Annotated in this window: 53 protein-coding genes (1 of these 53 running past the window's edge); 32 read left to right on the top strand and 21 right to left on the bottom strand. The window is 71.9% G+C overall.

Annotated features, from left to right (window positions below; translation table 11 throughout):
- A protein-coding gene (locus O7631_RS02470; protein ID WP_278142828.1) for a UDP-N-acetylmuramate dehydrogenase crosses the window boundary here: on the top strand, positions 1-298 show its 3' end. It extends 785 nt beyond the left edge of the window; 298 of the gene's 1,083 nt are visible here — the last part of the coding sequence; the start codon falls outside the window, past its left edge; its stop codon occupies positions 296-298.
- Between the two features lie 184 nt (positions 299-482).
- Here the strand turns inward: O7631_RS02470 and O7631_RS02465 are convergent, their stop codons facing one another.
- Positions 483-1,271: a class I SAM-dependent methyltransferase gene (locus tag O7631_RS02465; protein ID WP_278142827.1), complete on the bottom strand. Its 789-nt coding sequence runs from the start codon at positions 1,269-1,271 to the stop codon at positions 483-485.
- A 15-nt stretch (positions 1,272-1,286) separates the two neighbouring features.
- Positions 1,287-2,051: an SDR family oxidoreductase gene (locus O7631_RS02460; protein ID WP_278142826.1), complete on the bottom strand. Its 765-nt coding sequence runs from the start codon at positions 2,049-2,051 to the stop codon at positions 1,287-1,289.
- A 99-nt stretch (positions 2,052-2,150) separates the two neighbouring features.
- Here O7631_RS02460 and mshA point away from each other — a divergent pair, with 99 nt between their 5' ends.
- Positions 2,151-3,620 (top strand): D-inositol-3-phosphate glycosyltransferase, encoded by a 1,470-nt coding sequence (gene mshA, locus O7631_RS02455; protein WP_278147819.1) that lies wholly within the window; start codon positions 2,151-2,153, stop codon positions 3,618-3,620.
- 57 nt (positions 3,621-3,677) lie between these two features.
- Positions 3,678-4,193 carry a YbjN domain-containing protein gene (locus tag O7631_RS02450; protein WP_278142825.1) on the top strand — a complete coding sequence of 172 codons (516 nt, stop codon included), beginning with the start codon at positions 3,678-3,680 and terminating at the stop codon, positions 4,191-4,193.
- A gap of 195 nt (positions 4,194-4,388) precedes the next feature.
- On the opposite strand, the gene O7631_RS02445 is transcribed toward O7631_RS02450, so the two are convergent.
- On the bottom strand, positions 4,389-4,889 hold the full coding sequence (locus O7631_RS02445) for a hypothetical protein (RefSeq protein WP_347403491.1): 501 nt from the start codon (positions 4,887-4,889) through the stop codon (positions 4,389-4,391).
- Here O7631_RS02445 and O7631_RS33240 point away from each other — a divergent pair.
- Positions 4,867-5,532 (top strand): hypothetical protein, encoded by a 666-nt coding sequence (locus O7631_RS33240; protein ID WP_347403490.1) that lies wholly within the window; start codon positions 4,867-4,869, stop codon positions 5,530-5,532. The two genes, O7631_RS02445 and O7631_RS33240, sit on opposite strands and share 23 nt — an antisense overlap.
- A 364-nt stretch (positions 5,533-5,896) precedes the next feature.
- Here O7631_RS33240 and O7631_RS02435 read toward each other — a convergent pair whose 3' ends face one another.
- Together O7631_RS02435 and O7631_RS02430 are read right to left on the bottom strand one after the other, a co-directional pair.
- Positions 5,897-7,195, bottom strand: coding sequence for an MFS transporter (locus tag O7631_RS02435; protein ID WP_278142822.1), 1,299 nt, complete (start codon positions 7,193-7,195; stop codon positions 5,897-5,899).
- Between the two features lie 98 nt (positions 7,196-7,293).
- Positions 7,294-8,577, bottom strand: coding sequence for an MFS transporter (locus tag O7631_RS02430; RefSeq protein WP_278142821.1), 1,284 nt, complete (start codon positions 8,575-8,577; stop codon positions 7,294-7,296).
- A gap of 152 nt (positions 8,578-8,729) precedes the next feature.
- Here O7631_RS02430 and O7631_RS02425 point away from each other — a divergent pair, with 152 nt between their 5' ends.
- Positions 8,730-9,497, top strand: a complete 768-nt coding sequence (locus O7631_RS02425) for a phosphoglyceromutase (RefSeq protein WP_088987447.1) — start codon at positions 8,730-8,732, stop codon at positions 9,495-9,497.
- 45 nt (positions 9,498-9,542) lie between these two features.
- Here O7631_RS02425 and phoU read toward each other — a convergent pair whose 3' ends face one another.
- Positions 9,543-10,199 (bottom strand): phosphate signaling complex protein PhoU, encoded by a 657-nt coding sequence (gene phoU, locus O7631_RS02420; RefSeq protein WP_278142820.1) that lies wholly within the window; start codon positions 10,197-10,199, stop codon positions 9,543-9,545.
- A 204-nt stretch (positions 10,200-10,403) separates the two neighbouring features.
- On the opposite strand from phoU, the gene O7631_RS02415 reads away from it, so the two are divergent.
- Positions 10,404-11,687 carry an ATP-binding protein gene (locus tag O7631_RS02415; RefSeq protein WP_278142819.1) on the top strand — a complete coding sequence of 428 codons (1,284 nt, stop codon included), beginning with the start codon at positions 10,404-10,406 and terminating at the stop codon, positions 11,685-11,687.
- Positions 11,688-11,710: 23 nt separating this feature from the next.
- Positions 11,711-12,394: a response regulator transcription factor gene (locus O7631_RS02410; protein ID WP_030329696.1), complete on the top strand. Its 684-nt coding sequence runs from the start codon at positions 11,711-11,713 to the stop codon at positions 12,392-12,394.
- Between the two features lie 61 nt (positions 12,395-12,455).
- On the opposite strand, the gene O7631_RS02405 is transcribed toward O7631_RS02410, so the two are convergent.
- Complete coding sequence (locus O7631_RS02405) at positions 12,456-13,109, bottom strand: NAD(P)-binding domain-containing protein (protein ID WP_278142818.1); 654 nt, start codon at positions 13,107-13,109, stop codon at positions 12,456-12,458.
- 395 nt (positions 13,110-13,504) lie between these two features.
- Between O7631_RS02405 and O7631_RS02400 the strand changes: the two genes are divergently transcribed.
- Positions 13,505-14,083 carry a TetR/AcrR family transcriptional regulator gene (locus O7631_RS02400; protein ID WP_278142817.1) on the top strand — a complete coding sequence of 193 codons (579 nt, stop codon included), beginning with the start codon at positions 13,505-13,507 and terminating at the stop codon, positions 14,081-14,083.
- A 4-nt stretch (positions 14,084-14,087) separates the two neighbouring features.
- Here O7631_RS02400 and O7631_RS02395 read toward each other — a convergent pair whose 3' ends face one another.
- Positions 14,088-14,885, bottom strand: a complete 798-nt coding sequence (locus O7631_RS02395) for a hypothetical protein (protein WP_278147818.1) — start codon at positions 14,883-14,885, stop codon at positions 14,088-14,090.
- Positions 14,886-14,965: 80 nt separating this feature from the next.
- Between O7631_RS02395 and O7631_RS02390 the strand changes: the two genes are divergently transcribed.
- Together O7631_RS02390 and O7631_RS02385 are read left to right on the top strand one after the other, a co-directional pair.
- Entirely contained in the window at positions 14,966-15,910 is a 945-nt protein-coding gene (locus O7631_RS02390; RefSeq protein ID WP_278142816.1) for a Ppx/GppA phosphatase family protein, read from the top strand.
- A gap of 75 nt (positions 15,911-15,985) precedes the next feature.
- A complete protein-coding gene (locus O7631_RS02385) occupies positions 15,986-16,792 on the top strand; it encodes a sugar phosphate isomerase/epimerase (protein ID WP_088987451.1) in 807 nt (268 codons plus the stop codon).
- A gap of 24 nt (positions 16,793-16,816) precedes the next feature.
- Here O7631_RS02385 and O7631_RS02380 read toward each other — a convergent pair whose 3' ends face one another.
- Genes O7631_RS02380 through O7631_RS02370 form a run of 3 tightly spaced genes read right to left on the bottom strand, consistent with a single transcriptional unit; the run spans position 16,817 to position 18,864 of the window.
- Positions 16,817-17,404 carry a CGNR zinc finger domain-containing protein gene (locus O7631_RS02380; RefSeq protein WP_278142815.1) on the bottom strand — a complete coding sequence of 196 codons (588 nt, stop codon included), beginning with the start codon at positions 17,402-17,404 and terminating at the stop codon, positions 16,817-16,819.
- 19 nt (positions 17,405-17,423) lie between these two features.
- Positions 17,424-18,590, bottom strand: coding sequence for a glutathionylspermidine synthase family protein (locus tag O7631_RS02375; protein ID WP_278142814.1), 1,167 nt, complete (start codon positions 18,588-18,590; stop codon positions 17,424-17,426).
- A 1-nt stretch (position 18,591) separates the two neighbouring features.
- Complete coding sequence (locus tag O7631_RS02370) at positions 18,592-18,864, bottom strand: hypothetical protein (RefSeq protein WP_269682201.1); 273 nt, start codon at positions 18,862-18,864, stop codon at positions 18,592-18,594.
- 85 nt (positions 18,865-18,949) lie between these two features.
- Between O7631_RS02370 and O7631_RS02365 the strand changes: the two genes are divergently transcribed.
- From O7631_RS02365 to O7631_RS02315, 11 genes are all read left to right on the top strand, one after another.
- Complete coding sequence (locus O7631_RS02365; RefSeq protein ID WP_278142813.1) at positions 18,950-19,870, top strand: proline dehydrogenase family protein; 921 nt, start codon at positions 18,950-18,952, stop codon at positions 19,868-19,870.
- Positions 19,871-19,971: 101 nt separating this feature from the next.
- On the top strand, positions 19,972-20,772 hold the full coding sequence (locus O7631_RS02360) for an alpha/beta hydrolase (protein ID WP_278142812.1): 801 nt from the start codon (positions 19,972-19,974) through the stop codon (positions 20,770-20,772).
- Positions 20,765-21,340, top strand: a complete 576-nt coding sequence (locus O7631_RS02355; RefSeq protein ID WP_269682204.1) for a TetR/AcrR family transcriptional regulator — start codon at positions 20,765-20,767, stop codon at positions 21,338-21,340. Before O7631_RS02360 ends, O7631_RS02355 begins: the two co-directional genes overlap by 8 nt.
- 57 nt (positions 21,341-21,397) lie before the next feature.
- Positions 21,398-22,690 (top strand): hypothetical protein, encoded by a 1,293-nt coding sequence (locus tag O7631_RS02350; RefSeq protein ID WP_278142811.1) that lies wholly within the window; start codon positions 21,398-21,400, stop codon positions 22,688-22,690.
- A 42-nt stretch (positions 22,691-22,732) separates the two neighbouring features.
- Positions 22,733-24,124 carry an efflux RND transporter periplasmic adaptor subunit gene (locus tag O7631_RS02345; RefSeq protein WP_278142810.1) on the top strand — a complete coding sequence of 464 codons (1,392 nt, stop codon included), beginning with the start codon at positions 22,733-22,735 and terminating at the stop codon, positions 24,122-24,124.
- Complete coding sequence (locus O7631_RS02340) at positions 24,121-25,041, top strand: ABC transporter ATP-binding protein (RefSeq protein WP_278142809.1); 921 nt, start codon at positions 24,121-24,123, stop codon at positions 25,039-25,041. The genes O7631_RS02345 and O7631_RS02340 overlap by 4 nt, the downstream gene beginning before the upstream one ends.
- Positions 25,038-26,222, top strand: coding sequence for an ABC transporter permease (locus O7631_RS02335; protein ID WP_278142808.1), 1,185 nt, complete (start codon positions 25,038-25,040; stop codon positions 26,220-26,222). Before O7631_RS02340 ends, O7631_RS02335 begins: the two co-directional genes overlap by 4 nt.
- Positions 26,223-26,436: 214 nt before the next feature.
- Positions 26,437-26,646 (top strand): helix-turn-helix domain-containing protein, encoded by a 210-nt coding sequence (locus tag O7631_RS02330; RefSeq protein WP_007465625.1) that lies wholly within the window; start codon positions 26,437-26,439, stop codon positions 26,644-26,646.
- Positions 26,647-26,916: 270 nt separating this feature from the next.
- Positions 26,917-27,018, top strand: coding sequence for an AURKAIP1/COX24 domain-containing protein (locus O7631_RS02325; protein WP_007465623.1), 102 nt, complete (start codon positions 26,917-26,919; stop codon positions 27,016-27,018).
- 122 nt (positions 27,019-27,140) lie between these two features.
- The gene (locus tag O7631_RS02320) at positions 27,141-28,217 is read left to right on the top strand and encodes an NAD-dependent epimerase/dehydratase family protein (protein ID WP_278142807.1); all 1,077 of its coding nucleotides are present in this window, start codon (positions 27,141-27,143) and stop codon (positions 28,215-28,217) included.
- Positions 28,218-28,450: 233 nt separating this feature from the next.
- Positions 28,451-29,308 carry a lysophospholipid acyltransferase family protein gene (locus O7631_RS02315; RefSeq protein WP_278147817.1) on the top strand — a complete coding sequence of 286 codons (858 nt, stop codon included), beginning with the start codon at positions 28,451-28,453 and terminating at the stop codon, positions 29,306-29,308.
- 24 nt (positions 29,309-29,332) lie between these two features.
- On the opposite strand, the gene O7631_RS02310 is transcribed toward O7631_RS02315, so the two are convergent.
- The 3 genes from O7631_RS02310 to O7631_RS02300 form a co-directional block, all read right to left on the bottom strand.
- Positions 29,333-30,202: an HAD-IB family hydrolase gene (locus tag O7631_RS02310; protein ID WP_278142806.1), complete on the bottom strand. Its 870-nt coding sequence runs from the start codon at positions 30,200-30,202 to the stop codon at positions 29,333-29,335.
- 120 nt (positions 30,203-30,322) lie between these two features.
- The gene (locus O7631_RS02305; protein WP_278142805.1) at positions 30,323-31,198 is read right to left on the bottom strand and encodes a DUF5667 domain-containing protein; all 876 of its coding nucleotides are present in this window, start codon (positions 31,196-31,198) and stop codon (positions 30,323-30,325) included.
- A 278-nt stretch (positions 31,199-31,476) separates the two neighbouring features.
- Positions 31,477-32,460: an ECF subfamily RNA polymerase sigma factor, BldN family gene (locus tag O7631_RS02300; RefSeq protein WP_278142804.1), complete on the bottom strand. Its 984-nt coding sequence runs from the start codon at positions 32,458-32,460 to the stop codon at positions 31,477-31,479.
- Between the two features lie 587 nt (positions 32,461-33,047).
- Here O7631_RS02300 and O7631_RS02295 point away from each other — a divergent pair.
- Genes O7631_RS02295 through O7631_RS02285 form a run of 3 tightly spaced genes read left to right on the top strand, consistent with a single transcriptional unit; the run spans position 33,048 to position 35,589 of the window.
- The gene (locus O7631_RS02295; RefSeq protein ID WP_278142803.1) at positions 33,048-34,661 is read left to right on the top strand and encodes an AMP-binding protein; all 1,614 of its coding nucleotides are present in this window, start codon (positions 33,048-33,050) and stop codon (positions 34,659-34,661) included.
- Positions 34,651-34,905 carry a glutaredoxin family protein gene (locus O7631_RS02290; RefSeq protein ID WP_278142802.1) on the top strand — a complete coding sequence of 85 codons (255 nt, stop codon included), beginning with the start codon at positions 34,651-34,653 and terminating at the stop codon, positions 34,903-34,905. The genes O7631_RS02295 and O7631_RS02290 overlap by 11 nt, the downstream gene beginning before the upstream one ends.
- Before the next feature lie 21 nt (positions 34,906-34,926).
- Entirely contained in the window at positions 34,927-35,589 is a 663-nt protein-coding gene (locus O7631_RS02285; protein WP_278142801.1) for an HAD hydrolase-like protein, read from the top strand.
- On the opposite strand, the gene O7631_RS02280 is transcribed toward O7631_RS02285, so the two are convergent.
- A complete protein-coding gene (locus O7631_RS02280) occupies positions 35,570-36,223 on the bottom strand; it encodes a response regulator transcription factor (protein WP_269682215.1) in 654 nt (217 codons plus the stop codon). The genes O7631_RS02285 and O7631_RS02280 overlap by 20 nt on opposite strands.
- A 40-nt stretch (positions 36,224-36,263) precedes the next feature.
- Complete coding sequence (locus O7631_RS02275) at positions 36,264-37,568, bottom strand: sensor histidine kinase (RefSeq protein ID WP_278142800.1); 1,305 nt, start codon at positions 37,566-37,568, stop codon at positions 36,264-36,266.
- Positions 37,569-37,938: 370 nt separating this feature from the next.
- Here O7631_RS02275 and O7631_RS02270 point away from each other — a divergent pair, with 370 nt between their 5' ends.
- From O7631_RS02270 to O7631_RS02245, 6 genes are all read left to right on the top strand, one after another.
- The gene (locus O7631_RS02270; RefSeq protein WP_278142799.1) at positions 37,939-38,709 is read left to right on the top strand and encodes a redox-sensing transcriptional repressor Rex; all 771 of its coding nucleotides are present in this window, start codon (positions 37,939-37,941) and stop codon (positions 38,707-38,709) included.
- Entirely contained in the window at positions 38,706-40,103 is a 1,398-nt protein-coding gene (locus O7631_RS02265; protein ID WP_145778788.1) for a glutamyl-tRNA reductase, read from the top strand. Before O7631_RS02270 ends, O7631_RS02265 begins: the two co-directional genes overlap by 4 nt.
- Complete coding sequence (gene hemC, locus O7631_RS02260) at positions 40,100-41,068, top strand: hydroxymethylbilane synthase (protein WP_278142795.1); 969 nt, start codon at positions 40,100-40,102, stop codon at positions 41,066-41,068. The genes O7631_RS02265 and hemC overlap by 4 nt, the downstream gene beginning before the upstream one ends.
- The gene (locus tag O7631_RS02255) at positions 41,065-42,645 is read left to right on the top strand and encodes a uroporphyrinogen-III synthase (RefSeq protein ID WP_124819086.1); all 1,581 of its coding nucleotides are present in this window, start codon (positions 41,065-41,067) and stop codon (positions 42,643-42,645) included. Before hemC ends, O7631_RS02255 begins: the two co-directional genes overlap by 4 nt.
- 20 nt (positions 42,646-42,665) lie before the next feature.
- Positions 42,666-43,649 carry a porphobilinogen synthase gene (gene hemB, locus O7631_RS02250; protein ID WP_278142791.1) on the top strand — a complete coding sequence of 328 codons (984 nt, stop codon included), beginning with the start codon at positions 42,666-42,668 and terminating at the stop codon, positions 43,647-43,649.
- A gap of 811 nt (positions 43,650-44,460) precedes the next feature.
- Positions 44,461-44,970, top strand: coding sequence for a helix-turn-helix transcriptional regulator (locus tag O7631_RS02245; protein WP_278142789.1), 510 nt, complete (start codon positions 44,461-44,463; stop codon positions 44,968-44,970).
- 64 nt (positions 44,971-45,034) lie between these two features.
- Here O7631_RS02245 and O7631_RS02240 read toward each other — a convergent pair whose 3' ends face one another.
- The 3 genes from O7631_RS02240 to O7631_RS02230 all read right to left on the bottom strand — a co-directional run bounded on the left by O7631_RS02240 (position 45,035) and on the right by O7631_RS02230 (position 50,995).
- Positions 45,035-48,313, bottom strand: coding sequence for a lamin tail domain-containing protein (locus tag O7631_RS02240; protein ID WP_278142787.1), 3,279 nt, complete (start codon positions 48,311-48,313; stop codon positions 45,035-45,037).
- Positions 48,314-48,406: 93 nt separating this feature from the next.
- Positions 48,407-49,423, bottom strand: coding sequence for a GNAT family N-acetyltransferase (locus O7631_RS02235; protein WP_269683751.1), 1,017 nt, complete (start codon positions 49,421-49,423; stop codon positions 48,407-48,409).
- 75 nt (positions 49,424-49,498) lie between these two features.
- Positions 49,499-50,995: a lytic murein transglycosylase gene (locus O7631_RS02230; RefSeq protein ID WP_278142785.1), complete on the bottom strand. Its 1,497-nt coding sequence runs from the start codon at positions 50,993-50,995 to the stop codon at positions 49,499-49,501.
- 36 nt (positions 50,996-51,031) lie between these two features.
- Between O7631_RS02230 and O7631_RS02225 the strand changes: the two genes are divergently transcribed.
- Both O7631_RS02225 and O7631_RS02220 read left to right on the top strand, forming a co-directional pair.
- Positions 51,032-51,247, top strand: a complete 216-nt coding sequence (locus O7631_RS02225; RefSeq protein WP_278142783.1) for a zinc ribbon domain-containing protein — start codon at positions 51,032-51,034, stop codon at positions 51,245-51,247.
- Between the two features lie 151 nt (positions 51,248-51,398).
- Positions 51,399-54,263 (top strand): adenylate/guanylate cyclase domain-containing protein, encoded by a 2,865-nt coding sequence (locus O7631_RS02220; protein WP_278142781.1) that lies wholly within the window; start codon positions 51,399-51,401, stop codon positions 54,261-54,263.
- A gap of 123 nt (positions 54,264-54,386) precedes the next feature.
- On the opposite strand, the gene O7631_RS02215 is transcribed toward O7631_RS02220, so the two are convergent.
- Together O7631_RS02215 and O7631_RS02210 are read right to left on the bottom strand one after the other, a co-directional pair.
- Complete coding sequence (locus O7631_RS02215; protein ID WP_278142780.1) at positions 54,387-54,923, bottom strand: phospholipase; 537 nt, start codon at positions 54,921-54,923, stop codon at positions 54,387-54,389.
- A gap of 179 nt (positions 54,924-55,102) precedes the next feature.
- Positions 55,103-56,761 (bottom strand): family 10 glycosylhydrolase, encoded by a 1,659-nt coding sequence (locus tag O7631_RS02210; protein ID WP_278142779.1) that lies wholly within the window; start codon positions 56,759-56,761, stop codon positions 55,103-55,105.
- Positions 56,762-56,870 lie beyond the last annotated feature (109 nt).

The following is a 56,870-nucleotide window of genomic DNA, read 5'->3' as shown; positions in this document are numbered from 1 at the left end:
CGAGCTGCTCCGGGAACGCGCCGCCGACGTGGGCGAACCGCCCGCCTGGCCCGGAGCCGACGGCATGGTCAAGGTCAGCGCGGCCTGGCTGATCGACAAGGCCGGCTTCACCAAGGGGCACCCCGGGCCGGGTGGCACGGCCATCTCCAGCAAGCACACCCTCGCCCTCACCAACCGCAGCGGCACCGCGCACACCGCCGACCTGCTGGCCCTGGCCCGCGACATCCGCGACGAGGTACACGCCCGCTTCGGCGTGACCCTCCACCCCGAGCCCGTCCTGGTCAACTGCACCCTCTAGCCCACCCCACCCCACCCCACCCCACCCCACCCCACCCCACCCCACCCCACCCACCCACCCCACCCCACGCGCCCTCACGACCCCCCCTCGGCCGGTCGATCATGGAGTTGTGGTGGGGACAAACAGTGCTGCCGGGGTGAAAACGGCCACCACTATTCCATGATCGACCGGGACGGGCCGGGGGTTAGGGGAGGGGCCAGGGGAGGGTTAGTTCGCCTTGGCGCCAGCGGGTGGGGCCGTTCAGGATCGGCCAGCCGGTCTCGCGGAGGCGGCCCACAGCTCGCAACCAGCGTTGACGGGGGCCGAAGGTGGCGTACGGGGCGGCGGCCTGCCAGGCGTCGTCCAGGGCGCGGATCAGGTCGTGCACCGGCTCGCCCGGCACGTTGCGGTGGATCAACGCCTTCGGTAGCCGCTCGGCCAGCTCCGCCGGGCTGCCCAGCGTGGTGAGCTTCGCGGCGAGGGTCAGCGTCCGAGGGCCGTCCGCGTCGATCAGCAGCCAACTGGCGAGCCGGCCCAACTCGTCGCACGTACCCTCGACGAGCGCGCCGCCCGGGGCGAGCGCACCGGTCATGGTCTGCCAGGCGTGCGGCACCTCACTCTCGTCGTACTGCCGCAGCACGTTGAACGCGCGAACCAGCACCGGCCGGAGCCCGGCCAGCTCGAACCCACCCCGGGCGAACGTGAGGCCGGGTGGGTCGGCGGCTGGGGCCGCCGCGGCCACCCGGGCCGGATCGATCTCCAACCCGACCAGCCGTACGTCCGGACGGATCGCGGCCGCCAGCCGGGCGCGCAGCTCCACGGCGGTCACCGGCGTGGCGCCGTAGCCCAGGTCGACCACCAGCGGATCGTGCGCCGCCCGCAGTCGATCGGCGCAGGTGGCGACGATCCAGTTGTCCACCCGACGCAGCCGGTTCGGGTTGGTCGTGCCCCTGGTGACCACGCCCAGGGGGCGGCGTCGTGGAGCCCCGCTCATGCGCCCGGTCCCGAATCAGGAGACCCGGTGCACCTTGTGCTGGGCGGCCTGCGCCCGCGGCCGGACGACCAGCCGGTCGATGTTCACGTGCTCCGGGCGGGTCGCGCACCAGGCGATGCAGTCGGCGACGTCCTCGGCCACCAGCGGCCCCGGCACCCCGGCGTAGACGGCCGCTGCCCGCTCCGCGTCGCCCTCGAAGCGAACCAACCCGAACTCCTCGGTCTTCACCATGCCCGGGTCGATCTCGATCACCCGCAGCGGCCGGCCGCACAACTCCAGGCGGAGCGTGCCGGCGATGGCGGTCTGCGCGTGCTTCGCCGCCGTGTAGCCACCCCCGCCCTCGTAGACGGTCAGGCCGGCGGTGGAGGAAACCACCACGATGGTGCCCGAGCCGGACGCCTCCAACGCCGGCAGCAGCGCCTGGGTGACCCGCAGCGTGCCGAGCACGTTGACGTCGTACATCCACTGCCAGTCGGCGACCGAGCCGGACTCCACCGGGTCCAGTCCGCGCGCCCCGCCGGCGTTGTTGACCAGCAGGGTGACCGGCCCGCGTGCCTGGGCGGCGGCCTCGGCCAGCGCGGCCACCGACTCGTCCGAGGTGATGTCGCAGGTCACGGCGGTGGCCTGCCCACCGGCGGCGGTGATCTCGGCGACGAGGTTGGTGAGCCGATCGGCTCGGCGGGCGGCGGCGAGCACGTGGAAGCCCTCGGCGGCGAGCCGGCGGGCGGTGGCCGCGCCGATGCCGCTGGACGCTCCGGTGACGATGGCGACAGAGGTCATACCGGCATTGTCCCCCCGGCCACACGACCCGCCCCGACCGGGCGAGGGGCAGCCATCGACGGCGTCCGGTGATGAGGTCCGTCACGCGCGGGGGCCGCGCTGGGGAATTTCCGATGCCCGATGGGGAAGATGACATCCGGCGTACAGGTTGACCGAGAAGCGCCGGTCGTGCGAGACGGCATCAACCGTGAAGAAGGAGCGGATGTGGCGGAAATGCACACCGGTGTCGGGCGTCAGCGAGGTGCCCAACCGTGGCCCCGGCCTCGCCGGATCGCGACGCTGTCGGTACACACCTCCCCCCTGCACCAGCCCGGCACGGGTGATGCCGGCGGCATGAACGTCTACATCCTCGAAGTGGCCCGGCGACTCGCCGAGGCCAACGTCGAGGTCGAGATCTTCACCCGGGCCACCTCCGGTGACCTCCCCCCGGTGGTCGAGATGGCACCCGGCGTGCAGGTCCGGCACATCACCTCCGGCCCCCTGGAGGGCCTCACCAAGGAGGAGCTACCCGGGCAGCTCTGCGCCTTCACCGCCGGGGTGCTGCGCGCCGAGGCGTCGCGCCCGCCCGGGCACTACGACCTGATCCACTCCCACTACTGGTTGTCCGGCCAGGTCGGCTGGCTGGCCAAGGAGCGGTGGGGGGTGCCGCTGGTGCACACCGCGCACACCCTCGCGAAGGTCAAGAACGCTCAGCTCGCGGCCGGTGACCGGCCGGAGCCGAAAGCCCGCGTCATCGGCGAGGAGCAGGTCGTCGCCGAGGCCGACCGGCTGGTCGCCAACACCCGGGTCGAGGCCAGCGACCTCCTCGCCCGCTACGACGCCGACCCGACCCGGGTGTCCGTCGTACAACCCGGGGTCGACCTGGACCGGTTCCGGCCCGCGCCGGGCGACCGGTCCGCGGCTGCCCGCGAGGCCCGCCGCCGTCTGGGGCTTCCCGCCGACGGGTACGTGGTCGCCTTCGTCGGCCGGATCCAGCCGCTCAAGGCCCCCGACGTGTTGATCCGCGCGGTTGCCGCCCTGCGTGAACACGACCCGGCACTCGCCGACCAGGTGACAGTGGTGATCTGCGGCGGTCCGAGCGGAAGCGGACTCGACCGGCCGACCGCGCTGATCGAGCTGGCCGCCACGCTCGGGGTCACCGACGGGGTGCGGTTCCTGCCACCGCTCACCGGGGACGACCTGCCGGCGCTGTACCGGGCAGCCGACCTGGTCGCGGTGCCGTCGCACAACGAATCGTTCGGGCTGGTCGCGCTGGAGGCGCAGGCCTGCGGTACGCCGGTGCTGGCCGCCGCCGTCGGAGGACTGGTCACGGCTGTGCGGGATCAGGTCAGCGGCGTACTCATCGACGGCCACGACCCGGTCGACTGGGCCCGCGAACTGGGCCACCTGCTGCCGGACCGGGCCCGCCGGGCGACACTGGCCCACGGCGCCGCGCAGCACGCCCGCCACTTCTCCTGGGACCGCACCGTCACCGGTCTGCTCGGTGTGTACGGCGAGGCCATCGCCGCGCACCGCGCTCGGCTCGCGGCTGACCTGGCGGGTGGTCCCGCGCTCTCCTGCTCCTGGTGACCCCGGGCGTCGGTCGCCGACAGGTGCGCCGGCCGGGTCGGTCGTAGAGTGGGTCCGGTGAGCCCGAAGAGCGATCTTGCGACCCTGATCGAGTCGGTCTGCGCCGAGCGGGACCTGGCCTGGGAGTCGACCGGCCCCGACTCGTACGCGGTGACCCTGCCGGGCACCCACAAGCTCAAGACGGTCTGCAACCTGATCGTCGGTGAGCACGCGCTGCGGATCGAGGCGTTCGTGATGCGCCAGCCCGACGAGCGGCGCGAGGAGTTGTGGGCCTGGCTGTTGCAGCGCAACGCGCGGATGTACGGCGTCTCCTTCTCCACCGACGCCGTCGGCGACGTCTACCTGACCGGGCGGGTCAACCCGGCCGGGGTGGACGCCGACGAGTTGGACCGGCTGCTCGGGTCGGTGCTCACGTACGCCGACGAGTCGTTCGACACGATGCTGGAGATCGGCTTCGGCAGCTCGATCCAACGCGAGTACGAGTGGCGGGTCAAGCGCGGCGAGTCGACCGCCAACCTGGCCGCGTTCGCGCATCTCTTCGAGCCCTCCGGCACCGGCCCGGACCCGGCCTGACGGCTCGCCCACCGCCGCCGCGCGCCCGACGCCGCGCACCCCGCCCTTGCGCCCGACGCCTGCGCACCCGGCTCTCGCACCCGGCGCCTGCGCCGTAGGTTCGGACCGCTCCTGACGGGTATGCCGCACCGCGCGGTGCGGCAAGGGACCCCCGCGCGCCGAGGACGGAGTTCAAGGAGCGGAGCGTCCCATGGCTCAGCGGAACAGCTCAGGTCGCGGCGCGACTGCGACCAGGACCAAACGGCAGGCCGGCAACCAGACGCCGGGCACCCCGGGAGTCTCCGAGTCGGAGATCTCCCGGATGAGGGTGGAGGACATCCGCGGGCAACTGCGCAAACGAGGGGTCTCCGGGATCTCCGCGCTGCGCAAGCCCGAGCTGGTGAAACAGTTGGTCCGCTCGCTGCGGTCCGGTGCCTCTGGTGCGGCCCGGCGCAGCACCGGACCGGCTGGTCGGGCCACCGGCACCAGGGCGTCGGCCGGTCGGGCCGCGGCGACGAAGAAGTCGGCGTCGAGGGCGGCACCTGGTCGCGCGAAGGCCGCACCGGCGAACAAGAGCGCTCCCGCCAAGCGGGCCGCCGCGAAGAAGACGACCGCCGCGAAGAGGGCGACGGCCGCGAAGAGGGCGACGGCCGCCAGGAAGACGACCGCCGCGAAGAAGACGACGTCCGCGCGGGTGTCGACAGGCGGGGCGCGCAAGTCGGCTCCCGCGAAGAAGACGACGGCGGCGAGCAAGTCGACGGCCGCCCGCAAGACGACGGCGGCGAGCAGGTCGACCGCCGCGCGCACGACAGCGACGGCCCGTACGACGTCCGCCCGGAAGGCGGCCTCCGCGCGGAAGGCGGCGGCCAAGACGGCGGCCAAGAAGGCGCCGGCCAAGAAGGCACCGGCCAAGAAGGCGTCGGCGCGGCCGGCGGCGAAGCGTGCGGCACCTGCCAAGCGCACCGCGCCTCCGTCGGCGGCGGCCGGCGGGATCCGGACCGGACGGGGGACCGGGCGATCGGTCCGAAGCTCGCAGGTGATCTCGTCGACGATGGATCGGCCGGAGCGGCCCGGGCGGAGCCTGATCACCGCGAATCATGAGGTGATCCAGCAGTGGGCCCGGGCTCGGGGTGCCAAGCCGGCGACCATCGCCGGCACCGAACGGGATGGTCGGGCGGGCGTGTTGACCTTCAACATCCCCGGATACCGCGAAAGCAGCCGAATCCGTGAGATCACCTGGGATGAGTGGTTCTACACCTTCGACCTGCGCCGGCTGAACCTGATTTATCAGGAACAGTTGCGGGACGGCCGGCCGAGCAACTTCTTCCGGACCGAGTCACCCGATCGGGAAGACGGATGAGGTGTTTGCGGGAATGGCTGGCGGGTACGCGGCTGTTGCCAAAGACCGAGGCCGGAGCAGCGGATACTCGTCAGTTGTGACCGGCGAGACAGCCGTTCTGGGTTGAATCCAGAATCCGGGCGAACTAGCTTTATTGCGCCGCGTCACGCTTGGAAACGTTCGGGGGAGCGGCGGATCGATCAGATCCGTGCACCAGGCGAGACGCGAGGGGACGGGTGGATTAGCCGTTGGGGGACGGTGACCACCTGTTTGGACCGGCGGCGTGAGCGGGCGATGCTTACGGGGGTGAGTGTTGCCCGCCGCCGCCGGCCCCACCGGCGGGTGCCCACCACAACCTTCGGGTAGTGGTGGGCGCTTTGCGTTGTTACGGCAATGGCGACGCCGATATCCGGTCTGCGGGTGTGGGCGGCTCCGCGGCTTTCTGCAGTGCGGCGACGTGCCGTTCCCGGGGCGGTCCGGCCAGCAGGTGCCCGAGTGCGGCCAGCAGGCCCAGCCCGCCCACGATCAGCCAGTGCTTGTCGCCGAGGTGTTGGAGGCTCACCCCGCCGAGGGTGGGGGCGACGAACGCGGCGGCCGGGAACGTCAGGTAGAAGACCGACTGGTAGCGCGCCCGCAGTTGCGGCGGTGCCAGGTCGGCGTTGATCTGCGCGTTGGGCGGTGCGGCGATCATCGAGCCCACCGTCCAGACCACCGCGGCACCCAGGTAGACGGCCAGCTCGTCGGCGACGGCGAGCACCCCGAAGCCGAGCGCCAGCAGCGCGGTGGAGGCGGCCAGCACGACGTCCTTGCGGTGTCGGTCGATCAGCCGGGGTACGAACAGTTGCCCGATCACGATCAGCGCGCCGCCGAGCGCCACCACCAGCCCGTACGCCGATGGGCCCAGACCGTCCGCGCGCATGGCCAGCGGCATGATCGTCGACGTCTGCATGGTGAGCACGGCCAGGACGAAGGTCAGCCCGACGAAGACCAGGAAGGTGCGGTCGGTGAGGGCCGTGTGCAGCCCTGGTCGGCGGGTCCGGAGGGACCTCGGTGCCGGACGGGCGGCGGATGCCTGGTCGGCCGGCGACGTGGCCAGGCGCAGGGTTTCCGGCACCTTCCAGCCGATGACGACGGCGGCGGTCAGCGTGGCGGCGGCGTCGACCAGGAACAGGGCGGTGAAGCTCGCCTCGGCCAGCACCCCGGCGAGCAACGAGGCGACAGCCATTCCCAGGTTGAACGCCCAGAACTGGAGGTTGAACGCGCGCGAGCGGCGTTCGGCGGGCACCACGTCGACGATCGCCGCGACGAAGGCCGGACTGGGCATCGAGTGGACCACGCCGACCAGCGCGGCGAGCACCGCGATGAGGAGGAGGGACTGGCTGAAGGCGAGCGCCACCATGAGTGCGGCAGTCGTCAGGTGGGCGGCGAGCAGAGTCGCCCGTCGGCCCCACCGGTCGGCCAACACCCCGCCGAGCAGCACACCTGCCGCGCCCCCGGCCCCGTACAGGCCGACGACGGTGCCGGCGAGGCCGACGCTCGCTTCGCGTACGTCGGTGAGGTAGAGCGAGAGGAACAGCATGGCGAAGGCGCCGGCCCGGTTGATCAGTAGGCCGGCCCAGAGGTACCAGAAGGTGGCGGGGAGCCCGCCCGCGGTGTCGTGCCACCAGCGCCGCACGGCGTGCACCCGTCCTCCCGACAGTTCAGTTTCTTAACCGTTTCCTCTGCACGGTAGAAAACTTGAGCCGCGTCGCGCCAGTCCAGGGCTGATCTTCGGGCGTGTCGTCAGGCGACGGCCTCGGCGGGCTGGGTTCCCCGGTCGGCGGTGACGGGGGCCAACGCTTCGCCGGAGCGACGTAGCTCGGTGGCGCGCCGCTCCCGGGCCGGCCCGGACACCAGGTGGGCCACCGCGGTCAGGGCGCCCAGCGCGGCGCAGCCGTACCAGAGCGCGTCGTTGCCGGCATGCTCGCGCACCAGGCCGCCCAGGATCGGCGCGCTGGCACCGGCGATCTGCCAGGAGAGGGAGAACACGCCCTGGTAGCGACCGCGCAGCTCGGCCGGGGACAGCTCGGCGATCAGCGTCGAGTTGGACGGAGAGTTCAACATCTCGCCGACCGTCCAGATCAGCACCGTCAACCCGTAGAACCAGGCGGTGCCGGCGAACGCCGTCAGCCCGAAACCGACGCCCATCACCACGGACGCCAGGGCCAGCACGTGTGAGCGGCTCCGACCCCGGATCAGTCGGGGTACGAAGAGCTGGCCGACCACGATGAGTATGCCGTTGAGCGCGATGACCGAGCCGTAGGTGGCGGGGCTCAGGCCGTCGTCGCCCATCGCGATCGGCAGCATTGAGATGTGCTGGAGGAAGACCAGCGCGGCGAACAGGTTGAGTGCCACGAAGCCCAGGTAGACCCGGTCGGTGAGGATCGTGCGCAGTGCGCCGCGCGAGACCTTCGACGCGGTGGCGGTAGATGCGCCGGACTGCCGGGTCTCCGGCACCTTGACGAAGATGATCAGCGCGGTGACCAGCATGGTGCCGGCATCGACCACGAACAGCAGCAGGTAGTCCGCCTGCGCGGCGAGACCGGCGAGGACGGCGGCGCAGGCGAAGCCCAGGTTGATGGCCCAGTAGTTGAGCGAGAACGCGCGCAGCCGGTCCTTCGCCGGCACCACGTCGATCATCATCGCGCCGAACGCGGGCCGGGCCGCCTCGGCGAACATGCCGAGCAGCAGAGCGCCCAGCGCCACCGCCCAGAGGTCCCGGGCCAGCCCGAGCGCGAGCATCATGGCGGCAGCGCCCACGTGTGCGGTGAGCAGCGTCGGTCGCCGGCCCCACCGGTCGGCGAGGGTGCCACCCGCTGTGGTGCCGAACGCGCCGCCGACGCCCCAGAGCCCGATCACCAGCCCGGCCTGGGAGGCGGAGAAGCCGCGTTCCTGGGTCAGGTAGATGGCGAGGAAGACGAGGACGAACGAGCCGAGTCGGTTGATCAGGGTCCCTGACCACAGGTACCAGAAGGTGGTCGGTAGGCCGCCGGTGGTGTCCCGGAACCAACTCCGCATCGTCCGCATATGGCGCCCCGTTTGCATGTAATGACCGATGTGACTGCCGTGCCTTACAACCCTAGTGGCGGGCGGAGCCGCTGGTCATCCGCATTTTCACGTGGTGGTCGTCACGACGGGTGCCCGCGTGTCCACTCGCCGGTTGAGGCAGGATGATCCGCATGACTGCGAGCGAAGGGCCCACCGTCGGGACGCTGGTCCTGCTGCGACACGGTGAGAGCGACTGGAATGCCAAGAACCTCTTTACCGGCTGGGTGGACGTCGACCTGACCGAGAAGGGCGAGGGCGAGGCGAGGCGCGGCGGCGAGCTGCTGCGCGAGCACAGCCTGCTGCCGGATGTCGTGCACACCAGCGTGATGCGCCGGGCGATCCGCACCGCCGAGCTGGCGCTCAACGCCGCCGACCGGCACTGGATCGCCGTGCGCCGGTCGTGGCGGCTCAACGAGCGGCACTACGGCGCCCTGCAGGGCAAGAACAAGAAGCAGACCCTCGACGAGTACGGCGAGGAGCAGTTCATGCTCTGGCGCCGGTCGTACGACACGCCGCCGCCGCCGATCGACGACAACGACGAGTGGTCGCAGGTGGGCGACCCCCGTTACGCGCTGCTGCCGACCGAGCTGATGCCCCGGACGGAGTGCCTCAAGGACGTCGTCGACCGGATGCTGCCCTACTGGTACGACTCGATCGTGCCGGACATCCTGGCCGGCCGGACGGTGCTGGTGGCCGCGCACGGCAACTCGCTGCGCGCTCTGGTCAAGCACCTCGACCAGATCTCCGACGAGGCGATCGCCAAGCTGAACATCCCGACGGGCATCCCGCTGCGCTACGACCTCGACCCGCAGCTGCGTCCGCTCAGCCTGGGCGGCACGTACCTCGACCCGACGGCGGCGAAGGAAGCCGCCGCCGCGGTCGCCAACCAGGGCCGCTGACCACGAAGAAGGGCCCCCGCGATGCGGGGGCCCTTCTTCTTCGCGTCAGTTGGTGCTGGTGGGGCTGCTCTCTCCGGTGATCAGGTAGATCACGTGCTCGCCGGCGTTGACCGCGTGGTCGGCGAAGCGCTCGTAGAAGCGGCCCAGCAGGGTGGCGTCGATGGCGGTCTCCACCCCGTACGGCCAGTCGTCGCCGAGCAGCACCGCGAACAGGTTCTTGTGCAGCTCGTCCATGGCGTCGTCGTCGCCGTCCAGCTCGCTGGCGAGGTCGGCGTCGGGCTTGGCCAGCACCGATCCGATCTTCACGGCCATCCGGTCGGCGATCTCGGACATCTCGGTGAAGACCGCCCGCAGCTCGGCCGGGACGGCCGGCGAGGGGTGCCGGCGCAGCGCGGTCTTCGCCACGTGCTCGGCCAGGTCGCCCATCCGCTCCAGGTCAGCGGCCACGTGCAGCGCGGTGATCATCGCGCGGAGGTCGGAGGCGACCGGCGCCTGTCGGGCGAGCAGGTCACAGACCCGCTCCTCGACGTGCCGGTAGAGGTCGTCGATCTCGGCGTCCCGCTCGATGACCGTCTCGGCGGACTGCCGGTCGGCGGTGAGCAGGGCCCGGGTGGCCTGGCGCATGGCGGCGCGGACGCCCTCCGCCATGTCCACCAGCAGTTGGCTGACGATCTGGAGGTCGGCCCGGAACTCGTCGCGCATCATCACGTCCTGTGGTCGGTCGCCGCCGACGCTTGCCGGCGCAGGGGGTTGAGCAGGTGTGACGCCAACGGTAGGTCGCGCGGACGGACCCCTGATGAACCACGGTGAACGACGCCAGACGCACTGGTGAACACTTTCGGAAGCGAGGGTAGTTCGTCCCGATCTGTGTGGTAGCCAGGTTAACAATGCCCCTACGATCGCCGGGTGGAGTGGGCGGTGGCGGTCGTGGTGGCCGTGGCGTTGGTGGCCGGGATGGCCGCCGGTTTCCTGCTGCCCCGGTTCCTGCCCGCGCGGGACGGTCGCTCCACGTCGACGGGCAGCGTGAGCTCCCGCTGGAGCAGGGGGAGGCCCGCGATAGCCGACGAGCAGCAGACCGGGCTCGGCCGCCGGACGATCGACTCGCTCCGGGCCGGTGTCGTGGTACTCGACAACGACGACGTTCCCGTGCTGATCAATCCGGCTGCCCGCGCGATGGGGCTCCTGCGCACCGGCAGCACCCCCGGCTCGATCGCCGCGCACCCGCTGATCCGTACCCTCGCCGGCCAGGTGCGACGCACCGGCGTGCGGCGCGAGATCGAGCTGGACCTGCCCCGAGGTCGCGACGGCGCGGGGGAGAACCCGCTGGGCGTGCACCTACGGGCGATGGGCATCGGCAACGGCTTCATCGCGGTCGAGGCGGTCGACGTGACCGAGTCGCACCGCCTGACCCGCGTACGCCGCGACTTCGTGGCGAACGTCAGCCACGAGCTCAAGACCCCGATCGGGGCGCTCCAACTACTCGCCGAGGCGTTGCTGGACGCGACCGAGCCAGCCGACACCGCGGCGCCCGACCTCTCCGAGGACCTGGTCGCAGCCCGCCGGTTCGCCGAACGGATCCAGCACGAGTCGACCCGGCTGGGCCGGCTGGTGCAGGAGTTGCTGGAGTTGACCCGGTTGCAGGGCGCCGAACCGCAGCCGCCACCGGAGCCGGTCGCACTGGACTGGGTGATCGCCGAGGTGGTCGACCGGACCCGCACCACGGCCTCCGCCCGGGGGGTCGAGGTGACCGTCGACGGTGAGCGTGGCCTCACCGCGTACGGCAGCGACTCCCAACTCGCCACGGCGGTGGCGAACCTGGTGGAGAACGCCATCAACTACTCGGGCGAGGACACCACGGTCCGGGTCACCCTCCGCGGCGACGAGGAACACGTCGAGGTCGCCGTCACTGACCAGGGCATCGGCATCGCCCCGACGGACGTGGACCGGATCTTCGAGCGGTTCTACCGAGCCGACCAGGCCCGCTCCCGTGCCACCGGCGGCACCGGGCTCGGACTGGCGATCGTGAAACACATCGCGAGCAACCATGGCGGACGGGTCGAGGTGTCGAGCACTCTTGGTGGTGGGTCGACGTTCACCCTCCGGCTGCCCGCCAGTCCACCGGACGACCTTCTGGCGACACTGCCGCCGGTTGGGATCGACTCCGGTCCGGCTGGGCTACGGCAGGTCTGACAGCAATGGAAAGGAAATCCCCGTTGAGCCGCGTTCTGGTGGTCGAGGACGAGGAGTCGTTCTCCGACGCCTTGTCGTACATGCTCCGTAAGGAGGGTTTCGAGGTTTCGGTCGCCGCGACCGGGACCGACGCCCTCACCGAGTTCGACCGGACCGGCGCCGACATCGTGCTGCTCGACCTGATGTTGCCCGAGATGTCGGGCACGGAGGTCTGCCGGCAACTGCGGCAGCGGTCGGCCGTGCCGATCATCATGGTCACCGCCCGGGACAGCGAGATCGACAAGGTGGTCGGGCTGGAGATCGGTGCCGACGACTACGTCACCAAGCCGTACTCGCCGCGCGAGCTCGTCGCCCGGATCCGGGCGGTGCTGCGCCGGCAGAGCCCGGAGGTGGCCGAGGCGGGTGCTCCCACCCTGGCCGCCGGGCCGGTGCGGATGGACATCGAGCGGCACGTGGTGACCGTCGACGGTGGGGCAGTGCAGCTGCCGTTGAAGGAGTTCGAGCTGCTGGAGCTGCTGCTGCGCAACGCGGGCCGGGTGCTCACCCGGGGTCAGCTCATCGACCGGGTCTGGGGCGCCGACTACGTCGGTGACACCAAGACGTTGGACGTGCACGTCAAGCGCCTACGCTCCAAGATCGAGCCGGAGCCGTCCGCGCCCCGTTTCATCGTCACCGTCCGGGGTCTGGGCTACAAGTTCGAGCCGTGATCGGCGTACGCGAAGGGGGCCCGCGCTCGGCGCAGGCCCCCTTCGGTCTGTTCCCGCTCGGTCAGCGGACGACCTTGATGTTGAAGTCGGCGGTGTCGAGCCGACCGTAGAGCCGCAACCAGAGCGGCAACATCATCTCGGTGCCCCGGGCGGTGGAGAGGTCACCGAGGTCGATCACGTCGGTGTGCCCGAAGCTGACGAGCAGCCCTGTGACGATCCGTTTGGCCTCATCGTCGTCGCCCGAGACGAAGACGCTGTGCGCGCCGTCGGCGAGCCGGCGCGGGTGCACCATCAGCTCGGCGGTCATCGTGTTGAGCGACTTGACCACCTTGGCTTGCGGAAACTCCCGCTGGATCCGCTCGGCGAGGGAATCGGTGTTGTGCACCGTCAGGGTGGGCGGGAAACCCGCACCGAAGTCGAGCGGGTTGGCGATGTCGAGCAGGACCTTGCCGGCCAGGTTCGCCGCGCCGGCCGCGGTGAGCGCCGGCAGGGAGCCGCTGCCACTGGTGGCGTTGACCACCAGTTCCGCGTCGGCGGCCGCTGCGGTCAGGGTCGCCAAGCCGACCCCAGGGTGCTCGGCGGCCCAGGCGGCGTAGGCGCCGGCCCGGGTGGCCGCGACGTCACGGGTGCCGATGGTGACCTGGTGGCCCAGCTCGGCGGCGCGGGCTGCGACAGCCTGTCCGACCGAGCCGGTGCCAAGAACCGCGATACGCATGTGGATCGATCCTCCGGGAAGGGTGGGCTCGCGCCGATTTTCCGCAGACTAACAGACAGGTCTGTCTACTGCTGTCCCGAAGGACGGCCCCGCCCCCGGACCTGCGAGGCGGACCGGTCGGCAGGCTGGACTCCTGTTCTCGCCTGTAGAGCTGCCCCGGATCCGGGGCAGCTCCAGCGCAGGGGTCCTCGCGGGGAAGCTGCCTGGATCGCGGGGATCCTCCCGTTCCTGGCAGATCGCGCGCGGTTTCAATCCCTCCCGCCTGAAGCGCCGCGCCCCGGATATGGGGCAGCTCGACAGGGTCCACGGGAGGCGTTGGGCTGCGGGTCGGCACAGGATGCAGACGGAACTGTCTGTAGGATCGCGCCTGCCACCACGCCTTCGAGGGAGTACCGATGTCCGTGCAGCGCACTCCGGCCGGCGGGGCCCGGGACCGGATCCTGGACACGGCGTTCCGGCTGTTCTACGCGCACGGGCCGCGCGGCGTAGGGGTGGACACGGTGATCGCCGAGTCGGGCGTGGCCAAGGCGACGCTCTACAAGCACTTTCCTCGCAAGGACGATCTCGTGCTGGCGTACCTGGATCGGGTCGACCAGGCGTGGTTCGGGGCGTTGCGCGCCGCGGCGCGGGACGCCGGCGACGAGCCGCGCGAGCAGTTGGTCGGCATGTTCGACGCGTTGGCGGGCGCGTGCCGCCGGGACGGCTACCACGGGTGCGCGTTCATCAACACCGCCGCCGAATCACCTGACGGAAGCCGGGTGCACGCCCGGACGGTGGAACACAAGACCGTGGTGCGTGCCTGGGTGACCGAACTGGCCCGTCAGGCGGGCGCGGCCCAACCAGAGTTGCTTGCCCGGCAGCTCACCCTCTTGCTGGACGGCGGGCTCGCCAGCGGTGTGCTGGACGCCGACCCGTCGATCGCCGACGCGGCCCGGCGCAGCGCCCGCACCCTCGTCGACGACGCCCTGCGCTGATCAGCTACAGCTCGTCGGCGGGGTGCGGGGCGACCATGCCCTGCCGGGTCCGGGCCGCGCACAGCTCGGCCAGCCGCTCGTACGCGGCGGCGCCGATCAGCGCGGTCAGCTCCGGCCCGTACGACAGGTACATCGGCTCGGTGCCGACGTGCGCGTCCGTCGAGGAGGTGCACCACCAGTCCAGGTCGTGCCCGCCGGCTCCCCAACCCCGCCGGTCGAACTCGGACAGGGTGGAGACCAGGACCTTGGAGTTGTCCGGCCGCTTGACCCAGTCCTGATCGCGGCGGATGGGCAGTTGCCAGCAGACGTCCGGCTTGTACTCCAGCGGGTGGACCCCGTCGCGCAACGCCTGGGCGTGCAGGGCGCAGCCGCCGCCACCGACGAAGTCGGCGTCGTTGAGGAACACGCACGGACCCTCGGTGCCCTGGGTGGCAGTGCGGCGGGCCGGGTTCTTGCCGTCGATGGTGTCCTCGTCGGTCCAGTTCTTGAACCCGCGCTGAAAGTGCTGCCAAGTCGCCGGGGTGAGCCGCTTGACGGCGCTGCGGACGCGCTTCTCGTCGTCGGAGTCGGTGAAGAACGCCCCGTGCGAGCAGCAGCCGTCGGCGGCGCGGCCGGCGATGATGCCGTGGCAGCCCTTGCCGAAGATGCAGGTCCAGCGGGACAGCAGCCAGGTCAGGTCGGCCCGGATCAGGTGCGTCTCGTCAGCCGGGTCGGCGAACTCGATCCACTCCCGGGGGAAGTCCAGCGGCACCTCGCGGCTACGGGGATCGCCCGGGTCGTCCACCAGCACACGGAGCTCCATCGTCACCCGGCCCAGCGTACGCGCGGTGCGGTCGGCAGGCCGGCGAGCCGCGCAAACGTGTTGCGCCTAGGGTCTTCATCATGCGACTGGGTGTCCTCGACGTCGGATCCAACACGGTTCACCTCCTCGTGGTGGACGCGCATCACGGCGCGCACCCGTGGCCCGCGCACTCGGAGAAGGTGGTGCTGCGGCTGGCCGAGCAGATCGGCCCCGACGGGGCGCTGACCGAGGCGGGCGCGGACGGCCTGGTCAAGGCCGTCGGCATGGCCAAGGCGGCGTCCGCCGGGTTGGAGGCCGACGACCTGATCGCGTTCGCCACGTCCGCGGTGCGTGACGCCACCAACGCGGCCGACGTGCTGGCCCGCGTCCGCGACGAGACCGGCGTACGCCTGGCGGTGCTCTCCGGGGCGGACGAGGCGCGCATGACGTTCCTGGCCGTCCGGCGTTGGTTCGGCTGGTCGGCGGGGCGGCTGCTGGTGCTGGACATCGGCGGCGGCTCCCTGGAGATCGCGGCCGGGATCGACGAGGACCCGGACGTCGCGATCTCGCTGCCGCTCGGCGCCGGCCGGCTGACCCGGGAGCGGCTGCGGGTCGACCCGGCCAGCGCGGCGCCGCCGTCGGCGGAGGCCGTCGAGAAGCTCCGGGAGTACGTCGAGGGTCGGCTGGACAAGGTGGCCGACCAGATCACCCAGGTCGGCTGGGACCGTACGGTGGCCACCTCGAAGACGTTCCGCACCCTGGCCCGGCTGGCCGGGGCGGCGCCGTCCGGTGCCGGGCTGTGGGTGCGGCGCAGCCTGACCCGAGCCGGGCTGCGGCAGGTGATCGGGTTCATCCGGCACATCCCACCGGCTCAGCTCATGGAGTTGGAGGGGGTCAGCTCCGGTCGGGCCCACCAGTTGCTGGCCGGCGCTGTGGTCGCCGAGGCGGTGCTGCGCCGGCTGGACATCGACTCGCTGGACATCTGCCCCTGGGCCCTGCGTGAGGGGGTCATCCTCCGCCGGCTCGATCAACTCGAACCGATCTGATCGGGGCTCCGGTTTCGGGTGGTTTGCCGGCGCTCGTCACGATGTCCTGAGCGCCGCCCGGCTACGCTGGCTGATGTGACTTCCCGCGTTCCCGTGCTCCTGTCCAGCTCGTCGGTCTTTCCCGAGCCGACCGCGGCGGCGTTCCAACTGGCTGCGGCACTCGGGTACGACGGCGTCGAGGTGATGGTCTGGACCGACGTGGTCAGCCAGGACGCGGGCGCGTTGCGCGGCCTGTCGGAGCACTACGGTGTGCCGGTGCTCTCGGTGCACGCGCCCTGCCTGCTGGTCACCCAGCGGGTGTGGAGTCCGGACCCGTGGGAGCGGCTGCGCAAGGCCGCCGAGCTGGCCGAGACGTTGGAGGCGCCGACCGTCGTGGTGCACCCTCCGTTCACCTGGCAGCGGGACTACGCCCGCAACTTCGCCGAGGGGTTGGCAGGAGTCGGGGACCGGTTCCCCGGCCTGCGGTTCGCGGTGGAGAACATGTACCCGGTGCGGATGGCGGGGCGGCAGTTCGTCCCGTACGTCCCCGGCTGGGATCCCACCGACACCGGCTACCCGGCGTACACCCTGGATCTTTCGCACTGCGCGGCCTCGCACAGCGACCCGCTCGAAATGGCCGACCGGATGGGTGCCGGGCTGGCGCACGTGCATCTCGGTGACGGCACCGGCGAGGGACGCGACGAGCACCTGGTGCCCGGTCGCGGCACCCAGCCCTGCGGTGAGCTGCTCTCCTCGCTGGCCGGGCGTGGCTTCACCGGTGCGGTAGCGGTGGAGGTCGCCACCCGGGGCGCGAAGAGCCGCGCGGTACGCGAGGCGGACCTGCGTGCCGCGCTGGAGTTCGCCCGCCAACACCTGACCGCGTCGTCCCCGGTCGACGCCTGACCGGTCCGCCCGACGAGGGCGGTGTCAGCTGACCGGCGAGAGCGAATCGACGCCGCCGGTCGGCTGCGCCGCGACAGTCACCTGCTCACCGACCGCCGCACGCTTGCGGGCCCGGTGCGCGGCAACGTGCGAGCGGGTGGCGCAGCGCTCGGAGCAGAACCGCCGGCAGCAGTTGGACGACGTGTCCAGGTAGACGTTGCCGCAGCGCTCGTCGGCGCAGACCCCGAAGCGGGCGCTGCCGTACTCGCACAGCCAGACCGACAACCCCCAGGCCGCGCCGGCCAGGTATTCCGCGCTGACCGACGCGCCCCGGCTGGTCACGTGCATGTGCCAGTCGCTGGAGTCGTGCCCGGAGATGCGCGGCTGCACCGGGAACGCCTCCAGCAGCGCGTTCAGCTCGGTCACCGCCTGGGCGTCGCGCCCCGAGGTGCCGTACTCGAAGACGTCCCGCAGTCGCTTCTGCGCCCGCCGGAAAATCGCCACATCACGTTCCACGACCTCGTCGCTCATCCAGGAGTGGTCCTCGGTGAAGAGGGCACGCAGGTCGTCGAGGTCGTCCAGGCGGGCGTTGACCAGGTCAACACCGGTCCGGGCGTACGCGTCGAAGTTCACGCCCCCAACGGTAGACGACTCACGGGGCGCGTGGCGCGTCGATGTAGTGCGGCAGGAACCGCGCGTAGCCGTCGGTGATCAGGCTGGCGCTCTCCCGCACCCCGACCCCGGCCGACTCGCCGTCGACGATCCAGCTGCCCAGCACCACCCGGTTGCCGGCGAACTGCGGCAGCGCCCGGAACTCCTGGTAGCACCAGCCCTCGTCACCGTAGATCCCCGGATTGTGGATCTCCTCGTAGGCGGTGACGATGCGTACCGAACCGCCCTCCCGGCCGAGCAGCGGTTTGGCCACGTACTCCGGCATGCCGCGCGGCGAGTCGAGGTAGGCCGGGAGCAGGTACTCGTGGTCGGGGTACAGCTCCCACAGGACCGCGAGCAACGCCTTGTTGGACAGCAGCAGCTTCCAGGCCGGTTCGATCCAGGTGGTCGGGGTGCCCGGGGCCAGCGCCGCGGGCCCGTACGGCTCGGCCAGCATCCACTCCCACGGGTAGAGCTTGAAGCAGGTGGTCACCGGTTGGTCGTCGGCGTCGACGAAGCGCCGACCGTCCCAGCCGATGTCCTGGATGGGCTGCAACGTGACGCTGAGGCCGGCCTGTCGGGCCGTCTCGGCGAGGTAACCGGCGGTCATGTGGTCCTCGCCGGACTCCTCCTCGTTCGACCAGAGCACGTGCACGCGGGGCTCGTGCAAGCCGGCCCCGATCTTCGCCCAGGTGCCGACCAGCCGCTCGTGCAGGCTGTTCCACTGGTCCAGTTCCGGCCGGCTCTGCTCCAGCCAGTACCACTGGATGATGCTCGCCTCGACCAGCGCGGTCGGGGTGTCCGCGTTGTACTCCAGCATCTTCGGGGGCCAGGTGCCGTCGTAGGCCAGGTCGAAGCGCCCGTAGAGGGTGGGTGGCGCCTCGCGCAGCGATCTGGCCACGGCGTCGGTCGCCCAGGCCGGGATGCCGAACTCGGCGTACCGGCGGTGGGCCACCACGTGTTCGGCGGCGGCCACCGACATGCGGTGCAGTTCCTCGGTGGCCTCCTCCAGCCGCAGCACCTCGTCCAGGTCGAAGGCGTACGCGGCGGTCTCGTCCCAGTACGACATGATCCCGCCGTCGGGCAGCTCGGTGTCGACGTAGATCAGGCCCTGCTCGCGGATGCTGGTGTTCCAGTCGGGCCGCGGGGTGACGGTCTCCCGGCGCATCTCAGCCGCCGCAGGCGGCGAGGTGGGTGCCGAACCCGCCTCGGTCGGGCAGGGCGGCGGTGGTCGGCTCCGGGGCGCCGCGACCGGCGGCCGGGTCGGGGACCCGCATCGCCAGCGCGACGGTGTCGCCGCCGCCGACCGGCCCGAGGGCGCAGTCGTCGTCATCGTCGTCGTCCGAGGTCATGTTGCAGCCGGAGAGGGCGAGCGCGAGAGCGGTGAGCGCGCCGAGCTGCACGGAGGCCGACCGGAGCCGGCGGCGGGGGCGTTGGTCCACGGCATCGTTGTAGCCGATGCGCGCCAGCACCGCAGCCCCGGCCGCCCCTCGGCGGAGGGTCCGGCAGGGGCGTTACGCTCGGCTCATGCTCCGTTCCGTCATCCTCGCCGCCTCCCGGTCATCCCAGGTCGAGCGGCTCGTCGCGACTGCCCCGTACACCCGGGACGTCGTTCGCCGGTTCGTCGCCGGCGCTGCCACCGACGACGCGTTGCGCGCGACCCGCGGGCTCGTCGACGACGGCCTCGCGGTCACCCTCGACCACCTCGGCGAGGACACCGTCACCCCCGAACAGGCCATCGCCACCCGTGACGAATACCTGAAGTTGCTGAAGTTGCTCGCCGCCGCCGGGCTCACCCCGGCCGCCGAGGTCAGCGTGAAGCTGTCCGCGCTCGGCCAGATGTTCGACGAGCAGTTGGCGTACGACAACGCGCGGGCGATCTGCGCGGCGGCCGACGCGGCGGGCACCACCGTCACCCTGGACATGGAGGACCACACCACCACGGATTCGACCCTGGAGGTGCTGAGCCGGCTGCGCAAGGACTTCCCGTCGACGGGTGCTGTGCTCCAGGCGTACCTGCGTCGGACCGAGTCGGACTGCCGGGAGCTCTCCTCCGCCGGCTCGCGGGTGCGGCTGTGCAAGGGTGCCTACAAGGAGCCGGAGTCGGTGGCGTACCAATCGGCCCGTGAGGTGGACAAGTCGTACGTGCGGTGCATGAACATCCTGATGTCCGGCGACGGTTATCCGATGTTGGCGACCCACGACCCTCGGATGATCGCCATCGGTGAGGACCGGGCTCGCTGGTTCGACCGGGGGCCGGAGCGTTTCGAGTTCCAGATGCTCTACGGCATCCGCCCGGAGGAGCAGGCGCGCCTGGCCGGCGAGGGTTACACGGTTCGGACCTACGTCCCGTACGGCGACGAGTGGTACGGCTACCTGATGCGCCGGCTCGCCGAGCGCCCGGCCAACCTGGTCTTCTTCGGCCGGGCTCTGGTCTCCAAGAAGTAGTACGGATGCGGTCGACGGGCCGGCGGTGACCCCTGTGGTCCCGCCGGCCCGTTCGCACCTGCGACTTGTCGAACTCGGCTAACCCTGTTAGCTTTAGGGCTATGACAACTAGCCAGGTTCGCCGCGACGGCGGCCACATCGCGTACGAGGTGCACGGCGAGGGCCCTCTGGTCGTCCTCTCGCACGGCATGGGAGAAAACCGGGCGAGCTACCGGCACCTGGTGCCGCTGCTGGTCGCGGCCGGCCACCGGGTCGCCTCGGTCGACGTGCGGGGCCACGGCGAGTCCAGCGTCGGCTGGCCCACGTACGCGCCGGCGGAGGTCGGCGCGGACCTGCTGGCCGTGGTCCGCGACATCGACGCCGGTCCGGCCGTGCTGGTGGGCAGCTCGTCCAGCGCGGCGGCGGTGGTGTTCGCCGCGACCGACGCGCCCGAGTTGGTCAGCGGCATCGTGCAGGTCGGCGCGTTCGTCGGTCAGCCCAAGCTCAACCCGTTGGTGCGGCTGGCGATGTGGTCGGTGCTGCACAGCCCCCGACTGTTCGGGATGTTCCACAAGACGCTGTTCCCGGTGCACCGACCCGCCGACGACGCCGCGTACCGCAGCTCGATGGTGGCCAACCTGCGCGAGCCCGGCCGGATGGCGGCGATGCGCGGCGTGATCGTGCCGGTCGAGCCGCACTGGACGGCCCGCGCCCCGCAGGTGCGGCAGCCGGTGCTGGTGCTGATGGGCGCCAAGGACCCGGACTTCCCCGACCCGGGGGCCGAGGCGCGAGCCGCCCGGCGGCTGTTCCGCACCGCCGAGGCTCGGATGATCGAGGAATCCGGCCACTACCCGCACGCCGACCGGCCGCAGCGTACGGCCGACGAGCTGCTCGGCTTCCTGGCGGTGTGCACCGGTGCCTAGGGTCGGTCTCAACCAGCAGACAGTGGTGCGGGAGGCCGCCCGGCTGGCCGACGAGGTCGGCTACCAGCAGCTCACCCTGGCCGCGCTCGCCGGCCGGCTCGGGGTGGCGCTGCCCAGCCTCTACAAACACGTACGGGGTGCGGACGCGCTGGCCCAGAAGTTGTCCGCCCTGGCCACCGCCGAGTTGGCCACCGAGCTGACCACCGCCGCCGTCGGTCGCTCGGGTGGGGACGCGTTGCGGGCGATGGCCGACGCCTACCGCGACTACGCCCACCGGCACCCCGGCCGCTACCCGGCGACGCAGCAGGTGCCCGACCCGACCGATCCGGAGCACGTCGAGGCGGGCGAGCGCGCGGTCGGCGCGATCTTCGCGGTCCTGCGCGGGTACGGGCTCACCGGCGACGACGCCGTGGACGCGACCCGTGCCCTGCGCAGCGCCCTGCACGGCTTCGTCGCCCTGGAGGCCGCGGGCGGCTTCGGCCTGCCCCGCGAACTCGACCGCTCGTACCACCAACTGGTCGCCAGCTTGGACATCTCGTTCCGCTCCTGGCCGGTCACGGACGCGTGAACGGACCGGCCCGGGGCGGCCTCGCCCCGCTCAGGTAATGGTCGTACCCTTCGGCGGGTGACTGACGGGGTGCAGCAACGGCCGGCACCACGGCGGCTCTGGCCGCTGTGGACGGTGTTCCTGGTGGTCGTCGTGCTGCTGGGCTGTGGTGTGCCGGCGGTGCTCGTCGTCGGAGTGATCCGGGAGAACGGCGCCCGGGCCACGTTCAGCCGAGCCGGCGTCTCGACAGCCGACGATCCCGCCACGGTGGCGGCCCGTGCGCTTGCCGACCGGATGACCACCCAGCTCAATCGGCAGTCCACCGCGCTGCTCGGTGGGGACCGCGCCGGTTTTCTCGCCGTCGCCGACCCCGCGGCACACGGTGACCTGCGCCGACGCTTCGCCGCGCTCCGCGAGCTCAAGGTGACCGTCTGGCGGGCCGAACCGAGCGGTCTGCCCGCACCGGTCGTCGGCAAGCCGGGGGAGTGGCGGCTGCTGGTGCGCTTCCAGTACTGCTTCGTCGCACCGAACTGCCGGCCCAGCCCGGTGCTGATCGGCACCCGTTGGCGGGAGAACGGCGACCAGCCCCGCCTGGTCGCACTCGAGGAATCCAAGTCGGTGGAGACCGGCACCCGACCGTGGGAGATCAGCGATCTGGCCGTGGCGGTCGGCGCGCGGACCATCGTCGCCACCACCCCCGCGTTGCGCGGCAAGCTGCCCGGCCTGCTCACCCAGGCCGAGGCGGCGGCCAAGGTCGCCGACGGGTACGCGCTGACCGGGTCGCCGCCGGACCGCTACCGGATCTTCTACGCCGGCCCGACCGAGTGGCAGCGGTGGTACGGCGGCGACCGGCCAGAGTGGACCGGCGGCTACGCGGTGACGGTCGGCGGCGGCCACCACGAGGTGGTGCTCAACGCCGAAGGGCTCTCCAGCAGCGGCACCGACGACCTGCTCCGGCACGAGCTGACCCACGCGGCTTCGTTGCCCGAGCGCGGCTACCCGGGCAAGACGACCTGGTGGTTGGTGGAGGGGCTGGCCGAGTTGGCCGGTGCCGGTGGTCAGGCGGTCGACAGGTACGAGGGCATCCCCGAGGTGCGCAAACTGGTCCGCGGCGGTTGGGACGGTCAGTTGGCGGACGTCAACCCCGCCGACGACGCCTCGGCCGAGCGGGTCGCCGGCAGTTACGGCGTCGGCTACCTCGCCGTCCGGCACCTCGTCGACAGGTACGGGCCGCAGTCGTTGCTCGCCTTCTTCAAGGCGGTGGTGCACGAGCGCGACACTCTCGACGTGGCCGCCGAGCAGGCGTTCGGTGAGAAGTGGTCGACGCTGCACGACGAGTGCGTCGCGTACATCCGGGCCGCCACCGCCTGACGTGCTGGTCGGCGGTGTGACGGTCGGTCGTACCATCGATGGGTGCGCCGCCCCCAGTTGCCGCGGCCGGCCGGCACCACGCGGCCCCGCCTGCTCGTCGCCCTGACCGCCGTCGCCGTCCTCACCGCCACCACCGCCGCCTCCTGCGGCGACGACGCCCCGGACCTCGCGTTGGCGTCCGCGGCCCGCAACCCGGTCAGCGAGGTGATCGACGCGCCGGCGACGGTGACCGCCCGGGCCGCCGCCACCCTCACGGCTCCCGCCGACGGCACGCTGGCGAGCCTCCGCGTCCAGCCCGGCCAGTCGGTGAAGCGCGGCCAGATCCTTGCCGTGGTCGACTCGCCCTCGGCGCAGCAGCGGCTCCGGCAGGCGAAGGAGGCCCTGGACGCCGCGAAGCGCGCCGGCCGGGGTGCCTCCACCGGTGACCTGACCAGCAGCCGACGTGGCACGGACAAGGCCGCGAACGAGGCGTTCGACGCCGCCCGCGAGGCCGCGGAGAAGATCGCCGACCCGCAGGTGCGCGGCGCGCTGCTGACCCAGGTGACGTCCGCCCAGCGGCAGTACGCTGCCGCCGCCCGCAGCGCCGACCAGGCCGTGCGCGCCGTCCAACGGGGGATCAACGGGTTGAGCTCCGCCGTCGGCGCGCTCTCCGCGGCGCAGCGGCTCCAGGCCCAGCAGGGGTACGACCTGGCGAAGTCGACAGTGGACGCCCTGACCCTGCGGGCTCCGATCGCCGGCGTGGTGCAGCCGGGCGGCACCCGGGCCGGCAACACTCCGTCCGGTGGGCTCGCCGGGCTGTTGGAGCAGGCCGGTGGCGCCCAGGCCGCCGGCCTCGACCCGTCCGCGCTGGCCTCCGGCCAGGGTGGGCCACCGGCCGGGGTCGACGACGCGGTGGCGGTCGGCGGCCGGGTCACCGCCGGCACACCGGTCCTGACCGTCGTGGACACCGGGCAGTTGGGGCTGCTCGCCGAGGTGGACGAGACCGACGTGTTGCTGGTCAAGGCCGGCGTGACCGCCACCGTCGAGTTGGACGCCGTCACCGGGGCCAGCTACGACGCCACCGTCCGCTCGGTCGACGTGCTGCCCACCAACTCCGCCCAGGGCGGGGTCACCTACCGTGTGCGCCTGGCTCTGGGTACCGGGAAGCTGGCCGAGGACGAGCCGGCGCCCACGCCCCGCCCCGGCATGAACGCGATAGTCCACCTGCGGGTACGCGAGGCCGCCGACGCGGTGACAGTTCCCGCCTCGGCGGTGTTCTCCGCCGACGGCCGGGACGCGGTGTGGGTGGTCCGCGACGGCAAAGCTGGGCGGGCGGCGGTGACGGTGGGCGTCCAGGGGTCCGATCTCGTCCAGATCCTCAACGGTGTCCAACCCGGTGACCGGATCGTCGTGCGCGGCACCGACCAGGTCCGTGACGGTCAGGAGGTGCGGTGACCGTCGCCCCGCCGGCGATCGAGGCGGTCGACGTGTCCCGGACGTACCAGCTCGACGGGGTGTCCGTCGAGGCGCTGCGCGGGGTGTCGCTGGTCGTGCAACCGGGGGACTACGTGGCCCTGGTCGGCCCGTCCGGCTCGGGCAAGTCCACGCTCATGCACCTCCTCGGCGGGTTGGACCGCCCCACCGGCGGCCGTCTGGTGATCGGTGGGCGGGACGTCAACACCCTGGCCCCACCGGAGATGGCCACCCTGCGCAACGAGACGATCGGTTTCGTCTTCCAGGCGTTCCACCTGCTGCCCCGTACGTCGGCTGTGGAGAACGTGGCACTACCGCTGGTCTACCGGGGCGTGTCGGCCCGGCGACGCCGGGAGCGGGCGGCTGCGGTGCTCGGCCGGGTCGGCCTCGGGCACCGCTTGGACCACCGGCCCAACCAGATGTCCGGCGGTGAGCAGCAACGGGTAGCGATCGCCCGCGCACTGGTCACCGAGCCGACGGTGCTGCTGGCCGACGAGCCCACCGGCAACCTGGACAGCGTCACCGGCGCGGCCGTGCTGGAGCTGCTGGAGCGGTTGAACGCCGAGTCCGGGGTGGCACTGGTGATGGTCACCCACGACCAGGAGGTGGCGGCGCGTGCCCGCCGCCGGATCACCATGCGCGACGGGGTGGTGGTGGCGGACAGCGACGACGCGCAGTCCGCCCATGATCGACCGCCGTCCGTCGACCATGGTCGACCTGCGACACTGGTCCCCGCTCCCAGCGCGGAGCCCCGGTCCGCGTCCGGAAGCGGCCCGGGGCACCCACCCGGTGGCTCCGGTGGCGCCGCCGGAGCCACCGGGTGCCTTCCGCGCGAGGTCGAGCAGCGCGACGCTACTGCTGGTCAGTCCGACATCGAGCGGCCCGGCGGCGCGGCGTGAGGGTCGCCGAGGCGTGGCGGGTCGCGCTGGACGCCCTCCGCGCCAACCGACTGCGCAGCGCCCTCACCATGCTCGGGGTGATCATCGGGGTGGCCTCGGTCGTCCTGTTGGTGGCCATCGGCACCGGCACCAAACAGAAGGTCGAGCAACAGGTCGAGGGCCTCGGCTCCAACCTGCTGCTGGTCGTCCCCGGTCGGATCGAGGTGGGCAACGCCCCGGTGGTGTCGCCGCTGACCCTGCGCGACGTGGACGCCGTCACCCGGGTGGTCGGCGACCCGGACCGGGTGGCGGTCACCGTCGCCTCCGGGGCGACCGCCCGAGCCGGCAACCGCTCCGACTTCACCACCGTGCAGGGCGTGCTGGAGACCACCCCCACGGTGTTCACCCGCTCGCTGGCCCGTGGTCGCTACCTCACCGGCACCGACGTGGACACCAGCCGACGCGTCGCGGTGCTCGGCGACTCGGTCGCCCGGGCGCTCTTCCCCGACCGGGACCCGCTCGGCCAGCAGGTGGCGCTGGCCGGGGTGCGGTTCCGGGTGATCGGCGTCTTCGCACCGCTGGGGCAGAGCCTCGGCGTCGACCGGGACGACGAGGTGCACGTGCCGGTGACCGCCGCGCAGCGGCTCTGGGGCACCCAGCGGGTGGACGGCATCGCGGTCAAGGCACCCGACCGGGAGCGGATCGACGAACTGGGCGAGCGGATCGTCGCCGAGCTGAACCGCCGCCACCCCGACACCGAGTTCAGTGCTGTCACCCAGCAGCAGATCCTCGGTGTGCTCGGCGACATCCTCGGCGTCCTCACCGGCGTACTGGCCGCCATCGCCGGCATCTCCCTGCTCGTCGGCGGGGTCGGTGTCTCCAACATCATGCTGGTCAGCGTCCGGGAACGGACCCGGGAGATCGGTCTGCGCAAGGCGGTCGGCGCGCGTCCCCGCGACATCGGTGTGCAGTTCCTGTTGGAGGCGGTGCTGCTCACCACGATCGGCGGGCTGGCCGGGATGGCGTTGGGAGTGGGGACCGCCCTGCTGGTCGACGCCCTGTCGCCGATCCCGGCCGCGATCACCTGGTGGTCGCTGGCGCTCGCGTTCGGCGTGTCAGCCGTGGTCGGCATCGTCTTCGGGGTCGTCCCCGCGCAGCGCGCCGGCCGCCTCGACCCGGTGGTGGCGCTGCGCGCCGAGTGAGCAGCGGCGGAACAGACAGGACGGCGGCCTCAGGCGGGCGGAAACCGGGAGCACGGATCGGGTGAACCGGCGAGGAGAAACATGATCAGTTGTACGAAGGGATCGCGCCGGTCACAACCGCCCCGCTACCGTACTGGTAACACGCGCGTCGTCGGCCCGGCCCGGAGCATCCGCCGGGTTGGCACGCGCCGGGCATGGGATGGGTCGGTGAGCCATGGCCGGGTCGCAGTCCGACGGACGGCTGTCGGAGGTCAAGTTCCTGACCGTTGCCGAGGTGGCGACGGTCATGCGGGTGTCGAAGATGACGGTCTATCGCCTGGTGCACAGCGGTGAGCTCACCGCGGTCCGGGTCGGCCGCTCATTCCGGGTGCCAGAGCATGCGGTGCACGAATATCTCCGGGGTGCTTTTCAGGAGACCGCCTGAGCCACCGCCCCGCCCTCCGACTGCCATCTGATCGGCATCGGTGAGCGCGAGGAGTGAGCTTGCGAGCCCCGCAGTCGCGAGCGAAGGGCGGCATCGACGGGGGCGCGTTGGTCCGGCTGACGCTGTCCAGCTACCCTGGAGTCCGACCGAGACCCCACCGGTGCGCCCCGCCGCCCAGACTGGTCCGGTCCGTTGTCCGCAAGCGGTCGCCGTCGCCACCTGCGTGGTGTCATCCGGTCCGCCCCGCACGTTGTATCGAAAGGCTGTCGTATGGGCTCGGTGGTCAAGAAGCGCCGTAAGCGCATGGCTAAGAAGAAGCACCGCAAGCTGCTGCGCAAGACCCGCGTCCAGCGTCGCCGTCTCGGCAAGTGATCGCCGCCGGGCTCCGTGCCCGGCGCTCGGCGTCACTTGCCCAACTGTCGATCCCCGGAGGCTCAGGTGATCAGGCCGTGGTCGTCCCGGCTCGGTCCTCCCTGCCGGGGTAGGTGCGTCAGATGACCCCCGGTAGCACCTCAGGTGCTCCGGGGGTCGTCGTCGTCACCGGGGTGGGCCGCTACCTGGGTGCCCACGTGGCGGCCCGACTGGCCGCCGACCCCCGGATCGAACGGGTCATCGGGGTGGACGCCCCGGACTCGGGCACCGAGTTCACCGACCTGCTGGACCGGGTCGAACGGATCCGCCTCGACAGCGACTCGCTCGGCGGCCTCCTCGCCGACCTGGACGTCGACGCGGTGGTGCACCTCGCGCTGGTCAGCGCCCCCGACCAGCAGCACGGTGGTCGGTCGGCCATGAAGGACCAGAACGTCATCGGCACCATGCACCTGCTGGCCGCCTGTCAACGGGCGCCCCGGCTGCGCAAGCTCGTGGTCCGTTCGTCGACCGCCGCGTACGGGGTCTCGTTCCGGGATCCGGCGGTCTTCACCGAGGAGACCGAACCGCGCGAGGTGCCACGTGGCGGGTTCGGCCGCGACATTCTCGACGTCGAGGGGTACGTCCGTGGCTTCCGACGCCGCCGGCCCGACGTCACCGCGACGGTGCTGCGCTTCGCGCCGTTCATCGGTTCGACCGCCGACACCACGTTGACCCGCTACTTCGCGCAGCCGTTCGTGCCGACCGTCTTCGGCCGTGATCCCCGTCTGCAGTTCCTGCGCTTCGACGACGCGTTGGAGGTGCTGCACCGGTCGATCGTCGAGGACCATCCCGGCACCTACAACGTCGCCGGTCCGGGGGTGCTGTCGCTGTCGCAGGCGATCCGGCGGGCCGGCCGGGTGGCTGTGCCGGTGCTGGAACCGGGTCTCTCCGGTGCCGCAGCACTGGCCCGCACCATGGGCTTCGGCCGTTACGGCCTGGACCAGGTCGACCTCTTCGTGCACGGCCGGGTTGTCGACACCAGCCGGCTGGAGCAGGAGTACGGCTTCACGCCGCGTTCGACAGCCGACGCGTTCGAGGACTTCATCCGCGCCCACCACGGTGGGGTGGTGGTCACCCGGGACCAGTTGGCAGTCGCCGAGCAGTTGGTCCGGGACGGCATTCGGCAGGTCCGCGCGGCCGTGACGGACCGCAAACCATGACGGGGCCGGCGGAGGGGCGCGACCCGCAGGGGGTCGGGCGTTTCGACGTACCGCAGCAGGCGCCCGCGCCGGACGCGGAGCCGGCGCGGCGCAACGGGCATCGGCCGGTCGCGCGGGTCGCGCCGCCCTCGACGCCGCCCACCGACGAGGTCGACACCGCGGCCACCGACGAGCCAGTCGCGAAGGCGGGCGGCCCCGCGGACGTTGGGACGCCGGGTGGCACCGAGCGGGCCGTGGCGGATCGGCCGGGTGACCACTGGGACCGCAAGGTCGCCAACGGTCTGGCGTTCCTGCGTCGGCGGCTGTCCGGTGACTACGAGGTCGACGAGTTCGGGTTCGACTCGGAGTTGACCGACGCGGTCTTCCACCCGCTGCTGCGGCTGCTCTACCGGGACTGGTTCCGCACCGAGGTCAGTGGTGTCGAGCATGTGCCGGTCGACGGGCCCGCCCTGGTGGTCGGCAACCACTCGGGGACGGTGGCGCTGGACGCGTTGATCCTCTCGGCGGCGCTGCACGACAAGCATCCCGCGCACCGCTACCTGCGGCTGCTCGGCGCCGACCTGGTCTTCCGGATGCCGGTGGTCTCCGAGATCGCCCGCAAGACCGGCGGCACGGTGGCCTGCAACCCGGACGCGGAGCGGCTGCTCGGCGCGGGTGACCTGGTCGGCGTGTTCCCCGAGGGCTTCAAGGGGATCGGCAAGCTCTACGCCGACCGGTACAAGCTGCAACGGTTCGGGCGGGGCGGTTTCGTCTCGGCGGCGCTGCGCACCGGCACGCCGATCGTTCCGGTCGCCATCGTCGGTGGCGAGGAGATCTACCCGATGCTCGCCGACATCAAGCCGCTGGCGCGGCTGCTCAAGCTTCCGTACTTCCCGGTCACGCCGACCTTCCCGTGGCTCGGGCCGTTGGGCATGGTGCCGCTGCCGAGCAAGTGGCTGATCGAGTTCTGCCCGCCGATCCCCACCGCCCACCTGACCGACTCGGCGGACGACCCGCTGGTGGTGTTCAACCTCGCCGACCAGGTGCGGGAGACCATCCAGCAGACCGTGCACACGCTGCTGGAGCGACGGCCCGACCCGTTCGGCCCCTGAGCCGGCCAACGCGACGGCGTGAGGTCAGCCGGCGCGGCGGCGTCGCTGGAGGGCCAGGCCGGCGGTGACCGCGCCGGCGACCAACCCGGCTGCCGCGGTCGACGGCACCGCGATCTTCACCGCCCGACGGCCGGTGCGGAAGTCCCGCACCTCCCAACCGTGCCGGCGGGCCTGCCGCAGCAGGCTGCCGTCCGGGTTGACGGCCACCGCCCTGCCGACAGCGGAGAGCAGCGGCAGGTCGTTGGCGGAGTCGCTGTAGGCGGCGCAGCGGGTGAGGTCGAGCCCTTCCACGGCGGCGAGCTGGGTGACCGCCTCGGCCTTCGCCGGCCCGTGCATCAGGTCACCCACCAACCGCCCGGTGTACGCCCCGTCCAGCACCTCGGCCACCGTGCCGATCGCACCGGTGAGACCGAGCCTGGCGGCGATCACCCGGCCGATCTCGACCGGGGCGGCGCTGACCAGCCACACCCGCTGGCCGGCGTCCAGGTGACGTTGTGCGAGTTGGTGGGTGCCGGCCCAGATCCGGGGAGCCATCATCTCGTCGAAGATTTCCTCCGCGAGGTGCTCCACCTCGTGGACCCGCCAGCCCTGCACGAAGGCCAGCGCGGCCTCCTTGGCCAGTGACATGTCACCTGCGTGCTCCCGGGCGAGCAGCCGGAACCGGAGCTGCTGCCAGGCGAATCGGGCCAGGTCAGCGGTGGTGAGGTAGTTGCGGGAGGCGAGCCCACGGGCGAACCAGTAGATCGACGCGCCCTGCATCATCGTGTTGTCCACGTCGAAGAACGCCGCGGCCGTCGTGTCCGGTGCGGTGGCCGGGGCCAGGTCGGTCTCCGCCCAGCCCGCAGTGTGCCCCTCGGCGTCGGTGCTGACCGTCACCTTACGGCTGCGCGCCACGCGACCCCCTTCCTCACCGGTACGACAGATGCCTCCCAGCGAGGGTATCCGCCGCAGACGGTCGACCGGCCGAGCACACAACGAACTGTGGCGCGGCCGGTCGGACGTGCGGTATAGGGATCAGCGCGATCCGGGGCAGGTCTTCGGGTCGGGCCCGAGGGTGTCGCTGGTGGTCGGCGCCGGGAGGCCGCAGGCGATAGCCGCGCGCAGCGAGTCCGAACGGTCCCGGATGTCGTCCAGGAGGAGCAGCGACCGCTGGGTGCGTTCCCGGTCGGCGCGGGTGCTCCCGTCGAGCAGGCCGCTCACCGCGCGACGCTGGCCTGCGACGAAGGTGTTGAGGGTGTCCAGGCTGCCCGGCTCGGCCCGCTGCACCGCGGCGGAGGTGAGCAGGCGTACGCCCTGCCGGGTGTCGGCGTCCATGTCGTCGAGGACCGCGCTGTAGCCGATCCGGTCGCCGCGCAGCTTGGCGGCTTCGCCGAGCCTGGTCCGGGCGAAGTCGAGGAAGAGCTGGCCGCGGCTGATGTCCGAGCTGGCCAGGGCGAGCTGGGCGCGTTCGGTCGAGCGCTTCATGCCGTAGAGCGCGTCGCCGGGCACCGCGTTCTCGCTGGCGGCGGAGATGCCGGAGACGGCGATGGCGCCGGCGGCGATGCCGACCAGGATCGCGCCCCGGGCTCGGGCCCGACGCGCGGTGACCGCCGGTAGGAGCCGCCCACGGGTCGTCGTGGTGGCCGGTTCGCTGGCCGCCGGTGCGGTGCCCAGCCCTTCCCGTTCGGCCGTCGCGAGCAGCATCGCCCGTAGACCGGTCCGGAATTCCGGGTTCACCTCGACAGCCGGGGGATCGACGCTGAGGCGCTGGCCCACCGCCACGAGTGGCGCGAGTTGGGCGTCCACCCGCGATCGCACGTGGTGCCGGCGAGCGCCGTTGGCCTCGTCGAGAAGCTGCGCGAAGCGCTCGGCGCGCCGGCGGGAGAAGAGGATGTCGTCCACCGCAGGCACCTCCTCTCGCTGGTCACGGCCGGTCGGCCGCCGTCGTTGCCAGCGACCGGGCGGCAGTGTGACACCACGGAGGTGAGGTGCCGCCGGCGTACCGGTGGGACCTCGGTGCCCGGGCCTGCCGGGACCTCCACCGGTCGCACCCGGAGAAACGCGGCGGACCGGGCACGGGTTACGGGCCAGGCGGGGCGGAAATTACACAAAGTGATGGTTGTCACCGGACTGCACCGGCTCTGAGCTGGGCAGACGTTGATCGACATCCATCGGTTTCTTGAAACAACCTACGGTTGGAAGCCGTCCGGGAGCAGTCGCGCCAGGGCGCGAACAGCCCGGTACTGGAGGGCCTTGATGGCGCCTTCGTTCTTGCCCATGGCGCGGGCCGTCTCGGCGACGGAGAAGCCCTGGAGGAAGCGGAGAACGATGCACTCCTGCTGCTCCGGGTTGAGTTGCTTCACGGCGGTGAGCAGCGCGACGTTGGTGATGTGCTCCACCACCGCGGCCTCCGGGCTGCCCTCGGGGCCCCGGTCCTCCCGGTCGGCGTCGAGCACGTCGCCGGTGGTGACCTCCAGCCGGTACCGACCCGACTTGAAGTGGTCCGCCACCAGGTTGCGGGCGATCGTCACCAGCCAGGCCCCGAGGTCCCTGCCCTGCCAGGTGAAGCTGCCGATCCGCTTGAGCGCGCGCAGGAAGGTGTCCGAGGTGAGGTCCTCGGCGAGTTGCCGGTTGCCGACCCGGAAGTAGACGAACCGGAAGACGGTGTCCACGTACCGGTCGTAGATCAGGCCGAACGCCTCGGAGTCGCCGGCCTGGGCCCGCTCGATCAGCGTCCAGACCTCGGTGGCCGGGTCGGACGGGTCCGGGCGGCTCGGGAATCCGGTCGGGGTGGTCGCGGGTTCGGCCGGCACCGCCGGAATGACCGCCGTCTCCGCCGGCACCGCCGGAATCACCGCCGTCTCGCCCGCCGCCGGGTCGGTGGTCACCGTCGGCGTGTCGCTGCCCCGTCGACCCTGCGCGGGCAACGGCCGGGGGGGTACGCCGACCCGGCCGCCGGGCGTCTTCGTGTTGCCGCCGGGCACCGACGGACGCGGTGTGGGTTCGTTCGGGTGTGGCCGACTGCGGATCCGGTGTGCCGCGCCGTCACCCCGCACGGCGGTGCCGTGTGGATCGTCCAGCGGGGAACGGGCCGGCGGCCGCTCGTTGACGTGGGAGCGGGCGGGCTGGCCGGTCAGGCCGAGCGGGCGTTCCGCGTAACCGAAGGTGGTCACCGTGTTGCCCCCGCCCCGTTGGTCGTCGGACGGGTCGGTCTGTGGGTCGTCGGGACGGGCCGACCGGGCTCCCGGTCGGGCAGAACGGTCGCGGGGGTTGCCGGCGGGCGGCAATTCCCCTGGAGGTGCTGGTCCAATGCGCTCACAGGCACGGGGGCCTCCTCGGGCTGAGGGGTGTCGACTCACGGCAAATGGGGTGACCCGACCCGAGTGATGATAGGGCCAACGTCACCCGCGCGTGGCAAGTCCGTTACACAAGGCGGAAGTATTTCCCGCTCCGTCGCACCAATGCCGGACCGGTTGTCCGTCGTGTGCGTTTGACTTTCCGTGCACACGCTGTTCCACGATGGATCACCTGATCGGAGGGCATGTCGGACGTTCGGCCGGCCCACCCCGTCGGGCAGTCGCGCCGGCGCGCCGAAGCGCTTGTGGACGCCGCCGCCCGTCCCATCGGCAGGACCCGATCGAACCGCCGGTGGCACATCAGGCAGTCCCGTGAATGGGACTCTCATCGGGGTCGCCGTCCGAGCGCCCAGCCGTCCGTCGGGCGTGGCCTGTCGTCGCCCGCTGTGCCAGACTCGACCACCGTGCAGGACGCCTCGGTACCCCCCGCGCCGAACCTCGCCGACCGGGTCCGCCGGGCGGCTCACGACAGCGGCGACCGGGCCGCGCTGCACTGGCGCGACCAGACGCTCAGCTGGTCCGACCTGGACACCGCCGTGGACGCCGCCGCCCGTGGCCTGTCCGCCGCCGCCCCGCACACCGACCCCGGCGGTACGCCGCCACGCGTCGCGATCGCGCTGCCGAACACCATCGACTTCGTCGTCACCTGGCTCGGCGCCCTGCGCGCGGGACTGGTCGCCGTGCCGGTCAACCCCGGCTTCACCGCACCGGAACTGCGGCACGTGTTGTCCGACTCCGGCGCGTCGGTGCTCGTCGCCACCGACCGGGTCCGAAGCCTCGTCGCCGACCTGCCCGCGCTCGTCGCCGTGCACGGCACACCGCCGACAGCCGACCCGCCCGGCCCGGCCCGCCCGCGTCGAGGCGGCACCGACCTGGCGGTACTGCTCTACACCTCCGGCACCGAGGGGCGGCCCAAGGGCGCGATGCTCTCGCACCGGGCGCTGCTCGCCAACCTCCAACAGGTCGACGGGATCGAACCGCCGGTGGTCCGACCGACGGACACCGTGCTGCTCGCGCTGCCGCTGTTCCACGCGTACGGGCTCAACTCGGGGCTCGGCGCGGTCATCGACAACGGAGCGACCGGGGTGCTGCTCGACGAGCTGGGCCCGACCGCCGGGCTGGACGACATCGCCCGGCACCGGGTCACCGTGCTGGTCGGCGTACCGTCGATGTTCCTGACCTGGGCCGATGCCCCCACGGCCCGCGCGGCGACCGCGTCGGTGCGGGTGGCGGTCTGTGGCGCGGCGCCGCTGGAACCCCCGGTCGCGGCGCGCTTCACCGAGGCCACCGGGCATCAGGTGCACATCGGGTACGGCCTCACCGAGACCGCCCCGGTGCTGACCTCCACCCTGGTGGGCGGCGTGGCCAAGGCCGGCTCGATCGGCCGTCCCCTGCCCGGGGTGGGGTTACGCCTGGTCGGCGCCGACGGGGTGGACCTCTGGCGCGACGGGGTCGCCGTCGGAGACGACGACCCGGACGAGCTGAACATCTCCGATGTGACGCCGGGCACCGACCCCGGGCAGATCGTCGTGCGTGGCCCCAACCTCTTCGACGGCTACTGGCCCGACGGTCGGGGTGGGCCCGACGCCGATGGCTGGTGGGGCACCGGGGACGTCGCCTACGCCGACGAGGACGGGGACCTCTTCCTGGTCGACCGGCTCGGCGAGCTGATCCTGGTCAACGGGTTCAACGTCTATCCCCACGAGGTCGAGTTGGTGCTCGCCGGGCACCCCGGGGTGGCCGAGTCGGCGGTACTGGGTGTGCCGCACCCGCGGACCGGCGAGACTGTGCGGGCGTACGTGGTGCCGAAACCGGGGCGGCCGGTGACCAGCGACGACCTGCTCGCCCACTGCGCACGGAACCTCGCCCGGTTCAAGTGCCCGACCGCCGTCGAGATCGTCGACGCCCTGCCCCACTCGGCGATCGGCAAGGTACGCAAGACTGATCTCCGGTCGGCGGCCCCGGCCGGCCGGCCCGCACCCGCCGACACCCGCACGGAGGTAACCGATGGCCACTGACGCCCGGCTCGCCCTGATCACCCGACCTGGCTGCCACCTGTGCGACGACGCCAAGGAGGCGCTCGACCGGGTGGTGGCGGTCACCGGCGACAAGTGGGTCGAATGGGACGTCACCGGTGACGAGGGCCTGGAACGGGAGTACGGGGACCGGCTGCCGGTGGTGATGCTGGACGGCAAGGAGCACGGTTACTGGCGGGTCGAGGAGGACCGGTTGTTGCGGGACCTGACCACGCCGCAGCTCTGAAACGGGGCCTAGGGTGCTCTGATGACCACTGCGAACCCGCACCTCGTCTGGGACTGGAACGGCACCCTGCTCAACGACCTCAGCCTGGTGGTGTCCGCCACCAACGTCGTGTTCGCCAGCCTCGGCGGGCCGGCGGTCACCCTTGACGAGCACCGGGTGCGGTTCCGCCGGCCGATCGCCGAGTACTACGCCGAGGTGCTCGGGCAGGCCGTGGACGCCGACGAGTTCGGCCGACTGGACCGGATCTTCCACGACGCGTACCGCACCGGGTTGACGACCTGTGAGCTGGCCGCCGACGCGCGCACCGCGATGGCCGCGTGGCCCGGCAGCCAGAGCCTGCTCTCCATGTGGTTCCACGAGGAGCTGGTGCCGGCCGTGCACACCTACGGGTTGACCGGCCACTTCACCCGGGTCGACGGCCTGCGGGCCACGGTCGGCGGCGACCGGAAGGCCGAGTCGCTCAAACTGCACCTGGCCGAGCTGGGAGTGGACGGCAGCTCGGTGGTGCTGATCGGTGATTCCATCGACGACGCGGACGCAGCGACCGCCGTGGGCGGCCGGGCGGTCCTCTACACCGGCGGGTTCACCGACCCGGCCCGGCTGCGCGCCTCCGGTCACCCGGTGGCCGACACCCTCACCGACGCGGTCACCCTGGCCCGGCAGGTCAGTTCCGCAGATAGGTGAGGACGGCCAGCACCCGACGGTGCTGCTCGGTGTCCGGCGGCAGGGTGAGCTTGGTGAAGATGTTGCGCACGTGCTTCTCCACCGCCCCGTCGCTGACCACCAGGGCACGCGCGATGGCGGTGTTCGAACGCCCCTCCGCCATCAGCGCCAGCACCTCGCGTTCGCGGGGGGTCAGCTCGCGCAGCGGGTCGTCGCGGCGCCGTCGGGCGAAGAGCTGACCCACCACCTCCGGGTCGAGCACCGTGCCGCCGGCCGCCACCCTGCGCAACGCGTCCAGGAACTCGTCGATCGCGGCGACCCGGTCCTTGAGCAGGTAACCGATCCCACCACCGGAGCCGCCGGTGGTGGCGAGCAGATCATCGGCGTACGAGACCTCGACGTACTGGGAGAGCACCAGGATCGGGGTACGCGGCACCAGCCGGCGGGCCTCCACCGCCGCCCGCAGGCCCTCGTCGGTGTGTGACGGAGGCATCCGGACGTCGACGATCGACACGTCGGGCTGATGCTCCACCACCGCCTCGACCAGCGCGTCGCCGTCCCCGACGGCGGCCACCACCTGGTGTCCGCTCTCGGTCAGCAGCCGGACCAGCCCCTCACGGAGCAGGACGGCGTCGTCGGCGATCACGATGCGCATGGCTGTGTTGTCTACCACGTCGGGGCTGCCTCTCGGTGGTTCACAGCGGCAGGTCGGCGCGGACCTCGGTGGGCCCGCCGGTCGGGCTGACCACGGTCAGCTCACCGCCGGCCGCCCGTACCCGATCGGCGATCCCGGCCAGACCGTGACCCTTGGCGAGGTGTGCGCCGCCCTGCCCGTCGTCGCCCACCCGCACCTGGAGGTGGGCCCCGTGCCGGGCGACGGCCACCGTGGCCTCGGTGGCCCGGGCGTGCTTGGCGACGTTCGTCAGCGCCTCGGCCACCACGAAGTACGCGGTGTTCTCCACCGCCGGGTCGAGCCGCCCGGCCGGGGTGCCGAGCTGCGGATCCACCTGTAGCTCGATCGGGATCAGCCCGCGGGCGGCGATCGCGGCCAGGGCGCTGGGCAGGCCCCTGTCGACCAGGATCGGCGGGGCGATGCCCCGGGACAGCGCCCGCAGCTCGGCCAGCGTGTCCCGGGTCTGGCTGACCGCCTCGTCGATGGTCCGGCCGGCCGCCTCCGGGTCGGAGTTGAGCTGCATCCGGGCCCGGCTGAGGTCCATCGCCAGCCGGACCAGTCGCTGCTGGGGGCCGTCGTGGATGTCGCGTTCCAACCGGCGCAGCGCGGACGCCTCGGCGGACACGGCGGCCCGCTTCTGCTCCTCCAGCACCGTGATCCGGTCCCGCATCTCGGCCACCCCGGTCAGCATGGCCTTGGCGAAGCTGGCCTGGAGCAGTGCGCAGCCCCGGACCACGATCGGCAGGGTGATCAGGAAGAACACCCCTACCGCCGTGTTCAGGCCGATCCGGGCGGTGGTCGAGTCGCCCAGACCGAGCAGTTGGGCCAGATTCTGGTCGCCCTCGCCGGACGGGTGGGGAATGGCCCAGTCGTAGGCCCAGTAGAGCGCCCCGGCGATCGAGACGCCCCACCAGACCACTGTCACCACGAAGGTGCCGATCGCCACGATCAGCCGGATGATGCCGTGTGCCAGGTCGAGCCAGGACTGGGCGTCCCGGATCGGCACGAAGATTCGGCGCCACACGTTGGCACCCGGCTCCGGCATCCGGTAGCGCGGGCGGACCCGGGGCTGCCGGAGCACCGCGGCCATCCGCAGTCGCTCGATGTCTGCCAGGCCACGGGCGGCGTAGAGGGTGCCGCTGAGGATCGGGATGCCGATCACGGTGACGACCAGGCCGACGCTCACCGAGAGGCCGACGATGAGAACGACGAAGCTGGCCAGCCCCAGGGGTAGGCCGAGCAGCACGTAGCCGGAGTCGACGAGGAGTTGGCGGGGGATGCTCGGTGCCAGCGGCGGCCGGGCGCTGGTGGCGGCAACGGTGGTCATGCCAAAAGGCTAGGCAGCGGGGCACCCCGCCCCCATCCCGAAACCCCGCCTCTCCGTCGTAGTGCTGCCCCTACCCCCGCCGGAAGGGCCCGGATCCGGGCCGGCGCGGGATTGGTCAGAGAAGTCGGGATTGAGCAATAATCGCCCGGGCGGCGCGCGGGCGGACCCGTCGGATCGATCTTGCGGAATGGAGGTGCTGGTGAGGTTGCGTGACGCAGCGGCAAGATCGCGATTTGTGCACGTCTTCACAAGCGCCTACGCTGTGACTCCGACGCGCCCTGCTAGCACAGCCGGCAACCTCGGTCGCCAGCGGGAGTCCATAAGCGGCCGACCAGCGGAGTTGGCCGAGGATCGCACCGCACGGAGTCTCATGAGTCAGCACCGTCACCCAGGCGCGCCCGGCCGCGCCGGTGCCGTACCAGCGCTCCCGGACCTGCCCGAGGCGACCGTCGCTCGGCTCCCGGAATACCTGCGCGCGCTGCACAACCTCGCCGACGGCGGGCACGAGACGGTCTCCAGCGAGGGTCTCTCCGCCGCCGCCGGGGTCAACTCCGCGAAGCTCCGCAAGGACCTCTCACACCTCGGCTCCTACGGCACCAGGGGAGTCGGCTACGACGTCGCGCTCCTGATCGAGCAGATCGAGTATGTGCTCGGGCTCACCCAACGACGGGCTGTCGCCCTGGTCGGCGTGGGTAATCTCGGTCACGCCCTGGCCGGCTACGACGGCTTCGCCAGCCGAGGCTTCCGGATCGCCGCACTGCTCGACGCCGATCCCTCCCGCGTCGGCGAGGTGATCAACGGGCTGGTCGTCCGGCATGTCGACGACCTACCCACCGTCGCCGCGGAGGAATCCCTCGCGATCGGCGTGATCGCCACCCCGGCCGCCGCCGCCCAGCAGGTCGCCGACCAACTGGTCGCCGTCGGCGTGACGAGCATCCTCAACTTCGCGCCGTGCGTACTCTCGGTTCCGGAAGGGGTCGACGTGCGCAAGGTCGACCTCGCCATCGAGCTGCAGATTCTGTCCTTCCACGAGCACCGCAAGGCATCGCTGACCGCGCTGCCCGCCGCCGGCGGGTCCGCTCTCACCGCCCTGCCGGGCGGGTTCGCGGCCCCCGACACCCAGGAGGCGATCGGCACGTGAAACTGCTCGTCGTCGGCGCGTCCTACCGGACCGCCCCGGTCGCCACGCTGGAGCAGCTGGCCGTGCCCCCCGCCGACCTCACCCGCACCCTGGACCGCCTGATCGCCCAGCCGTACGTCTCCGAGGCGGTGATCGTCTCCACCTGCAACCGGGTGGAGGTGTACGCCGCCGTGTCCGGTTTCCACGGCGGGCTCGGCGACGTCTGCGCCGTCCTGGCCGAACAGGCCGGCAGCCCGCCGGCGGCGCTCGCCAGCCACCTGTACGTGCACTACGACACCGCCGCCGTGGACCACGTCTTCCGGGTCGCCACCGGCCTGGACTCGATGGTCGTCGGCGAGGCGCAGATCCTCGGGCAGTTGCGCGACGCGTACCACTGGGCCACCGGCGCCGACTCGGCCGGCCGCCTCCTGCACGAGCTGATGCAGCAGGCGCTGCGGGTCGGCAAGCGGGCCCACGCCGAGACCGGCATCGACCGGGCCGGCCAGAGCGTCGTCACCGCCGCGCTGGAGTTGGCCGCCGGGCACCTCGACGGCGACCTCGTCGGCCGCCCGGCCCTGGTCGTCGGCGCCGGCGCGATGGGCTCGCTCGGAGTGGCCACGCTGTCCCGACTGGGAGCCGGCCCGCTCACCGTCAGCAACCGGGGCGCCGACCGGGCCGTCCGGCTCGCCGAGTCGTACGGGGCGAGTGCCGCGCCGATGACCGAACTGGCCGACACCCTCTCCACAGTGGACATCGTAGTGGCCGCCACCGCGTCCACCGAACCGGTCCTCACCCGTACGTTGGTCAGCGCCGCGCTGGCCGAACGGGACCCGGCCCGAGGTCCGCTGGTCCTGCTCGACCTGGCCGTACCGCGCGACGTCGAAGAGGGCGTCGCCGAACTGCCCGGCGTCGAGGTGATCGACATCGACCGGATGGCGGCGCTGCTCGCCGACGGTCCGGCCGCCGCCGACGCCGCCGCCGTCGAACGGATCGTGCTGAGCGAGGTGGAGGGCTTCCTCACCTGGCTGCGCGGTGCCGACGTGGCACCCACAGTGGCAGCGCTGCGTGGCCGCGCCGACGACGTCGTCACCGCCGAGCTGCGCCGGCTCGCCCAGCGTCGCCCCGACCTCGGCGACGACCTGCGGGCCGAGGTGGCCCGCACTGTGCACCGGGTCGTGCAGCGGCTGCTGCACCAGCCCACTGTCAAGGTCCGGCAGTTGGCTGCCGAGCCCGGCGGCGACCAGTACGCGGCCCTGCTGCGCGAACTGTTCGACCTCGAGGTCCCGCAGACGTCGCCGGTGGACACCGTTCCGGACGTGCTCACGCCCGACCTCGGCCTGCCGTTGCCCGGCACCGACCCGATGCCCCGGGTCGACACCGCCGAGCCGACCCCGCCCACCGGAGGTGCGCGATGACCGCCCCCCTGCGCCTCGGCACCCGGGGCAGCGCCCTGGCGATGGCCCAGTCGGGCCAGATCGCCGAAGCGTTGACCGCCGCCACCGGCCGCCCCGTCGAATTGGTCGAGGTCGTCACGGCGGGCGACCGCTCCACCGCGCCGGTGCACCGGCTCGGCGTCGGGGTGTTCGTCTCCGCGCTGCGCGACGCCCTGGTCGCCAAGACGATCGACTTCGCTGTGCACTCCTACAAGGATCTGCCCACGGCTGCCGACGGCGGGCTGCACATCGCAGCCGTACCGGCCCGGCAGGACCCGCGCGACGCGCTGGTCGCCCGCGGCGGTCGGACGCTCGCCGAGCTGCCGGCCGGGGCCACCGTCGGCACCGGCGCGCTGCGCCGGATCGCCCAGTTGCACGCCCTCGGCCTGCAACTGGAGGTCACCCCGATCCGCGGCAACGTGGACACCCGACTGGCGCGGGTGCTCGGCCCCGACGCCGACCTCGACGCTGTCGTCCTGGCCCGGGCCGGGCTGGCCCGGCTCGGCCGGCTCGACGTGATCACCGAATCGCTGGACCCGATGCTCATGCTGCCCGCCCCCGCCCAGGGGGCGCTCGCCGTGGAGTGCCGGGCCGACGACCAGGACCTGGTCGAGCTGCTCGCGGTGCTCGACCACGCACCGTCGCGTGCCGCGGTCACCGCGGAACGCGCGTTTCTGGCAACCCTGGAGGCCGGGTGCAGCGCACCCGTCGCCGCCTATGCCGAGCTCGCCGAAGGCGAGACCGGCGATGAGATCTACCTGCGCGGGGCGGTGATCAGCCCGGACGGCACTCGTGACCTCCGGCTGTCCCGCACCGGAACGCCCGCCGACGCGGCGGAGATCGGTAAGGCACTCGCCGCCGAACTCCTCGACCTCGGCGCCGACTCGATCCTCGGCCACGAAGGACACACCGGCCCGGGGACCCAGCAATTTGGGAGCACAGAATGACCCGCACCCGTAAGCCCGTCGGCCGTATCGCGTTCGTCGGGGCTGGCCCCGGTGACCCGGGCCTGCTGACCCGCCGGGCGCACGACGCCCTGGTCGACGCCGACCAGGTGATCTACGACCGGGGTGTCCCGGAGTCGTTGCTCGCCGTCGTACGCGCCGAAGCCAGGGACGACGCCGAGTTCACCCCCGCCGAAGGCGCGCCGGGGGACGTGGCGAAGGTGCTGATCTCCGCGGCCCGTTCCGGGTTGAACGCGGTGCACCTGGTCGCTGGTGACCCGTTCGGCCACGACTCGGTGGTCAAGGAGGTGCAGGCGGTGGCCCGTACCGCCGCCCACTTCGAGGTGGTGCCCGGCGTCGGCCAGGCCGAGGGTGTGGCCACCTACGCCGGTGTTCCGCTGCCGGGTGTGCGTACGGCTGCCGACGTCGAGGACGTCAGCGCACTGGACTTCGAGGCGTTGGCCACTGCTGTCGGCCGGGGTTCCCTCGCGCTCGCCGTGGACGCCGGCGATCTCGCCGCCGTCCGGGACGGGCTGCTCGCCGCCGGGGTCGACGGCACCACCGGTGTCGGCGTGACCGGCGACGGCACCGGCGAGACCCAGTACACGACCACGTCGACGGTGGACAGCTTCGTGGCCGCCGCGCTCGGCTTCACCGGCCGGGTGGTGCTCACCGTCGGTGTCGGCGTGGGCCAGCGCGACAAGCTGAGCTGGTGGGAGAACCGCCCGCTGTACGGCTGGAAGGTGCTCGTACCCCGCACCAAGGAGCAGGCCGGTGCGATGAGCGCCCGACTGCGCGCGTACGGGGCGATCCCGTGTGAGGTGCCGACCATCGCGGTCGAGCCGCCGCGTACTCCGGCGCAGATGGAGCGGGCCGTCAAGGGCCTGGTCGACGGCCGGTACGCCTGGGTGATCTTCACGTCGGTCAACGCGGTCCGCGCGGTCTGGGAGAAGTTCGCCGAGCATGGCCTGGACGCCCGGCACTTCGGTGGCGTCAAGATCGCCTGCATCGGTGAGGCCACGGCGGACGCGGTCCGCGCGTTCGGTATCCAGCCGGAGCTGATCCCCGCCGGGGAGCAGTCCTCTGAGGGGCTGCTGGCTGAGTTCTCCCCGCACGACGAGATCCTCGACCCGGTGGGCCGCGTGCTGCTGCCGCGCGCCGACATCGCCACCGAGACGCTCGCCGCCGGGCTCACCGAGCGCGGTTGGGAGGTCGACGACGTGACCGCCTACCGGACGGTGCGGGCCGCGCCGCCGCCCGCCGAGATCCGGGACGCGATCAAGTCGGGCGGGTTCGACGCGGTGCTCTTCACCTCGTCCTCCACCGTGCGCAACCTGGTCGGCATCGCCGGGAAGCCGCACGCCCGCACTGTTGTTGCCGTCATCGGGCCCAAGACGGCGGAGACCGCGACGGAGTTCGGCCTCCGGGTCGACGTCCAGCCGCCGCACGCCTCGGTGCCCGACCTGGTGGAGGCGCTCGCCGCCTACGCCGTCGAGCTGCGCGAGAAGCTGGCCGCCATGCCGGCCAAGCAGCGCCGCGGCTCAAAGGTGCAGGGCCCGACAGCCCTGCGCTTCCGGTAGTCGTTCGAGGAGGCCCTTCCATGTCGTACCCCGAGATCCGGCCCCGCCGGCTGCGCCGCACCCCGGCGATCCGCCGGTTGGTCTCCGAGACCCGGGTCGACCCGGCCGAGCTGATCGTGCCGATGTTCGTCAAGGAAGGGCTGAGCGAGCCAAGGGCAATCGGGTCGCTCCCGGGAGTGCTCCAGCACTCCCGGGACTCGCTGCGCAAGGCCGCGGTCGAGGCCGTCCAGGCCGGTGTCGGCGGGATCATGCTCTTCGGCGTGCCGGAGCAACGGGACCCGACCGGCTCCGGCGGCATCGACCCGAACGGCATCCTCAACGTCGCGATCCGGGACGTGGTGGCCGAGGTGGGTGACGCCACTGTGGTGATGAGCGACCTGTGCCTGGACGAGTTCACCTCGCACGGGCACTGCGGGCTGCTCACCCCCGACGGCGAGGTCGACAACGACTCCACCCTCGCCGCGTACGCCGAGATGGCGGTGGCCCAGGCCGCCGCCGGGGTCGGCATGGTCGGGCCGTCCGGGATGATGGACGGCCAGGTCGGCGTGGTGCGCCGGGCCCTCGACGCCGCCGGACACCAGGATGTGGCGGTGCTGGCGTACGCCGTCAAGTACGCTTCCGCGTTCTACGGCCCGTTCCGGGAGGCGGTGGAGTCGGCGCTGGAGGGCGACCGGCGCACCTACCAGCAGGACCCGGCCAACCTGCGGGAATCGCTGCGCGAGGTCGCGCTCGACGTCGCCGAGGGTGCCGACCTGGTGATGGTCAAGCCGGCGCTGCCGTACCTCGACGTGGTGTCGGCGGTGCGGGCCGCCGTGGACGTCCCGGTCGCCGCCTACCAGGTCTCCGGTGAGTACGCGATGGTCGAGGCTGCCGCCGCGAACGGCTGGATCGACCGGGAGCGGGTGATGCTGGAGACGCTCACCTCGATCAAGCGGGCCGGCGCGCAGGTCATCCTCACCTACTGGGCCGTCGAAGCCGCCCAGTTGCTGCGCGAGCGCTACTGACCCGGGGCCCACTGGCCGGGCCTACCCGACCCGGCGCCTACCGACCCGGGCCCTACCGACCCCGACCCCTGCGCCTACCGGCCCTGCGCCTACCGGCCCTGCGCCTGGCCTGCCGGCCCTGCGCCCACTGACTTGGAGCATGCCTGCTCCCTTGCTGGTTGCGCCGCCTCGTAGCGTTCAGGACCGCACAGCCTCGCGCACGTCCTGTCGCGTCCTGAGCGCGTCGTGGTCGGGGCTCACAGGCGGCAGCGGCGGTAGGCCCTGCCGAACCGGGCTTGATCCACTCGGGTTCGCCGATCTGGCGGTATCCCAGCGCTCGGATACCGCGTTTTTGGCGAACCCGGGTGGGTCAAGGTGCGATGGCGAAGCCGGCGTAGCCCGAACGGCCAACTGACGACCGATTGGCCATGCCGGCTCGCGGCGCGCAGGTCACGCCCGCTTGCACAGCGTAACCATCTGCTCAGCACCCCAACACCCTCCTCCCACCCTTTGCTTTGCACCCACGACGGCGACGCCTACCTTCGGTAACCGGTGCATATCGAACTGCAGAGCAAAGGGGGCGGTGAGGGTGGTGGGTGCCTAGCCGCCGGGATCGGGGTCTCCCTGGTCGAGCGAGGGGTGGGCGCATTCAGATGTTTCCGAACCGGCCGGTCAGCGCAAAATCCCTTCACTCGGCGTGACGGCGACACATTCCAGCACTCAAACACGGAAAGTAATCGGCCAGCGTGGGAGTTATCCACAGGCCAGCGAGTTGTCCACAGCTGAGGCGTTCGGGATTGCGGCCAGCCGCACCAGGCGGGACGGTGACGGCGTGAGTGATTCCTCAGCCGAGCCGGTCCTGATCACCGAACCGTCCGACGCGCCGTGGCCGGCCGCAGGCATCGTCCGTGCGGTCCGGCGCCGCGCCGACCTGAGCCAACGCGAGCTGGCCCGGTGGGCGGGTGTGCACCACGCCACCATCGGCAGGATCGAGGCCGGCCGCATGGTGCCGAGCATCGTAATGCTCCGGCGCATCATCGGGGTGGTGGGCTGCCGGCTGGCCGTGGTGGACGAGTTCGGCCGGGTGCTGAAACCGATGCGCGACTGGCAGGACACTCTCAACGGCGCGGAGCGTCGCTACCCATCGCACCTGGACACCATCCTCGACCCGGAGCCGGGCGAGTGGTGGGCGGACGTCTACGGGCTCGCCCGTCCACCGGAGACGTTCTACCGCAACCGGGAGGTCCGGGACGCGATGCGTCGGCGTAGCCAGTGGGAGGTGCGTGTCGCCCAGAACCGGCACCTGCCCCGGCCGCCCTGGCCCCCGCGTGGGCTGATGTGAGCCCGACACGAGAGAGGCCCGCCGACCCGGTACGGGTCGACGGGCCTCGCCGAGTCGCGCGACGTCAGTCGTCGTTGGTGATCGTGCCGACCGCGAGCGGGTCGGCCAGCCGGAGACCGGGTACGCCGGCCACCAGCAACGTCAACTTCTCGTCCGACTCCCGCTTGCGGTCACCGCGCACTGTCACCGGGAACACCACCGACGTCTGCCCGGCCGCCAACACCTTGCAGCCGGCGTACGCGTCGAAGTCCGAGCCGACCTGCGCGGTGACGCCGACGGTGGCGGCGCAGAGCAGCACCGGCTGGGACAAGGGTCGGGACACCGTGGCGGTGAAGGTGAGCTGCCGGGTGCCCTGGTTGCCCTCGACCACCGCCGTGTCGGCGACGGTCAGCGACGCCCGGGAGCGGAACCGGGCCACCTGCGGGTCGTGGTCGCTGGAACCCCGGGACCCGTCGCCGGTGAACTCGGCCGGCCAGTCGGCATTGACGTGTGCCGCCCGCACCTGCACCAGGTCGTCGTGGAGCGCGTCGTTTACGAACAGGTGGTCGAGCGTCTGCGCCTGCCCCTCGAAACTGTACGAGTAGGCCGACGACGGCACCTCCGCGACCAGGGTGTCCCACAGGTTGTGCAGACCGGCCTCGTACAGCGGGGCGAGCTGGTCCGACGGCGTGGGCTGGTCGGCGGTGGCGATGGGATCGTCCGGTCGGGGGAAGACGTTGAGGTCCCCGCCGTACACCACCCGGGCGGTCTGGTCGGCCGCCTCGATCGCGGTGACGATCGCCGCGCCGTAGCGAGCCTGCTCCCGCCGCTGCCCGACTCGACTGTCCGGGCCGGAGGAGTAGTGGTTGCTCAGCGCGTACAGGGTGAACCGCTCCGACGAGCCGGGCGCGGCGGCCACCGTGAACTTGCCCAGCTGAGGAGCACGGGTGAAGACGTTGTTCCCGTCCTTGCCGGTGGAGGTGTCCACGTCCGACGGCAGTACCGCGTTGAGGGCCTTCGGGTTCTGCACATCGGCGTTGGTCGGCAACCCCGCCGAGCGGTACTGCACGGTTGGTGCCGAGCCCAGCAGCGGGTCGTTCGCCGTCGCGGCGGCCAGCGACAACCGGTCCGTGCGGTAGAGGAAGGCGGCGGTGATGCCGCGGGCGTCCGCGCCGGTCCGGTCATAGGCGGCGGCGTACGCCGGCCCGCCAGCGGCCGCGACGGTGAGCGCCAACTCCTGGATGCTGTCCGGCGCACCGTCCGCGTCATTGGTGTCGCCGCAGCTCAGCGCAGTGCCGGAGACCGTGCAGATGTCCTGGTCCTCGGCTTCCTGCACCAGGATCAGGTCCGGGGCGTGCAGGTCCTTGACGATCTGGTCGGCGAGCGCGGCCAGCTGCTGCCGGTACTCCGCCTCGCTGCCCGGCACGTAGTCGAACGGTGGGCTGACCCCGGTGCAGCCGGCGTTGCCCGCGAAGTCGCAGCCGTCGAACGGGTCGTCGCGGTAGTCGTACAGGTTCTCCACGTTGTAGGTGGCGACCGCCACCTCCTGCGACCGGTCGGCCGGCTTCGGCGGGTTGTTCTTCGACGGGTCGGCGCCGGCGTCGAACTCGGCACTCTCGACCTGGACGCCGTACTTCTCGAACGAGTAGTAGACGCCGCCGACAGCGTCCGCCCGCAGCGTGTCGAAGGTGTGCGCCGGCGGGAGCAGCGCGGTGCTGTCCCCGGCGGTGGCCTTCACGCCCATGCTGCCGAGCAACGTCCGCTGGCCGTTGCCGTCGTCGAAGTCGCGGGTCGGGTCGTTGTCCAGCGGGTGCGAATCGCGGAAGACCCGCCTGGTGTACGGGTCGGCGCGGTCCAGCAGCGGGTCGTCCCGGTCGACCACCCACAGCTCGGCGTCGGCGGTGGACGAGAACACGTCCCGTCCGCTGACCGCGCCGCTGCCCGCGCGTACCCGCATCCGGGCGCCCTCGTGCCGCTCCCAGAAACGCTGAGCGTCGGCCAGCTCGACCGGTGGCACCGCGTCGGTGACCGCGACCGAGGTGTCCACGGCCAGACCACCGGCGATCCGACGAACCAGGGAGGCACCGGAGAGCTGGGTGAAGTTGTAGTACTCCGACACCCGGGCCCGCAGCACGACCTCATCCCCGACGGTCGGCACGTAGCCGCCGATCAGCGAGGTGAACGCGCCCATGAACACGAAGATGCCGTCGGAACTGGTCGGATCCCCGTCGGTGTCGCCGGTACGGCTCTGCAGGAAGAAGCCGTGCTGATCCGCCCCGGCCGAGGTGCGCGCCAGGGTCAACTGGGTGATCACACCGCGTACGTCGTACAAGGTGCTGCTCGTGCCGTTGCCGCTCGCCGGTGCGAGCGGCGACCTGTCGGTCGGACCGGCCTCGGCGTCGGTGGTCGGACCCTGCACCTCGCCGACGGTCAGCTCCCGGGTCACCTGCACGGCCAGCGCGCAGCTGGCGGTGCCACCGCCCGCGTCGGTGGCGGTCACTGTGACGGTGTACGCCCCGGCGGCGAGGTCGGCGCTCGCGCTGACGGTGGCGCGGGCGGTGCCGCCCACACCCTCCGCGGGGGTGAACGCGGTACGGGTGATCGACCCGCTGGACGGGGTCGGGCTGACCGCCGTCACCGCCAGCTCGACGATCGTGTCGTCGGGGTCGGTGGCGGTGACCTCGCGGGTCGCGGCCGTGCCGGCCGCGGTGACCAGTGCGCTGCCGCAGGTCAGCGTGGCCGGCGCGTCGACCGGGCCCCCGCCGTCGACGGTGTGCGTGCCGAGGCCGTCGAAGGTGTCGACCGGGAAGCCGGCCCACTGCGTGGCGGGGTCGAACGCGTCCGACGGGTCGGTGTCACCGGCGGCGACGGTCGGCAGCCGACGCAGGGTGTTGTCCGCCGTGCTGGTCGTGCCGGCACCCCACTCGGTGCCCGGGTCGACGCCCACCTGACCGATCGAGTCGAGCACAGTGGTGCCCCGGCGCAGCACTATCGCGTCGTCACCGTTAAACAGGCTCGCCCCGGTGGTCTGGTCGGCCTGGGCGAGGATGGCGGCCCCGGCCGAGGCGCTGGCGAACACGAACGCGTCGCCGGCTGCCACGGTGCCGGTCAACGCGATGGTGGTGGCCGTGGTGGAGCCGTTGAAGTAGAGCTGCAACTGGTAGCCGCCGGCCGCCAGGTCGACGGCGGCACCCGTGCCGTTGAACAGCTCGATCGCCTTGTTGTTCGACGAACCCTCGACGTACTCCGAGATGAACAGGTCGGTGGGCGCGGCGCTGGCCGCGGTGGGTGCGACGCCGAGCGCCGTGACTGTCACGGCGGCGGTGGCGGTCGCGAGCGCGGCGAATGAGCGGCGCGGGCGCATAGGGCCTCCACGATGGGTGGATGGGGGTCAACGCACGTTAAGGTGCGCGACTGTCCACCGTCCATCCCCTAATGGACAGTTTCGTGAATTCCCTCAGTGCGGTGGGTCGAGGCGGTGCACCAGCTCAGCGACGTCGACGCTGTATTCGCACCAGTCCCGGTCGGACCGGTAACCCAACTCGGCGTTGACCTTCAGCATCGCCTCGTTGGCCTGCGCGTTCCAGGTCTGCACCTCGATCAGTTCCGGCTCGGCGGAGCGCAACTCCAACAGCATCCGAGCCTTGATCGCCCGGTCGATGCCGTAACCCCGGTGGTCCTGCGCGACGATGGTGTCGTACTGGTCGGCGCGGGTCGGGTGCTGCGCCGGGACGACCACCTCGGTCAGGCCGGCCACCTCGCCGCTCTGCTCGTGCCGGGCGAGCACGATGTACGGCTTCATACCCCGTCGGTGCAGGGTGTCGAGGCTGTCGCGCAGCCGCTCCGGGTCGTAGGAGCTGGGACGCAGCTCAACCTCGTCGACGTCGCGCACCTCGGCCTTCGCCCGCGCGTACGCCTCGAGCAGGTCGTCCGGCGGCCCGCCGGGGAAGAACTCCACCTGGTAGCCCGCGCCGATGCCGGTGGCCATTTCGGCCAGCTCGGCCCAGTCGACGGCTGTCAGGTCGAGCACACTGCGGGTCTCCACGTACTCCCGGGTGAAGCCGAGCGACTCGTAGAACGCCACCGCTGGCGTGTCGCCGACGACCTCCACCCCGATCGACTGGAAGCCCTCCTGGTAGACCCGGCGGGCGGCAAGCAACACCAGGTCACGGCCCAGACCGCTGCGCCGCGCGGACGGGTGCACCAGCACCTCGAGCACACCGATGTCACCGAGGAGTAGCACGTGCACCTGGCCGAGCACCGCGCCCGGGTCGCCCGGACCGGTCGGCTCAGCCTGGGCGATCCACGAGATCCGCCGCTCACCCGGCATCACCTCGGTGAGGTATTCCCGCAGCGAGGTCTCCCGCCACGGCGGGTCCTGCGGCAGATCGGCCGCCAGAACCGCGTTCAGCGTGCCCAGCAGCGACGCGATCTCGGCGGACGACGCGGTCCTGGGGTCCCACTCGCGCACCATCACCCGTCTAGCTTGCCGCTAACAGCTGCCCGGGGGAAGTGTCCAGTTCTCCAACGTATCGAGACGATCACTTCATCAGCGACTGGCCCGTCCGTACCGGTCCGCGGTGTTGTAGACGTCCTGGGCGTACCGCCGCACATCGTTGTAGGACAGGATCGCGTTCCACCAGTCGCTGGCGATGCTCAGGTTGCGCCCGCCCTTGCAGAGGTAGTTGCCTGCTGCCAGGGCGGCGTCGTCCAGGTCGTGCGGGTCCTTGACTCCGTCGTTGTCGGCGTCCGCGCCGATCTCTTTCCAGGTGGTCGGAATGAACTGCATCGGCCCGATCGCGCGGTCGAGAACCCGGTCGCCGTCGAGCTCCCCACGGTCGGTGTCGATGATCCGCATCCGGCCGCCCTGTCCGTCCAGCGGAAGGCCGATGATCTTCGGCAGGGCTTTGCCGTCCTGGCCCAACCGGGCACCGTTCGCCGAGCCGTGCCCCGATTCGACCTGGCCGATCGCGGCCAACGTGGTCCAGCTCAGCGCGCAGCTGCGGTTGGTCTGGGCGAGGACCAGCTCGGCGTAGCCGTACGCCTGCATGGCGACAGCCGGTACGCCCACCTTGGCGCCCACCTGCTGAGCCCAGCCGGCCAGGGCGTCGGACGGTCGACCTCCGATCACCGGCCCTACGGTCGGCTGCCCGGTCGGCAGTCCACCGCTGGGCAGCCCGCCGCCGGGCATCGAACCGGTCGGGACCGGTCCGGTCGGCAGAGGGCCGGTGGGAAGCGGTTCGATGGGGAGGCCGGGCGGCACAGCGGGCGGCGCGCCCTGCGTCGCCGTCGCGGTGGCGTCGGCCGCGACCGGGCGGGGTGCGCGAATCGTGGCCGGCACGAGCAGCGCACCCGCCGCGGCGGTGGCGGCCACCAACGCCAGCAGGAACACCCCCGGCAGGGTGAGCCGACCGCTCGGCCGGCGAGCCCAGGCACGGGTCGCGTACGCGGCGGTGGTTGCCGCCCGGCGAGGCTCCAGCCGTACCGCGTGCGCGAAGGGCACCCGGCGTCGCCGGGCCCGGCCGGACGCGGGCACCACCGGCAGTTCGTCCACCGTGGTCTTCGCCGGGTCCTTGGCGGCGACCACCGTCGTGGGTTGCGCGGCGTTGCCCTCTGCCGCTGGGGTGTCTGCGGCTTTGGCCTCTGGGGCTTCGGCCTCGGCGGCGTCGGCGCCCTTGCCCTCTGTGCCCTTGGCCTCTGCGGCCTTCGGGTCTTCGGTCTTCGGGTCCGCGACCGTTGCGGCCTCGGTCTTCGGGGTTTCGTCCGGCGTGTTCCCACCGTCGGTCGTCGAGCCGGGCGTGCCCGGGGCCGGCGTGCCGCCCGCGTTGGGACCGGAGTCAGAGGCGGCGGTCGGCGTAGCCGCTGGTGTGCTCGTCGCGGCCCCGGAACGTCCGCTCAGCCAGGGTCTGCGGGGGCGAGGCACCGCGGACACCGGATCAGGCGCCGCCCCCGAGCCCTCCAGTGGCCCGTCCAGAGGAGCGGCCGGTCGTAACCGTTGCACACGCGTGTCGTCCTCGCCGTCCACCACACGTCGAGTATCACCCATACCCCGCCGAACGTCAGATCCACGTACCCTGGGTGCATGCCCCGGTACGAGTTCCGCTGCCGCGCCTGCGGCGACACCTTCGAGGTCAACCGTTCGATGGCGGCGGCCGGTGACCCGGCGAACTGCCCGCACGGCCACACCGACACGGTCAAGCTGCTGTCCGCGGTCGCGGTCACCGGCCGGGGTGGTGCCGCCGGTGGTGCCCCGGCACCCGCCGGCGGGGGTTGCTGCGGCGGCGCCTGCGGCTGCTGATCGGGCCGATTTTCTGCCGCATGGTGGGCTGTCCTTGCCGGGAGCAGGGCCGAGTGGCACTTTGAGGCGGCACCTGCCCGGCCGTTCTCACGATGTGTGACCGCTCGGACTCAGGCAGCATGAATCCGACGTCACGGGCGGAGGTTCCAGCATGTCGCCACGGATCCAGCTCCCGAGCGGTTGGGTGACCTTCGTGTTCACCGATATCGAGGGCTCGACCCGGTTGGCCCAGCTGCTCGGCCCGGACTACCGTCCGGTCCTCGCCGAGCACCGGCGGCTGCTGCGCCGGACGCTGGCCAGCACGGGTGGCGCGGAGCTGCTGACCGAGGGCGACTCGTTCTTCCTGGCCTTCGAGGACGCGACCGCGGCGATGACCGCGTGCCTGACCGCCCAGCGAGCACTGTCCAGCCACGACTGGCCCACCCCGGAAGCAGCCCCACGGGTACGAATGGGCCTGCACACCGGCTACGCGGAGCCACGTGACGGCGAGTACGCCAGCCCCGAGGTGCACCGGGCCGCCCGGGTGGCCGCCGCCGCGCACGGCGGGCAGGTGCTCTGCTCGGCGTCCACGGCACGTCGGGCCGAGCCGTTGCCGCCGGGTGCGGCCCTGCTCGACCTGGGCCTGCACCGGTTGCGCGGCTTCGACGACCGGGAACGACTGTTCCAGCTGGTCGCGCCGGGCCTGGAGCGGCAGTTCCCCCGCCCCCGTACCGCCGACACCGTGGCGCACAACCTGCCGACCCAGGTGACCTCGTTCGTCGGCCGGCAGACCGAGCGCATCGAGCTGGGCATCCTGGTGCGGCAGCACCGCCTGGTCACCGTGCTGGGTGCGGGCGGGGCGGGCAAGACCCGGCTGGCGGTGGAGTTGGCCAGCGGAGTCGTCGAGGCGTACCCCGATGGGGTTTGGTTCGTCGACATCGCCGCGGTGACCGACCCGGGGCTCGTGGCGTTCGCGATCGCCGCGGTGCTCGGCCTGCGACCCGAGCCGGGTCGCCCGATGTTGGACACCCTGGTCGAGTACGCGGCCAACCGCCGCATGCTGGTCGTGCTGGACACCTGCGACACCCAACCGGCCGCCTGCGCGGAGGTGATCGCGCGGTTGCTGTCCGGCGGGGGTGGCGTGCGGGTGCTGGCCACCAGTCGTGAGTCGTTCAGCCTGCCGGGTGAGGTGGTGTGGCGGATCCCGCCGCTCTCGGTCGACCCGCAGAGGGAGGGCGCGGAGAGCGACGCGGTGGCGCTGCTGCTGGACCGGACGGCAGCGGCACGCGGCGGGCGGCAGCCGGACCCGGCCGAGTCGGCCGACCTTCGCCGGGTGGTGCAGAGGCTGGACGGGTTGCCGCTCGCCATCGAGTTGGCCGCCGCCCGGCTGCGGGTGCTCTCCGTCGGCCAGCTCGCCGAGCGTCTCGACGACGTGCTCGGCACATTGGACGCCGGGCGGGACGACCCGGAGCCGCCGCCGGTGGAGCGGGGTTGGTCCGGAAACCAGCAGGACACGGTGGACCTGGTCGCCGCGGCTGCCGGGGTGTCACCGCCCACTCCGGCGAGCAGGGCCGTGCAGCGTTCCGCCACCGAGCGGCACCTGACCATGCAGGCCACCGTCACCTGGTCGTACCGGACGTTGGGGCCCCGGGCCGCCCGTCTGCTGCGGTGGCTGGCGGTCTTCGCCGGGCCGGTAAACCTGGCGACCGTGGAGTGGTTGCTGGGTGACGACCCGCTGGACCCGCTCTCGGTGCTGGTGGACAAGTCGATGGTCCTGGCCGAGCCACGTGCGTCCGGCAGCTCCTACCGCATGCTCGACCCCATCCGGGCGTACGCGGCGCGACGACTGGTCGAGGCGGGCGAGGAGCAGGCCGCCCGGAACCGGCACGTGGCGTGGTCGGCGCACGCGTTGGACCGGGCACACCTGGGTCAGGACGGTCGACCGGTCACGCTGTCGTTGTACGCACTGGACCCGCTGGCCGGGGAGTTGCGTGCCGCGCTGCGGTGGTGCGCCACCGGTGGCAGCGCCCGCGCCGGTCTCGGGTTGGCCGGTGGCCTGGACCAGTGGTGGCTTGAGCGCGGCCTGGCCCGGGAGGGGCGGCTGTGGCTGTTCCGGTTGTACGGGCGGATCGCCGAGACGGGGGAACGGATTCCCGAGTCGGAGCTGGCGGCGGCCTACCACATGCACTCGTTGCACGCCGGCGCCGACGGCGAGTTCGCCGAGGAACTGCGCTACTCGCAGCGGGCGGAGGCGGCCGCCCGGCAGGCCGGTGACGCGGGGTTGCTGGCGCGGGTGCTCGCCGGCAGGGCCGCGCCGCTGGTCGACATGGGGCAGTTCGTCGAGGCCGAACGGGTGTGCCGGGAGGTCATCGACTGGGCGCACGGGCAGGACGTGGTCGGCGAGGCGTTGTTCGCCGTGTTCAGCCTGGCCGAGCTGCTGTGGCGGCGGGGCGCGCTGGAGGAGGCGGCGGAACTGCTGGCCGCGGTCCGCCCGGTGGAGGCGACCCGGCCGGTGGAGCGGGGACGGCGATCGGTGGACATGCTGCTCGGCATGGTCGCGCTGGCCCGCGGCGATGTCGTCGCCGCACACGAGCATCTGCTGGTGGCGTTGCGTTCCCGGATGGGCCACGGCTATCACGGCCGCGCGTGCGACACGTTGAACGCGATCGCGGTGCGCTGTGCGATCGGCGGGGAGCGGCTGACCGCCGCCCGTCTCTTCGGGGCGGCGCAGGCCACCCGGGCGAGTATGCGGGCGACCCCGGGCATCTACGGCGGCTACTGGGCGGAACAGCAGGCGGAGCTGCGTACGGTGCTGGGCGACGCGGCCTTCGACGACGCGTACGGCGAGGGCGCCGAGTTGGGGTTGGACGAGGCGGCGGCGCTCGCGCTCGACGTGGAACATCCGGACCTGGCAGCGGATTCGACCCGCTTCAGCACGGGCCTGTCCCAGCCGACCCCACGCCTCCCCGCTGACCCCGACCCCAACCCCGACCCCAACCCCGACCGCCACCCGGCATCTCGAACCGAACGCGCCTGACCCCCGCCAGCTGCCATCGTGATCAAGAGGTTTGCGTCATCCGGAGCCCGGATTCTGACGCAAACCTCTTGATCACCGCGGGGAGAGCGGGGGTGGGGGTGGGGGTTGGGGTTGGTAGGGGTGTTAGGCGCGGGCGGCGGCGGCTTCGGCTTGGGCCTTCATTCGGGCGGCGCGGTCGATGTCGGCCTGCTGGACGGCCGCTACCGAGCCGAAGATGCTGACCGCCTGGTAGTAGGTCCAGGCCAGGCTGTAGCAGGCCGGACGGACGACAGTGTTGTACGTGGTGCAGACGCGCTTGAGGTCCTCGTAGAAGGCGCTGTCCAGGCGGGACTTGTTGGCCGGGAACTGGCCGACCGCCTTGTAGTTGCGGTAGCCGAAGTCGTGCCGGTAGCAGCCCAGGTTGAAGGTGAACCCGAGCGGGTTGTCCGGGCTGGACGAGCAGTAGTCGGTGGACCAGTTGAAGTTGTACTCGGCCCAGGGGGCCCGGTTGAGCCGGGCGTTGTTCCAGGAGTTGTAGCTGGACGCGCTGGTCTGCGTCCAACTGGACAGCACCGACAGCTTCTCGGCGGGGGTGACGGCGGCGGCGGGGGAGGCGGCGACGAGGGTGGCGAGCAGCGCGAGAGCGCCCGAGGCGAACAGTGTGGCGAGACGTCGGGGCACGGGTTACCTCCGCGGGGTGGGCGGGTGGGACGGAAGTTACCGGCGGGTCACCGGATGTCGATCAGTGTCGATCAACTGATCAACTAGGCGGTATGCGCGTCGCCAACTATTGGTGACATGCGTTGAAACAGACGAATGCCCCGGACGTCGGGGCGTCCGGGGCATTCGGGAAAGGCGCGTCAGCGCAGGCTGAACGCCGGTGGGCTGGCGGGACTCTCGTTGGCCGACCGGTCCAGCGCGGTCACCTGGTAGGTGTAGCGCTGGCCGGGCACGGCGGTGGTGTCCACCCAGGACTGGGCGGCACCGGGGGTGGCCCGCACGGTGTCGACCAGGTGCGCCGCGTCCGCAGTGCCGCAGCGGTCGGGCAGCGTGGTGCCGTCGAACCGGTAGATCGCGTACGAGGTGGCGGTGCCGAGGGGCCCGGCCCCGTCAGCCGGCTGACGCCAGGTCAGTCGGACCCCGTCGGCCTGCCGGGTGGTCTTGGTGACCACCGGGAAGAGCAACGGCTTGGCCGGCAGGTGTGGCATCGCCGGTACGAGCGCCGGGCGGGAGTAGTGCTCGGCGGCGTAGATGTCGGTCGCGCCGAGCCGGTTGGCCCGCACCTGGACGGCCGAGAAGTGCACGTTGCCCTGCACCTCCGGGTACGACCTGTTGAGCGTCAGGTGGTCGGACAGCTCACGCGGGTTCTGCCAGTACGACCCGTACGCCGGGTCGCCGCTCTTGTAGTCGGCCTGGCCGATGTAGAGCTGCACGCGGGTGCCGCGCACCGTCTCGGCCCACCACGGCACCAGCCGGGCGTAGTCGGCGGCCGGGTACTGGCCGATGTACCAGTAGAGCTGCGGTACGACGTAGTCGATCCACTCCTGCTTGACCCATTTGCGGGTGTCGGCGGAGATGATGTCGTACGACTGGCTGCCGGTGGTGTCCGAGCCGAGCGGGTCGACGGCCTTGTTGCGCCAGATGCCGAACGGGCTGACCCCGAACTTCACCCACGGCTTCGCCGCCTTGATCTTGCCGTTCATCTCCTGGATCAGCAGGTTGATGTTGTCCCGCCGCCAGTCCGCCCGGTCGGTGAAGCCCCGGTTGTACGCGGCGAAGGTGGCGTCGTCGGGCACCTGGTAGGTGCCGCTGGGGTACGGGTAGAAGTAGTCGTCGAAGTGCACGCCGTCCACGTCGTACCGGCGGACCGCGTCCATCATCGCGGTCTGCACGAACTCGCGTACCTCGGGAATGCCGGGGTTGTAGTAGAGCCGGCTGCCGGCGACGCCGGCCGGCGGGTAGGCGAAGGTCCAGTCCGGGTGCTGCCGGGCCGGGTGGCCGGGGGCGAGCTGGGTGAGGTCCGCGCCGGCGCCGCCGGGTGCCGGCATGGAGACGCGGTACGGGTTGAACCAGGCGTGGAATTCCAGGTTGCGCTTGTGCGACTCGTCGACCAGGAAGGCCAGCGGGTCCCAGCCCGGGTCCTGCCCACGGGTGCCGGTGAGGTACTCCGACCAGGGCTCGTACGGGGAGGGCCAGAGCGCGTCGGCGGTGGGCCGGATCTGCACCACGACGGCGTTGTGGTGCAGTCGCTCGGCGAGGTCGAGCAGTTCGCGATATTCGGTCTGCTGGGCGGCGATCCGGTCAGGGCTGGTCTGGGACGCCTTGCTGGGCCAGTCGATGTTGACCACCGACGAGATCCACATCGCGCGGAACTGCCGCTTCGGCGTGGCCGGGTCGGTGGTGCAGGTGGTGGTGGCGGTGCTGGTGGTACGAGGGGTCGCGTTCGCGGGGGTGGCGGCGACGAGGGTGCCGAGCAGGGCGGTGACGAGCCCGGCGGCTCCGAGTCGAGTTGCCTTCATGCGGTGTGTCCCTTCGGTGGGGCTCCCGTGTGATCAACGCGGCGGTTCGGCAAGATTCGCCGATAGCTATCTACCGCTGGTAGGAAATTTTCACAATCGGGTGAGAACC

Source organism: Micromonospora sp. WMMD967, assembly GCF_029626165.1.
GTDB lineage: Bacteria > Actinomycetota > Actinomycetes > Mycobacteriales > Micromonosporaceae > Micromonospora > Micromonospora taraxaci.
This window is presented reverse-complemented; position numbering and strand designations above follow the sequence as displayed.

Excerpts from the sequence above, each read along its gene's own strand:
- O7631_RS02375 (WP_278142814.1), bottom strand. The coding sequence starts at position 18,590 with ATGCGCCGGGAGACCGTCACCCCGCGGCCCGACTGGAACACCAGCATC.
- O7631_RS02320 (WP_278142807.1), top strand. The coding sequence starts at position 27,141 with ATGACCCCCGGTAGCACCTCAGGTGCTCCGGGGGTCGTCGTCGTCACC.
- O7631_RS02225 (WP_278142783.1), top strand. The coding sequence starts at position 51,032 with ATGCCCCGGTACGAGTTCCGCTGCCGCGCCTGCGGCGACACCTTCGAG.
- O7631_RS02240 (WP_278142787.1), bottom strand. The coding sequence starts at position 48,313 with ATGCGCCCGCGCCGCTCATTCGCCGCGCTCGCGACCGCCACCGCCGCC.
- hemC (WP_278142795.1), top strand. The coding sequence starts at position 40,100 with ATGACCGCCCCCCTGCGCCTCGGCACCCGGGGCAGCGCCCTGGCGATG.
- O7631_RS02360 (WP_278142812.1), top strand. The coding sequence starts at position 19,972 with ATGACAACTAGCCAGGTTCGCCGCGACGGCGGCCACATCGCGTACGAG.
- O7631_RS02425 (WP_088987447.1), top strand. The coding sequence starts at position 8,730 with ATGACTGCGAGCGAAGGGCCCACCGTCGGGACGCTGGTCCTGCTGCGA.
- O7631_RS02365 (WP_278142813.1), top strand. The coding sequence starts at position 18,950 with ATGCTCCGTTCCGTCATCCTCGCCGCCTCCCGGTCATCCCAGGTCGAG.
- O7631_RS02255 (WP_124819086.1), top strand. The coding sequence starts at position 41,065 with ATGACCCGCACCCGTAAGCCCGTCGGCCGTATCGCGTTCGTCGGGGCT.
- O7631_RS02290 (WP_278142802.1), top strand. The coding sequence starts at position 34,651 with ATGGCCACTGACGCCCGGCTCGCCCTGATCACCCGACCTGGCTGCCAC.
- O7631_RS02230 (WP_278142785.1), bottom strand. The coding sequence starts at position 50,995 with ATGGGTGATACTCGACGTGTGGTGGACGGCGAGGACGACACGCGTGTG.
- O7631_RS02405 (WP_278142818.1), bottom strand. The coding sequence starts at position 13,109 with ATGCGTATCGCGGTTCTTGGCACCGGCTCGGTCGGACAGGCTGTCGCA.
- O7631_RS02430 (WP_278142821.1), bottom strand. The coding sequence starts at position 8,577 with ATGCGGACGATGCGGAGTTGGTTCCGGGACACCACCGGCGGCCTACCG.
- O7631_RS02325 (WP_007465623.1), top strand. The coding sequence starts at position 26,917 with ATGGGCTCGGTGGTCAAGAAGCGCCGTAAGCGCATGGCTAAGAAGAAG.
- O7631_RS02285 (WP_278142801.1), top strand. The coding sequence starts at position 34,927 with ATGACCACTGCGAACCCGCACCTCGTCTGGGACTGGAACGGCACCCTG.
- O7631_RS02460 (WP_278142826.1), bottom strand. The coding sequence starts at position 2,051 with ATGACCTCTGTCGCCATCGTCACCGGAGCGTCCAGCGGCATCGGCGCG.
- O7631_RS02210 (WP_278142779.1), bottom strand. The coding sequence starts at position 56,761 with ATGAAGGCAACTCGACTCGGAGCCGCCGGGCTCGTCACCGCCCTGCTC.
- O7631_RS02280 (WP_269682215.1), bottom strand. The coding sequence starts at position 36,223 with ATGCGCATCGTGATCGCCGACGACGCCGTCCTGCTCCGTGAGGGGCTG.
- O7631_RS02235 (WP_269683751.1), bottom strand. The coding sequence starts at position 49,423 with ATGGTGCGCGAGTGGGACCCCAGGACCGCGTCGTCCGCCGAGATCGCG.
- O7631_RS02275 (WP_278142800.1), bottom strand. The coding sequence starts at position 37,568 with ATGACCACCGTTGCCGCCACCAGCGCCCGGCCGCCGCTGGCACCGAGC.
- O7631_RS02465 (WP_278142827.1), bottom strand. The coding sequence starts at position 1,271 with ATGAGCGGGGCTCCACGACGCCGCCCCCTGGGCGTGGTCACCAGGGGC.
- O7631_RS02330 (WP_007465625.1), top strand. The coding sequence starts at position 26,437 with ATGGCCGGGTCGCAGTCCGACGGACGGCTGTCGGAGGTCAAGTTCCTG.
- O7631_RS02390 (WP_278142816.1), top strand. The coding sequence starts at position 14,966 with ATGCGACTGGGTGTCCTCGACGTCGGATCCAACACGGTTCACCTCCTC.
- O7631_RS02395 (WP_278147818.1), bottom strand. The coding sequence starts at position 14,885 with ATGGAGCTCCGTGTGCTGGTGGACGACCCGGGCGATCCCCGTAGCCGC.
- hemB (WP_278142791.1), top strand. The coding sequence starts at position 42,666 with ATGTCGTACCCCGAGATCCGGCCCCGCCGGCTGCGCCGCACCCCGGCG.
- O7631_RS02220 (WP_278142781.1), top strand. The coding sequence starts at position 51,399 with ATGTCGCCACGGATCCAGCTCCCGAGCGGTTGGGTGACCTTCGTGTTC.
- O7631_RS02400 (WP_278142817.1), top strand. The coding sequence starts at position 13,505 with ATGTCCGTGCAGCGCACTCCGGCCGGCGGGGCCCGGGACCGGATCCTG.
- O7631_RS02270 (WP_278142799.1), top strand. The coding sequence starts at position 37,939 with ATGAGTCAGCACCGTCACCCAGGCGCGCCCGGCCGCGCCGGTGCCGTA.
- phoU (WP_278142820.1), bottom strand. The coding sequence starts at position 10,199 with ATGCGCGACGAGTTCCGGGCCGACCTCCAGATCGTCAGCCAACTGCTG.